Source organism: Clostridium ljungdahlii DSM 13528, from assembly GCF_000143685.1.
In the GTDB taxonomy this organism is placed as follows: domain Bacteria; phylum Bacillota; class Clostridia; order Clostridiales; family Clostridiaceae; genus Clostridium_B; species Clostridium_B ljungdahlii.
The window spans coordinates 1-57,671 of record NC_014328.1 but is presented as its reverse complement, the minus strand read 5'-3'; the positions used below and the strand labels follow the sequence as shown (position 1 = coordinate 57,671).

The window sequence follows — 57,671 nt, the reverse complement described above, 5'->3', positions numbered from 1 at the left end:
ATGCTATTTAAATGAATTTGCTGAAACATCATATTACTTTAAAAGATTTTACGGTGTTTCAGTAAATTACTCAATTTTTAATGTTAGATTTTAATTATATATATAAATCCCAGCGTTCTTCTTTAACCAAATGATTTGTCCATGTAGTATTATCCATTGATTCGGTCAATTTAAATCCATAATTTCCATAAAGATAACGAGCTGTTTTAAGTACATCAGCAGTCCATAAAAATATATGTTTATAATTCTTGTCTTTACAAAAATTAATTGCAGTATCTAAAAGAATATGTCCTAATCCGCTATTTCTCATATTAGGTTCAACTAAAAACCATCTAAGCTGTGCTAATGAAGGATCTGTTTTGTCTGCAGCTATGGCTATTACACCTACAGGTTTATTATTTTGTTCTGCAATCCATATATTTTCTAAGTCTGAATTATACTTTCTATGAAATTCGATTAAATATTTCTCAACATAATCTCCAAATATATTAGAAAATCCAAACTCATTTTTATATAACTCTCTATGTTTTTCAATAATATATTCTATATCACTTACTCTATATGTTCTAATATTAAAAACTTCTTTACTATAAGATAGCGATTTTATAATATATCTCATTGAATTAACCAAATTTTCTTTTTCATTCTCATCTAAATGATCTGTTAGTTTAGAGATTTGATTATCAGATTTTTTTGAAAGACTTGATAGAATATTCTTGCCGTTTTCCGTTAGTTTAAGAAAATTCAAACGTCCATCACTGGAACATTTTTCTTTAATGATTAGTTCATCAGATTTAAACCGATTTAAAATTCTGCTTAAATATCCCTTATCGATATCTAATTTATCAATTAAAATATTGGCAGTACATTCTTTAGTTTTATTAATCTCAAAAAGTATACGAGCTTCCGTTAATGAATATGAGCTATCTAGTATATCTTGATTTAAAAGTCCCAATATATTTGTATAAAAGCGGCTAAAATTTCTTACTTCTGATATTATATTTAAGTTTCTATGTTTCATAAAACCACCCCAATCTAATTTATTTATACTTGTAAATATAAGTATAAATAAATTAGTTGACTTAGTCAACTAATTTTATATAATTAATCATTTTTATATCACATAATAAGAAGAATGCGTGTCCCTCATTTTTTGTTTTCGAAACCTTTTTACCAAATTAACGGAATCAAACGATAAGGAGTCTTTATACAATATTCTTTATACCCTGGAAGATCTCGTAAAAGCACTTCTTCCTCATTCTTTATCCTGAATATATTCATTGGCACAGAAAGAAGAAATGGTAGTACTGCCCAATAAGAACCAAGCGCAAGAGGAGTAAATAATAACATTAATAACATCCCTAAATACATTGGATGGCGAACTATAGAGTATGGTCCTGTTGTTATAACCTGCTGTTCTTTTTCGACCTGTATAATAGTAGAGGCATAGCTGTTTTGATTAAAAACAAAGATAATAAAAATATAACCTAATAAAACAATAATATTTGATATAATTACAATCCAAACAGGCACGCTTGACCAATGAAAGCGGAAATCAATTCCAGGAATAATATAACCAACAAAAAACAAATTAAATATGGCTGGAGTTTTTTTCGTAGTATCTTTTTCTCTATACTTCATCCGTCTTGATAAAAGTTCCGGACTTTTCTTTAAAAAATAGGCAGCAATAAAAAATGTAATTATAGAAAATCCTAACCAATAAATCCATGCTTCCCAAAACATTAACGTACCTGCCGGAAGGAATAAAACGATTCCCATCACAATCATAATAATAATAGGCACAAAATAAGCTTTTTTTCTTGATAATTTTGTATTACCTTCCACATAAATTACCTCCTAATCATATTATAAAATTACCTCTATCCGCTTGCTCTATATTTTATACTTATATCTCATAAAATATTCTATACAGATATTTATGCAGTTGTATTCCATAGCAACAAACCCTGTTGAATAACAGCTATTTATTTTCTCTAAAAAGTTTTTAAATTTAAGATGTTGGATGAAGCCTGTGGTATTCTAGACACGAAAAAATAAAGAGTCAATATAAATGACTCTTTAAGACTCTTTTTAATCTATTCAACTGTTGTTTCAGCCTTATTTACAACATCTGAAAGTTGTTCAGTAGGTGAATCATAAGGATTATTCCAACCTCTGTTTATAACCAACTCAGTAAGCGCTGAGTGACCACCAACTACTTGATTAAGACTAGATGAGTAAAGTGCTCTTAATTCTGGTGTTGTACTTGTCATTGTTGCATTCAAATAAGCATCTGCTGCACCTTTAGCAGAAGAAAGCATACTTCCTGATATAACTTCGTCATTTATATCAGTAGTATTTTTAACTATGTTGTTTAAAATACTTGCCATATAATTTTACCTCCTTTATTTTCTTGTAACATCATTTTCATTAATAAATTGCTCCAACCCTTTAATTCTACCTTCAGCTGCCAATATACCTGATTTTGCTTGCTTTTTTAATTCATCATCTTTTATAAGCGATTGCATTGCTCGTGAAACTGCTAATCCATCACTCTCAAGCTTCAATAGTCCTGTTAATGAAAGTATTTCTCCTTCAGCAAGTTTCCTCATTTTCAAACCTCCATTCTATATTTAATATATTGATTTCTCCATTAGTATGTGTAATTTATATAATACTAAACATAGAACTAAGATTTATAATTTTTTACGTGGAAATACAAATACATTTTGAACAAACTTTATTACAAAGTATCACTCTTTATTTCAACCTTATATTAAAATACTTCGTCCAAAACTTTGGAGGTGAAATTATAATTTTAGATAAAATAAAAAACACTGAAAGTCAGTGTTTGGAATGGATTATGGTGCGTCAGAGAGGAGTCGAACCCCCGGCACGCTGGTTCGATTTTTAAAATTTATAACTTTTTAGTGTTTTTTATATTGCTTTAACCTCAATGGTTTAGGTGTTATTATATATTATTTAAAAGTACTATATTTTATGTTTATTTAAAACTTTGGGGACAATATGGGGACAATTATCTATATATACAATCACTGTGATACCAATGACTTATAAAAGCATATTCATTTTTTAACTACAATTTTAAATCTATAAATTTTATCTTATAACACATAATTTTATATATTCCATCTTCCACACAGCTTATATAGTTAGTATCAAATTGCTTATAGGCATAATTCCATTTCTAATTATAAATTGCTCTTAAAATGGCTATATACGCAATATAAATCTATTGTTTATTTTTTAAATATTTTTTAACTGTTTTATCAAAGTCTGATTCGTATTCCCTATCCTGTCTTATTCTAAATTTCTTATACTCTCCTTCTGCTAATTCCTTAGCTACTTTATTAGAAATAGTTCCTAAATCATTAAGTATTTTATAATCGTTAAAACTTAAAAAAGCATCTAATTTATTCACCCAGTCTTTCATTTTCATTGGTATATGTCTTGATGCTTGAAGTTCAGCATAATCAAGATACATGGTTACCACCGTATTCAATTCAGACAATTCTTTTTTAGTTAAATAATTTTTTCCAATACTAACATCTCTTTTTAATATTTTACCTTTAGGCGCATTTTTCCATGTAGTTAATCCCATATGAGGTTTCTTTGCATCTGCTCTATCTCTAATAATTTCTGCAGCTGTATGTCCCGTAATTGCCCAATGCAACTTGTTTTGAACTGTAGCATAAAATTTTTTACTAGTCTCAGAATCTTTATCATAATCAATGCTACATTCTGAATATATATCCGTAATTTTCTGGTAAAATCTTCTTTCTGAGGCTCTTATTTCTCTAATTCGTTCTAGTAATTCATCAAAATAATCCTTACCAAAATTAGCGCCATTTTTTAATCTTTCATCATCTAATACAAAACCTTTTATAATAAATTCTCTTAATGTTTTAGTAGCCCATATTCTAAATTGTGTACCTTGTATTGATTTAACTCTATAACCTACAGATATAATAACATCAAGATTATAATAAGCTACATCATAGGTTTTACCATCAGCTGCAGTTGTTGCAAAAAATGCAACAACTGATTTTTCATTAAGTTCACCTTCTGCAAATATATTTTTTATGTGTCTAGATATAACTGATTTATCCCTATTAAAAAGTTCAGCCATTTGGTTCTGAGTTAACCAAACAGTCTCATCCGAAAATAAAACTCCTAAATTAATATTACCATCATTTGTTGTATAAAATAATATTTCACCTTCTCTAGGTTCTTTATCTTTATCCATTTATATTGTCAAACCTTTCATTCATAAATTTATAGATCATAGTACAAATAATATGACTTTTTATTATAGAATATCTTCCATAAATACCCTATATTAAATTCTTCTTATTTAATTATAATATATTTCAATAAAAATTACTTTAAAACCAGATGAAATTTCCTCTGATACTAAAGTAAACATAAATAATTCCAAAAAAAATAATAGATAGCCTTTTCCGAAACCTATCTATTATTCAAATCATGTAATCTATTAAGCAGATTAAATTCGTAATCCACCCTCTTATTACTAATATCATACCACAAGTATATAAATATTATAACGTAGATATTTTAATTTTACATATTCAACTCCTTCATACTGCTCATATAACTCATATATTCTTATTACTAAAATGCCAACTATCTAATTTTGAAATTAAATTTTAAATGTGTGTACATTTTTATTACATAAGTTTTTTGCTATATGCTTATCCCTTCTTGTTTATATTAAACTATAGATAAAAAAACAAACTTTATTTGTGCTAAATTATTTATCAAATTCTTCTATATCTTTATCAAATTCTTCTATATCTTTATCAAATTCTTCTATATCTTTATCAAATTCTTCTATATCTGCATCTATGTCTTTATCAGATACTAATTTTTTATCTAAATTAGTATCACAATGCCCTATTTCAATTTTTTCCATTTCTTCAAGTTCAGAATCAACATTTTCTTTTATCATAACACCTAGCCTTTTTATAAAATCAATTTTTAATTCTCTTGACCATTCACTAGATTTTATATTTTCTTTATATGCATCAACTAATTTAGGCAATAGAACTATAATTAAATATATTACTATAGCATCTCTTTTTTCATTTCCTTTTAACGATATAAATTGGCCTTCATACTCAGTTTGATCTAATTTATATGTACCACTTAAAGATAATTCAATCAAAAATACCTCTCCTTTGTATTGTATCTCAGGTCTAATTGATTTTAATTTATCATTATTAAAAAGGAAAGCTAATGTCCCTAATATTGCCGAAATTTTTTCACCTTTACCCCTTAACGTATTAAGTGTATCCCTAGTCTTAGCCAAATAACTCCTTATAGCCGTTATACAAATAGGTACATTATCCGATAATTGTTTTGTTTCAAAATCTATAAAGCTTTTAAACATCCAAAATAGCATATCATCATCTATTCCTAATTCCAATTTAGAAACTTCTCCCCAAACTGATTTTGAAAATAATTTTGATATTATCTGTTTCGCTCCATTAATACCTATAAAAAATACTCCATATACCTTACCATCATTTTCAAATAATATTATATCTGAATTTATAGTTCTCACTCTTTCATTTCTTGGTTTAAGTTTGCCATCTGGCAAATACCATTTATCAGTTAAGGTTACATTTTTGGGTCTATCAACAGAAGTTGCAAATGAAATATATCTTATTGTTTCACCATTAATATTTAAAGTTTTAATCTTATTAAACTCATCACCATTATCAGTCTGCTTTATTTCTATCTTAAGTGGTTCATCATCCCATTCTATATTTTCATATATTTCTTTATTATTTTCAATTTTTTCTTGTGAAGTTTCTAATTTTTCTATTTCATTAAACTCCCATATTGAAAAAGTATCCATATAATTCCTCCAATAACTAATTATTTTGTTGAAATTTTCTTATCAACCCACTTTACATCAAATTTTAAAAAAATAACTATAAACTGTATAATTCTAAAAATAAACGAATATACTTTAGAATAAGTACCATCTTTTTTTACCAAATAATATTTAGCAATTACTTGTCCACCAATTCTTGTTTCTAATGAATTCGACATAAGCTCTAAAATAATTGGAAAGCTTATTTCCTTTTGAGCACATACATCTCCCATATACTTTGATATGTTTATATCAACTATTTGATTAGACTTTTCTGTTACAACATCTTCACCTAAATCATCTTTATTCTCTATTTCATAGGAAACCCAGTTCGGCAAACATACTCTTAAAACTAAACAGTCCCTTGATTCCATAAATTTTCTCATAAATAAACTACTATATTTTGATTCTACTTTAATATATAATTTATATTTTTGATTTAAATATTCAGATTCATACATTCCGAGTGGAAGTGTTAATTCATCATCCATAAAATTATCATATGCTTGTACTAAAAAGGAATTTTTAAAGGAAATCTTATTAAATATTAATGAAACTATAGCTGATAGAATTACAGTAGTAGCAGTAACCTCTATAGCAGGAGTAATATTAGATTTACCCTTTATATTTAGTAAATTCATCATAAAAGTTACTGGCATTATATTAAAAAAACATACTAGTATAATACTATATACTGGTAATAAAATTTTTAAAATTGTAACTATTAAATTTCTAGCTTTTATTGCTTTATTCATATAAATATCCTTACTTAATTATTTTGTTTATTAATTCTACTAATTCATCAAGAATACTATCATCATCTACAGATATAACGCCATTGTTAAATATACTGACGCCTATTTTTATATTATTATTACCCTTTATCCTAAAGGATAATAACTTAACATCTATACCATCTATACGCCTCAACCAATTTAATTTACTTATTAGAAAATTCGCTAATCTTATTTTATGAGTAAACTCACTCTCTGAATTAATTTTTTGTATATTATCGTTAATAAATTGCTGCATATCTTCAGGTACTGATTCAATTATTTGTAACTTTTTTATAAAATATCGTCTTTCTATACAAGCTCTAAACATTTTTATAAATGCCCTGGAAGTAATTATTTTTTGGCCTATATTTAAATCATTTACTTTCCTAAGAATATCTACATACTGATTCTTACTATAATCATAACGTATTCCTATCAGCTTACTATTTATATTTAATATTTGTTGTTTACCAAATAATTCATTTAATACCTGCAATGTTTCTTGATATTCAAATATTTTAAACAATTTATACTGGCCATTCATAATTTTCGCCTCCTGCTTAAGCCTGAAGAATTTACTTTATTTTATTTATATTATACTACAATAGAAATGCAACTAAGCTACTTATATTTTAATTTTTACCAATACTACTTTTATTAATCATTTTGTTTATATTATTCTTTTTTCATCTGGAATGTTCCATTCATTTATATTTATTTTTTCATCCTATTATTATTATAAGTAAAAGCTTAAAAATTTTGCAATATTTCTATTACGTTTTTTATAAATCTCAAATGCTTTGCCACTTTTCGGACTTCTCTATCGACATCTCTACAATGTTACCACCTGCCTACTTGTTTTGTTGTGTCGCCAAAAAATAAGGACAAAATTAATTGTTCTCATTTTCATCCTTATTGCTTTTATAATAATTCATTAACATTTCAGCAACTTGGCGTAAACTAGGATCATTATAAATTCCAAGAGGTCTATCTAGTCCATATATATTTAACGTTGAGCCTTCATCTATTATATTATTTTCATTATAATTTATTACAAAACTACCTGTCTGATTACCAAATTTAACATCAAATATATAATCGTCCTCTTCTATTTTATTAAATTTATAACTAAATAAATCCAAGTTTTTCATTATCTTTTTGCCAGTTCCTGCACCACCAGTTAATCTTTTTGCCATATTATATCACACTCCTTTTATATAATGTTTCTACAATATAATATACTATCCTCTAATTATCGTTCGTCATTATTCTACTTATTTCTGTCTTAAAGTATCTCTAACTCCTTTATAACTTCTATATTTCATTAATCCGTTACACCTTAACTAAGCTAACTCCCCTATGTAATTTATAACCTCTTTTCTTCTCCTATAAGCGGTACTCCTAAGCATTCCATACATTTCATTAGCTATCCAGGTGACACTTTATTTAACTTGTATCTGTAAATAATAAAATCCATATATTCTTTTGACAGCGGATGAGTTACAATGACTTTTTCTAATTCAGAGGTTCCCCTGCTTAATTCTCTTATCCTAGACCTATTTTGAAATATTTTTTCCTCACATAATCCAATTCATGTTCTAAATTCTCTATTTCTCTTATAACGCCTTTTTACGCTACACCATCGTCATTATAATTACTCTGTACTTTCTCTGCAAGAAGCGGATTCATATGTATTTCTATGTTTCCTCCCTTTGAAGCTATTCCCAATTTGGTAGCCCCTTCACAATATTAAATAATGCACTTGCTTGGTCTAAAAATATCAACACATTTTACAACATTTGCCCCAACAGCATAAGCTTTTCCTTTTAAATTAATTATTCTTATAACTTCCTTCCTGTATTTAAAAATATCCATATATCCATATAATATTGTTCTTAAAATGGCTCTATACAGAATGTAAAAGGTATGTGGTGTTTTACCACCCACTTAAAAATAAGTAGAAAACTATATACAACATTATAAATAAACAAAGTATCACCTATTCTAAAGCACACATAAATAACCTCAAAAAAATAATAGATAGCCTTTCCTTGAGACCTATCTATTATTTAAATCATGTAATTAATCATATTAAATTCGTAATTTTCTATCTTATTGCTAATATCATAAACCACATAGTTAACATATAACCCTATTTTTTATATGTCCTTAAGCCTTGATTTTCCTATATTAATAATTTGTAAAATTAAAATTTTTGCAGTAACCCTGCAGTAATGTAAATATTAAACTTTCTAATAATTATATGGCCCTGTAAAATGAATACTTTAAAGTACATTATATAAAAAGTAGCTTTACTGCATTTTAATATTTTGTGGAATGTCTAGGCGGTTACACAATGCCTAGAGTTAACCCTTTCCGAGTGGTATACCTTGGATTTACATTAACACTACCAATGCCCTCAGACTTGGGACGCTAAATCGCCCCGTCATATTAACTTTAAATTATTTCAATTGATTTTGTAATACTCACTTTCCTCTTTTTTAGTTATATACTTATTACTTTTAGCAATATTCCTTGATGCATTATAATCTGCATTTACTTCTATATTGAAATTTTTACACTCTGGATTCTTACAAATAAATACTTCCTGCTTTTCTCTTTGCCCTTCTTCATAATGACCACACTTACTGCATATCTGGCTTGTATGATATGGATCAACATACTTAACCTTAATTCCAACTCTATTAGCTTTATATTCAATCATTTGCTGAAGTTGATAATAGCTCCAATTTCTTAAAACAGATTTATTTTGAGTTTCTGAAAGGCTTAAAAATTCCATATTAATTTGTTTAGCCTTGTTATCTGATGCAAACTTAACTATATTGCTGCTAATAAAATTATTGTACGTTTTAGCAAAATTCTTCTCCTTAACTTCAAATTGATTTAATGCTTTTAATTTTTTTTCCCTACCTTTGCCACCTTTTGTACTCTTCAATGCCCTCTGTAAATTTCTTCTTCTACTTTGCATTTGCGTTCTAACTTTTAAGAAATCATCTATACTACCTATTGCCCTTCTAATATAATCACTATCATTTAAAGTAACATAAGCTGGTATTTTCATACCTAAATCTACTCCAACTACTCTGCCTTCAACCTTGTCAAAACTGTTACAAACTGGTATATTTAAAGTCAGGTTAAGTATAAGACTATTTTGCTTAAATTCAATACTACTATCACACACCTTATATTTTCCTTCTATAACCTTGTCTAAAGTTTTTTGCAGTTCTAAACTATTCTGCTTTTTAACTCCAAGTACACATTTAAATACAATACTCTTCATCCATTTAATATAATACTCCTCATCTTTTATATAGAAAGTTAAATTTCTACCGCGAATATATAATGGATTACCTTTCTTGTATCTTCTTAAAGTTCTTTCACCCCTTAAAACATCTACAATATCATTTTTAAAATCTGCTGAAACCTTCTGAGTTAACCTGTCTTTAGTATCACTAGTTAAATTAAAGTTATCCGTTATAAAATCTCTTAAATTGGTTTTTTCTGATGCAGCTATAATTTCTTTGAATTTCTCCGCTACTTGTTTATTTTCAGCTTTTCTTAGCGTTTCCAATCTTTTTTTAGCAGCTTGAATAGATTTTCTAATATTTTGTTTTTTCTTATCAGTCTTAACCTCTTTAAGCTCCGTATATTTTTGATCTAAATAGCCTTGATCTTCCGCTAACTTAATTTTATGTGTTTCATCTGCTAATTTAATTTTTTCTCTTGCTACATAGTTAAAGTACAAATGATTCATCGCCATATTCAAAGCTTGATTCTGCTCTCTTAATTCATTGTGGATAAAATTATACCCATCTTCCCTATTTTCAGTTATAGTTAACTTTACTTTTCTAGCAGTTATCACCAAATTCACCTCCTTTTTAATATCACATTGTTTATAATTTAGATATATTCTATTTTTATGGATTCTTAGCATAAATAATACTATATTTATACCAATATCCTTTGCTTATTCTAACAAACTTATTCTGGTAAGTTTTTATACTTATATTTTGCAAATATAGATATACTTCAACACACCTAACCGTAATATGTAATCTCTTTTCCTATAAGCGGTGCTTCAGACCCCCCATACATTCCTTTAGAAATTGATACATGTAAACTAAAAGGTATTATATGTACAAATATAGAATACTTACATATTCTACTATGAGGTGATTCATATGGTTAAAAATAGGTTACTAGAAATAAGGTTAAAACTGGGATATAAAAAGCAAAAAGATTTTGCAGAATTTTTAGGCATAAAGCGTGTCCAATATAATAAATATGAAAATAATAAAGAGCAGCCAACACTAGAAACTCTATATAAAATTAGTTTAAAGTTAGGCATAAAGATGGAGGATATTATTTATTTGGATAAGTAGTATCCTTTATTTTTTTATAGATAAAAGTTCAAAATAAAATATTTTAGTTCAAAATAGGAAACTTTTTTGTAAACCCTGCGTATAGTATTAGTAAAGAAATCGAAAAGGAGTTGTAAAACTTGCTAAGAATAACAGTAAGTTTTAAGCAAACTAGCAGAGACTTAAAACTTTATACAACAGTAAATAGTTTAGAAGAAAAATCAGATTTTATTAAGGACGCATTAGAACATTACCTAAAGTACTTAGAAGTAACTAAAAGTAAAGAAAATGGCAGAACTGATATTAACTTTTGATTTAGGGGGAATTACTATATGGAGCATTCGGAGAGATCATCGAAGTTTATGACGGAAACTTTATAGGATGGACTACTGTAAAATTAACAGAATTTATAAACAGATATGGTAGCTATGAGCGGTGGAGAATGAAAACTAAAGAAGGAAGTGAACTTATTAGATTAGTGAATCTTGACAAGAAATATATAAAAAATAAGCCTGATTTAAATCACAGACTTACCCAAAGTCACTACTAATGCTCCAGCTTCATAGGTGTTACTTCGTAGCCACTTACAAAGCTTACACACCAGTAGTGTATGATTTTATTTTTAAAAAGTTTCCTGTTTTATTGCTTAATATGTTTGCTTTTACAGAATGTTTACAATTTACTTTACGCCTGCAGCAACTTGAACTAACTCTAATACAACATATGTTGTTGAGCAAAAAAATAAAAATCCCATAATCAAATCACTCCCTGTAATTTACTATTTAGTATTTTTACCAGGAAATCAATATCTATTCAATTGGAGGTATTTAAATGTTGAATGCATTAAAAAGAAAAGAAATATATTCCATTCCAGAATATTTACAGCAGTACCAAAGAACCAGTAAATCTAACATAAATGAAAAATATTTTAAAGTCGCATCAACCACACTGGCGTTGATACTTTATTCTGAAAAAGTTATGGCAGCCAGTGGATCTACAACTTTAGAACCTGGGTTTTGGAAATTAGTTGGAATAATTCAAAAGATAGTAGCAGGATTAGCTTTACTGTATAGTTATAGGGTATTAGCTAAAATGGCAGCTAAAGGCGAAGGAACGTGGAAAGAAGTTGGATATGGATTATTAATAGTAGGTGCTGATTATGGGCTTCCATCAGCTTTTAAATTTGTTACAGGGCTATTTTAAGGATAGGTGATAATAATGTTAAAAACAATGAGTGTAAATCAGTTTTTGGTATTGGCATCATCTGAAAATGAAGGAACTATAAAATCTATAAAAGAATTTTGTGAAACCACTGGAGATTTTTTTAAAACTATGGCAAAAGTAGCATACTATTTATTTCACCCGAAACAATTAGCCTGGATGATGTGGTCAGGATTAGTTGCACACAGTTTAGAGATATGCTTAATGCTGTGCTTAGTGTCTATTATGGCATGGCTAATAGGATGGAATAAAGGGAAAAAAATAGCTACTGGAAGTATTTTAGCTTATGGCATTATTCAAGCCATTAATGCTTCACTATAAAGATGCATAAGATTATAAAACGATAAACCTCCAATATTTTAAATAGGAGGCATATATTTATGATAAATTTCATTTCTAAGTTTTCAAAACCTAAAACAATAAAATTAAGTGAATACTTTGAAATAATCAAACCTAAATATGTAACACTTCAAATAACACCCTCGATTTCTAATAGAAACTACGATACAGAGATTATAGCCTTGACTATAGCTAATATGTACAGATTACCATATCAAAGATTACAAAGTGATATAAAAAAATCAGGTCTAAAAATTACCTATCAGCTTCCTGAAAAAGTTTCACTTATTATTAGCATAGCCGCAGATGATTGCAAGTTTTATCTAGTAGTCCCTGAGAAATATAAAAAATTATTTGTTGAAAAATGCTGTGAAGTTTGGAAGAGGTCTAAAGTAAAACAAGTAGACTATATCTTAGAACCAGAAGGTAACAAATACGAACTATTTTATTCTAAAGAGGATGCTTTAAGCCTTAAATACAATAAAAAGACTAATGAACCTCTTAGTAACATCTTAAATGTAAAAGACATTATGGAAAAAGGAGATAAGGTAGACATATTATACAACTTTATTCCAGCATCACAGGCTAGATGGAAAGGCATATATAATCAAACAATAAGAAAAGTAAAAAAGGATTTACCTGTAGATAAAGAAAAATTAAATTTAACTTTTTTATCTAAGTATATTTTAATTGGATCCATAAAGATTATTGATTGTATCTTTGATATTTTCAACAAAGTTTTAGGTGAAGAAAAAAGGTCTAAAAAGGTTCATCCAGAAGTTGCAGTAACATCTATCAGTAAATTAGATAATTTAAGCAGATTTACACATAAGAAAGAAACTACTACAGTAATTGATACTCAAATAGTAGTATGCAGCAAGAGCAATGATAAATTAAGAGAGCATAATAATGCTTTAGCAGTAGTGGGAAGCTACCAAACTTTAACTCAGGATAATTCTCTTAAATATAAAAAGCTAAAGGATAAAACTAAAATCAATATAGGCAGTTATAAATTTAGTAAAATATCTACAAATAGAATGAGCACAGCTGAGTGCAATAATTTAATTCAGGTACCAGGTAGAGATTTACTGCAAAGGCATAAGATTAGTACTAAAGTTGATGTCTTGGAAAGCCATGTACCAGAAGAATTGCAAAAAGGAAATATAGAATTAGGATCTGCCACATACAATAGTAAAAGTTTTAATACGTTCCTGCCTACGGAATATAATTCTGCTAATTTAGCTCTTATGTTATTAGCTCCTCAGGGTGCAGGAAAAACAAATTTTATCGCTAATTTATGCAGATGTGCAAATAAGGTTCATGAATCTAATATAGTTATAGATTATGTTAAAAATTGCGAACTTAGTAATGCTGTTAAAAAAGCTGTGAATCCTAAAGATGTTATTGAATTAGATTTAACTAAAGAAGAGTGCTTTCAGGCATTTGCATTTAATGAGGTGCAGTACGAGGGGGAGAATGAATTCAATAGATTTGAAACTGCTAATATGAAAGCAGAGCAGACACTAGCTTTAATTAATTCCATGAATAAAGATGGTTTACCCTTAACAGGTAACATGAGAAGGGTTTTAAATGCTGCAGCTAACATAGTTTATCTCCATAATAAAACTGGAGTAGGTGACGTTATTAGGTGCCTTGAAAAGCACACTTATAGACATGAATTAATTGACTATGTTAATAAAAATTTGAGTGAAGATGGCATTAAATATTTTGAAGATATGGTTGAGGCTCTTGAGAGCATAGACAAGGTAGAAACTGAAACTGACAGAAAGACCAAAGAGGTTATTAGAAGAGAGGTAGTTGGAACCAAACGCAATGAAATAGATGGTATATTGGACAGGGTTAGCCTATTAAAAGAGAATATATACTGCAAATACATGTTTAATATGATCCCTGAAAACAACATTGATTTTGTAAAAGCCATGGAAGAAGGGAAAACAATACTTATAGAAATGCCAGAGAGTAAGTTTAATAATACTATGGTTAAAAATGTGCTTACCACTTTCTTTACAAGTAAAGTAATGCTTGCTACTAAACTAAGAGGTGCATTACATGAAAAGCCAAGCAGATGTAATATAATTTATGATGAAATATATCAAGCTCCAACAGCTATGGAAGTAATCACGGATGTATTATCTCAATTACGTAAATTTGGCACAAAGATTATTATATCTGCTCATTATCTTGACCAGCTAACTCCAGATTTAAAAAGTGAGATTAAAGGATCTGGTGCAAGTTATATGTTATTACAAGGTTGTGATAAAAAAGTGTTTAATGAGCTAGCGGATGAAATGAAACCTTTTGAACTAGATGATCTTCTAAATTTAAAACAATACCACAGCCTAAATCTAATAAGAACCAAAGCGGGATACCAGAAATTTATAACACAACTACCTAAAGCATTGTTCTAAGGAGTGATCTAGTTATGGTAATGTATGTTATTATGTCTTTTATGGTTGGCTTTACGGGTAATAAGCTGTTTAATAAAAATAATATAGGAATACAATCATCTATAAAATGGGGATTTATTATCGGAAGCATTTTAATTATGATACATGCAATTTTAGATAAATTCGTAAAACTTTAAAAACAGTAAAAATAATAGTAACGTAAACTATGAAAAATCAGTAAATATTTAAAAAATGTCATGGCTAAAAGCGGAATTCCTCTCCTATGCTATAAAATTCCATTTATTTATATCCCGCTCCAATTTTAAAATAAACTGTCACCATTAATGATAAAAAACATATACCCTTCTCCAGTAAATGAAATTATCTAAATTAAAATACCTATCATATCATAGAATTCTAAGTAAAATAGGGAGGATTAAATTTGATTTTCCCTATTTTACTTAAATTTAACTACGAAGTTTATTTACTTGTTAGTTAGCCTTTTATATTCTCATAGATATTTCATACATATATTTCCACAGTAAAGTATTTCAAAACATTATTTATTCTGATTTGCCGCATTTCTTGCCTCATGCTCTTTTAAATCTTTAAGTTGATTTTCATACCACATTCTCCTAAACTCATCAATTTCTGCTTGGGTAGGATGTGTATTTATATTACTATTTTGATTTACTTGTACATTGCTATTTTGTGAATTTGATATTCTATCTTTAATTTGTTTCCTTTCACGTTGTTTTTCCTCTTCAGCTCTTTCCCTCTGCTGTTCTTCCTCTGTAGCTTTTTCCTTAGCTATAGCTAATTCATCCTTGTTTATAACATTATCAGCATCAGCTTTACTTAAATCAGTTAAATCTAAATCTTTATACTTGTTCTTAAGACTAATTACATTTTGAATCATGCTTTTAGCCTTACCCGTACTGCTAGATAAATTAGCCTTATAATAATCGTACAACGCTATAGAAATAACCCAATCGGCATCTATAACCTTTCCATCTTGTTTAAATACCATATTATTATGCTTATAAAATATGTCTCCATTTTGTTTTTTATAATAATAAGCATCTACTTCCACATCATGTATGCCCTTAGTATCTTTATGTTTGAATTTGTATGCTACAACATACTTATTACCCTCTACATGAGATTGTTTCAAATCATTTTTAGTAATTGAACTGCTACTTATAGATTTATCTATAAAATCTTTATTTGAAACCTTTGTCCCATCAATAGAACCCACAGTTTTAAAGTACTTTGTAAATCTTGTTTGTTCTATTAAAGCCTTTTGATAATTCTTATTTTCCTTATATTTATACCCCCCAATTCCTATAGCTATTATACATAAAACTATAACAACTATTGCTATTGTCTTTCTCATATACATCTCCCCCATTCATTTCAATTATACAACAATTCAATTAAACAACATTTCAGGTGGGTCGTGAAATGCGAGGTACCTCATCCACAAAGTAAAACTAAAACCATATAAAATCGCCTGCGCCCACTTCTGGGCATGATAAAATCATTTAGATTCAGTATTGCCGCTTTCTGCTAGTATTTAAATTAATTCTGGATTTTGAAATTAAATTATCTCCTCCGACAAATTTTCGTTATTATAATTTTTTGTAATAAATTTCTGGCACAAATTTTCTGTCGCAACTTCTTACGACACTCTTAATTACTTTAAATAATTATCAAATTTTCCTCATCTAATAACTTCGTTGCCAATTGTGGCTACAGTAATTTATTTTATAGTCCCTTTGTCTCCTCCATCTGTTTTTTATAACCAATCGGCAAAAGCATACCGGCAAAAATATTTGAAGGTCAAGAAATAAAAGTAACAACAAATAAAGGAGCTACACTTATTAATTTAATATGTACTGCAAAAATATGTGGATTAATTAGAAAAGGAAATACTGGATTGCCTAAGGTTAGATGGGATGATGTTAAGAAAAAGTTAGAATTGATATCCAATGCTTCTGGGGACTAAAATTCGACCCCAAAAGTAAAAGCAGAGATAAATTATATTTTAGATGAAATAGAAAATGCAGATGATAGAAATACAATTTATATGTCAAGCTAACTATAAAAAGTAACGCTTATATATTAGACAATATGTGAAACACATTCAACCAATATAATCCAATTTTAAAAATAAGAATATTATAAAATTTTGCATATAAAAGCTGTTTAAGGAAATTTTGTATACATCCCTAAACAGCACCCTTTTTTGAAAATTCCAAATCCAGTCATATCAACATTTTAGTAACGTTTTGGTATATACCAAAATGCCTTTTAAAAAATTAAGACGTTTGGGTATACTTTTTTGTGCCTCTAAACCCGCATAAAATGGTGAGTAGAAAAAATGGTTTTGGTATACATTTATTTTAAAATATATTTCTATTTATTGTAATAATTAATCCTCTTACCTAAATCCCATTTGAATTTTAAGAGTTCCCATTTTTTCATCGAATAAGTCTCCAAAATGCTGTTTAAGAACTTTATATACTTCCTGTGCTGTAGCTCGTGGGTCTTTAGATTCATATATATTAAAAGAAATATTAGGGCTTATCTCTGCTTTTACGTCTGAGCCACCGGCAAAATAAGGTTTTTGGCTTATAGATGCTAATTGATTATTAGGAGTTACTTTTTCACCGCCATTAAAAGAAACAAGTTCCGGTCCTTTTTCACCTACTAAATGTATACCAGGGGTAGCATTACTTGTACCTCCTGCATATCCCATATATGGGCCACCTGCCATTTCACTTCTTACGCCTGGAGTATTCCATGGGGAACCATAATCATGCTCGATTAATCGAATTGAAGCTGCCCCATTTTCTATAGGATTGAATATATCTGTCATTCCTGGCAGATGATAATCATCCATGTTTTCTTGTATTAGTTGCATAAGTCCTTCGGATGGATGCCCTTCTTGTGCGTTTATGTCGTATGTATTTATGCTCATAGGATCGCCACCGGATTCACCCATTGCTATCATTTCCAATGCTGGCAACCAACTCATTGGTGCTCCTGTTAAAGCTATAGCTGCTGTTAACCATTCAGCAACATTTCCACTTACAGCTCCACCACTACTGAATAAACTTCCTAAACCATTATGTACTAAGTTGTAAACCATGCTAATGATGCCTTTATTGTCACCTGATACAAACATAGGCTGTAATAATTGACCTATAACACTTCCTAATCCATTTTGAGTTAATGAACTTGTATCTCCTATCCATTTAGTTATAAAACTGTTTATATCATTAGCTTGCATACCATTTATAAGTCCTTGACCTAGAAAATCACCTATTCTGTACATAACCTTAGAAGGAGAAGCTATACCAAAAGTTACTTTAAATTGCTGTACTACTTTAGTTGCTAAATCATCTACGATACTAAGTAGGCTTCCTTCGCTGTCTTTTATGCCTTGGCCTAACTCTGTATCTATTTGAGTTCCGTAAGTTAAAGCTGAATTAGCTAAATTACTCATTATATTTTTATTGTCTGTAGATACTTTATTAGTTGCCGTAGTTGCTAATGGTTCTCTATCTAATACTGCTGTTGAAAAATTTTTAACTGAATTCTGACCATATACAGTTTGGTGACTTACATAATCCATAATTATAGCTTTATTTTCTGCAAGTAATTTCTTTGTAGAACTGTTAAATCCATTTTGACTAGCTGCCGCACCAGTTCCCATTTTTGAATTTGTATTACTTAGCATTGAAGCTGTTTGTTGTGCTGGAATAACTTGTGAACCTGTAGGCAAATTTACTATTTCCGGGCCTTTTTCACCTACAAGTGCTGTTCCTCCAGTTGCGTAATCTGTGCCACTTGCATATTTAGTTTTAGGAAACCAACTATATACATTATTATTATTACTAACCATATTGGTAAGTGCCTGAGTACCAGATGTTGGTTTAAATGACTGTATTTTGTTTTCACTGCCTGTTAATTTTTGTATTTGATCTGGTGACATTCCTAAACTTTGTGCCATTTTAATGTCATCAGAGCTCATTTTTATATCGGAAATTTTTCCTATATTTACTCCTGGTATTTTATCTAAAAGTGTTATTAGGCCATTAATCTTATCTATAATAGGGTTTACATATTCCATTGTAGTTTCTTTTATGTTAATCCATGTTTGTGCCCAATTTGATTTAAAATAAATAATGCCAGTTGCTAATGCTGCTACAGCAACGCCAACTAATATTACAGGACCCAAAGACATATCAGTAAGTAATAATGCCGCAGCCATTGCATCTAATCCGGCCGCAGTGCCAAGCATTAAAGCTCCTAATCCTTTATTACCTTCTTTTATATCTTTAAAACCAGTTGCAGCTGCTCCTACTGACATGGAAATTAATAAAATTGGAGCTGAGAGTTTACCAAGCACGCTTATGCTTTCTGCGAATTTTGCAACTGTCAATATGCCTTTTAATGTAAGAAACGAAAGTCCAACTTCTAAAACGGTATCTGATATTGGCCCCCAATTTTGCTTTATCCCACTTCCGATTTTTAAAGCACCATTTAAGACCCACGCTAAATTATTTTCAATAGTAGGCATATTTGTATTAACACTGTCAATAAAATTTTTCATGGATTTTCCTAAAGTAGTTTTACTTATGTCTGTTATAAATACATTATCTATTTTTGATTTTAATTTATTTAAAGAGCCTTGCAGAGTATCATTCATAGTATCAGCCATTTTTTGTGCAGCACCTTTTGAATTTTCAAGGCTTTTAGTTAATTTGTCTAACTGGTCTGGTGCTGTTCCGAAAATAGCCGCTGTACCTGGCAAAGCTTCTTTTCCAAAAATTATAGATAAAGCTGAATTCTTTTCTGGTGCAGTAGTAAGTCCATGGCTTTCAAACGCTTTATTTAAATCTCTGATTACAGTTGACATACTTTTTAACTTGCCGGTAGTAGGGTCAATAGCATTAAACCCTAATTCTTTAATTAATTCCGCTCCTTTTCCTACTGGGGAAATTAATCTTTCAATCATAATTTTTAAATCTGTGCCGGCAATCCCGCCTTTAATGCCTTTGTCTGCTAATGCTCCTATGTCTGCTGCTGTTTCTTCAATGCTATACCCAACTTCTCCGGCTATAGGTGCCACGTTTTTTAATGCTTGTGCCATATCTGGCATAGCTGCGGCAGTAGAAGCCGCGGCAGCAGCATAAGTATCGGCCACGTGTCCAGCTTGACTCATATCTAAATTAAAGTTCCTTAAAGCCGACGAAACATCTAATGTTGAGTCCTTCATTTTTATATTTCCAGCTACAGCTAAAAGTGTAGATGGTTGAATTGTGTCCATTATTTGTTTAGCATTAAGTCCATGTGATGCTAATTCATCCTCACCTTGAGAAATTTGAGCTGAACTTATCCCGTAATTATTGCTTATTTCGATAGCCTTGTTAGATAAAGCAGTTAAGTCATTATTTGTTACATCTCCCAAAGTTGCATGGACGTTTGCCATCTCTTGCTGGAATTCCGTAAAAGCACCAATAGCACCTTTTATTCCAGAAGCTACACCATATCCTATGCCTATAAATCCAAAAGCCCCTAGCATATTTCCAATTCCACCAGAAACTTTATTTACAGCACCAAGAGAATTTTTTAGTTCATCTGTTTTATCTTTAGCTTTGCTTGTATTTTCTGATACTTTATTTACGGAACTAGCTAAATCATCTGTTTTATTTATTGACTGGTTTATTTCATCATCTATTTTTTGTTGTTCTTCAGCATATTGACTTAAAGGTTTATTTAATTCTACTGTTCTGTTGTTCCATTGTTCTGTTAAATCGGAACTTTTTTCAAGTTTTGTATTATACTCATCTACATAATCATCAACTAGTTTTTCCAGCCTTTGTTGTCTTTCTGTAGATAAATTTAATTCGTTTGAGCTGCCTACAGAATTTTTTAAACTACTGCTTAAACCATCTACATTTAAGCCACTTGTGACTTTAGACAATTCAGTTATAGAGGAGCTTGCTTTCCCGATATTGCTAAACATTGATTCAACTTCTTTAGCTTTACCTACTAAATTTGTTTCAAAACTATTTAATATGTCTAGTGATTTTGAAAGACCACTTGTGTCAACATTGTATCCAATTTCATATGTTAAATCTTGTAATGACAATTTTTTACACCTCCTCTATTTACATTTTATTACAGTTAAGATTTCCCCGCCAAAGTGTGGTATTTAAGGTAAATCATGCTATAATAAAATAAAAAGTAAGGGGATAATATTATGAATAATAAGTTTTATCAAAAAGATTGGCTTATGTGGTTAATGTTCGCAATATTTATACCAGTTGGTGTTGTACTGATGTGGGTAAATAGTAGATATAAAAAGGCTGTAAGAGTAATAGTATCTTTGCTTTATTTGTTTCTTTTTTCAGTTGAATATAATGTATTGAAAGATTATAATAATGGTTTTGCTATATTTATTGGGTATGTTTTAGTATTTGTTTTGCTACCATATGTAATAGTTCATTGGAAACAACTTCATAAAAGAAATTTTTCTGATAGCAATACAAGTGGGGAACAGTTAAAATATAACTATAATAATGAATATAAAAAAACATCTAGTCAAAAATCAATAGGGATTTATATAGTTGGAGTAATATTAGTTACTGTAGGATTTCTTACAGTAAATAGTCCACATAAAAACGTGGAATCAGCTTCCCAACCAGCACAAAATACTACTAAACAAGAGGTAAAGAAAGTTGATAATGCTAATCTTCAAGCTGATCTAAGAGATAAATTAAAAGACAATGCTATACAAATAGAAGACTCTACAGATTCTACAGGATATATATTAATTAAAAATAAATGTCAAGCAGATACCAGAAGCAGAATTTCATATGAAACTTATTTAATGCTAAATGAAGCAAGGCAAAGACCAGAATATAAGAAATGTAATAAAATTGGTGTAATGATAACCGCTGATTTAACTGATAAATACGGTAACACTTCTAATGATAAAGTATATATGCAGGATTTTGATAAATCCGAATTAGATAAAGTAAACTGGGACAATATTGACGAAAATAAAATGGATGCTATTGGAGAAACTCCTTGGTACCATGAAATTATAAACTTAGATAAATAATTTAAAAGTAAATATTTTAGGAATGATTACTTCAATATGCGTATTTGTTCTAATACCGTATATAATAGCTCATTGGAAACAAGGACTTAAAAAGAACATTTCTTATGGTAATCTTAGTAAGGATGATACTAGTCGTAATGTTAAACAAACTCGTAAACAAGCATCGGCAGGATTAGCTATAATTGGAGTTATATTGTTTGCCCTTGGAATTTATACATTAAATAATTCATACAAAAATTCAAATCAAAATGTAAGCTCAAATAAATCAAATACAGTGCAAACATCTACAAGCGATATAAATTCTAGTAAGGGTGCCACTGCAACACTTGCTAAATCAGAACAGTCCAAAAAGGATGATTTTATAAAAGAAGGAATGTATAAAGTAGGAACTGATATACAACCAGGAGAATATAAAGTAAATTCACCTGGTGATGGGTATGTAGAAGTAGCCACCAATAGTAGGCACACTGTAAATGGAATAGTATCAAATGATAACTTTAGTGGTGATAAATATATATCTGTACAAAATGGACGATATTTAAAAATATCTCATGCTACACTTAAATAAACAAAATAACTTTCTACGATAAATGAGATATCATAGAAAGCTATTTTTATTAGAAATATTTTATATTATAGAAAAATTCACGCTCTCTTCTCGGCTATAACTTTTAATTCTTCACTAATATTTTTTAAACTATCACCACGTTTATTTATTGCTTCTATTAACATATCTTCACATTTTTTAGCTTCCTTTTTTGCATCATATTCCATAATACTTTTATCCTCCTAACAATATATTGAAATGCTTAATTTATATAAACATACTTTTAAATCCTTACCCGTCTATTCTTCTTTTTAGATATTAACATTTTCTATTTTACTTAATGGTATTTTTAACAATTCAGCAACTTCAGAAATTTTCTCATTATATTTATTTACCCATATTTCATCTATAAACCTATGAAATATATTGTGGTATATTTTCATCAACAAGTTGCACACTCTTCTTATATCCTTATATATCTGTACATATTTTAGCGGTGCCTTAGTCCTTCTAATTTGGTTACAACTACTTACTATAAAATTAAAAGATGTTGACATTAACTCTAAATCGGTATTATCTATTGCCTTCATAATTTTTTTACAACTTATGGATAAAATTTCACATTCTCTTACAATGTTAAATTCATATGCCTTTTCCTTATAGAGCTGATTTTTCAATGCATTACCTCCCATTAAATAATATCCTATGAGTATTACAATAAATATTCCTCTATATATTGTAATCTAGTTCAGGTTTTCTCACAGAATTAGAATTTAGGCAAAAACCCTACTTATAAAATCAGAAATAAATTGTAAAAAACTATAGACTGTATTATTCATAATTTTATATACTGTAGTTATTACAAAAATTTTTTACTTTATACATCATATATAGCAAGGAGATTTGATAGTGAATAACAAATATTTAGTAGATTTAAGGCATCTAATTGATCTAAGTAGAATTAAAGCATACATAGAAATAAGTAATTGCATAGAATTTCAACATCCTACTGATGTAATGGATAATCTAACCAGACTATTAAGTTACGCAAATAAAAATAGTATTTGTATGCCAAAACAAATAGATACCGGCATATTTAATAGCCTTATAAAAAAAGTAGAAGCAAATAGAGATTACTTACATGAATTAAATGAATATATAGAAGATTCTAGCAGAAAATTAAAAGAAGACAATGGTTGGGAAGAAAATGACATGTCAAAGGTTGGCATTCCTCGAAGTAGCTTTGGAATAACTCTCGAAGAGTTAATAGTATTTTATAAAGTATTAGAAAACCTTGAAAATTGTTATGATATTATCAAAAATGACATTGTTACATTTTGGTCTGTAGAAACTTACTTCAACAATATAAAAACTATCAAAAATATGTTAGAAAAAAGGTTAGCTCATGCAATTATTAATGTTCCAGCCTTGTAAAAATCTTCATACCTAAGTGGTACTATTTAAAATTAATTCTACAGTTTTAAACTCTATTTTTAAAATAATAAGATTGGAATCTAATTTTTAGTTTTCAATCTTATTATAACTCAAAAAATCTAGTCACTAAAATAATTAGGTACCCCCAAAAATTACGAATTCAAAACTTATTTAACCTTCTTCATAATCTTCATTCATGCCACCCTCCACAGCATATTCTATATCGTCGTCTAAATTATCTGCCTGCTTTTCCGCAATCTCCATTTTCTTTTGTTCATTTTTAAGCTTTTCTTGTGTTGGTATGTCTAATAAACCTATATGCTTTGCTAGAAAATCAAGTGCCCATTTTTTGCTTTCTAATTTTAGACTTATTCCGTCTTTTCCTTGTTTTATCTCACTTATAATTGTCCCATCAACCTCATTCGAGTTCTTAAAATTAACAAAGCTATATGTGTGCATTTCTTCCTTTCCATCTTTATTTTTAGCCTTATACTCTGCATTTCCAAAATCAGCATAATCAGTTATATCTGAAAATGCTATATCTATATATTTTTGCAGTATATCCATAGGTGAAAGCATTGCTCCTTTAAACTTATCTGCCTTTAAACGCTCTATTTCTGCTCTTATCCTATCATTACCCATCAACCTTGGTCCGTTAGATGCTGCCGACATATAATCACATCCATATGCCTTCTGGTAAGCTTTTGTAGCATTAAAACATTTTATGTAATACACACAAAATAGTTTCTGCTTATCATTTAGCTCTTTATTTTCAATATATGGAGTAGGTTCGTAATCATCTAATTCAACTTTTCCTTTCTGCACTCTTTTTTTATTCTCTGGACCCTCTTTTTTAGAACTTGACACTTTTTTGTTTTGTGTGCACTTATTTTCTACTTTTTTTGCTTCTTTGTGTGCACTCATTTTTTTAAATTTTTGTCTTTCTTTGGACCATCCATACCTTTTTACCCATGACTTTACAGTATCTATAGAAACGCCAAACTTACTTGCTATATCTTTATACTTCATGCCTTGAAGGTAATCTATCTTAACTAAATCTTTATTTACATCTACCATAGTTTCTACCTCTCTTTAAGTACGCTCCTTTACATATATTGTAATTCATATATATTTTGGGTGCAGTTTTATAATTCGTTGCACACTTTTTTAAAATTCATAGTATCAGATTGACATATAACTGCTTTTTCTTATATTAGTAATCAACTATCTTTTAATATTAAGTCTCTTATACATCTCGTTTTAGTGCAAAAAATAAGAGTATCTTTTTAGATACCCTCTACATATATTCTATAAAGTTAAGTTTTCTTTATATTTTTTTCTTACAATTGCAAATAATAAATTATTACTTATTCTAAACTCTTTGAAAGTAGCAATAAAGTTACTTTCTTCTAACACAAGATTTTTATTGATTATAACAAATCTAAATTCTTTATTTTTCAAATATAAGTCTTCTAAAAATTTCATAGGTTCTGGCAAAACAGTATCACTTTTTAAATTACGAAGTTCTATGTTTTTGAGATTTAATCCTTTTAAATATATTTGATATATTGAACCATACTTTGTATTTTTATGTTTATATTCTACTAAAAAATCTTTTATGTCTCCTCTTAATAATTTTTCTCTATTATTAACACTAAAATAAACTTCCATGTTCTATTATTCCCCCTGTTTTAGCTAATATATAAGAGCGTTTTTATACATATTAAAATTTATAAATATGTACTTTTTCCCCATCACACATCTGATCCTCTTCCATTTTAACCGTACCACAATTAGGGCAAGCATATAATTTTGTTGATAGTATTTCCTTCGTATTATTAAATTTATCTTTTTCTTTTACGGCTATATTCTGTGAAACTTCTATAAAAGGTTTATCTCCTTTAGTAGTTACATATTTATTGTCTTCTGTATAATGACCTTCATGTTCATATCCACAAGCTTTACATTTCATATTAATTCCTCCTAACCATCATCTTATATCTATATTATAGTAAAATAAATACTAAATTTATGTTAAATTATCCTTTTTGCACAAATAATACTATTTTCCTCTTTCCTTCAATAAACTAAAAAAGATGACAATATTAAATCACCATCTTTTTAACATATTATTTTTTAAATAAAATGTTATATTGTACTCTTCTAATTATCAGGAATATCATCTATAATCTGCACACCTAAATTACATTTCTGATCTATCTCCTGCCTATCTCTCCATTGAGCTGGCTTACGGTTTTTAAGCCAGAATATAGCGGCCGTAGTATTAGGCTTTTCATATCTCTCTACTTCAACTACGTCACCTTTATTAGTTACAACTTGCTCTTTATATTTAAATCCAAGTGCTGATTTATACAATGCATTCTCTACCTCTCGGTCAGCAACCTCTTTGCCTTTTTTTAAGGCCTCCTGGAACTCCTTATGCTGATTTTTCCATTTGTATAGTGTAGTTGTACCTATTCCTAGATTATTTGCAATTTGCTCATCTGTAAGCCCATCTCTAGCCCAACCTTGTATCAATATTAATTTATCTTTTATATCATTCCATTTTGATTTCAATAGGCTCACCTCCTGTTAATCTCCCTGTAGCTTAAGCTTCACAACTCTTTTTAGCTCTTTCAGCCTTTTCATTTTGAATGTCTTTTAATAAATCTTTTAAAAATTTATCTTTTAATAGTGCCTTAAGTAATAGCATAGCCGCTTGTTTTCTAGCTGGTTCATAATCTCCTACTAAGATAGCAATACTATCAACTATAACTGCTATTGGATCATTTATATATTTAAAGTTTTCAGCATTAAATACCTTTCCGTCATAATGGCTGAAATTAGTTTTATCCTTCATTGTTGATACCTCCTAATTTATATATTTACTTTTATTTTCTAAAATGGTAATTGATTCTTATACATATAATATCACAAAATATCTTAACACCTTGAAATTGATGATTTAACATATTTTTATTTCATAATGCAATTTAAGTTTTTCTTCAGCAGATAAATGTCTTACCTCTTTAGCCCTACATTGTTTATTGGGATAGGAAAATCATTCACATCTGAAGGTTTTACTTGTGTTGATTTACAGTTTTCAAAAAATCTTTAATGAAATTATTTATTATGTCACTGGGACTTACATCATTTAGAATACAATAGATTTGAAGTTGCTTGAAATCTGCTATATTAAGATTTAAGCTGTATTTTTTTCTACCAGGTTTTGAAGGCCTTCCTAGTTTCTTAGTTGCATTGTCTGAATCATATATATCATCATTTACTTGTTTTATACCGTTCTTATTAGTGTCATATGATAACTCCTCTTCTTTAGATATTTCAAGTTTTGGAGTAACTTTTTGTTGGTTTACTGATTTATCTATATTATTTGTTAAAACATTAGCTTCTACTTCCATTGACTGCCTATTATCCGGCCATATACGCTGAAGACCATCATTTTTATTATTTGTAGGATACATATGTCTTTTTACTTTATCGCTAATTTTATTGTCTTCTCGTTCCATATTTGTATGCTTTTCAATCTCTCCAGTATCTTTTGCATTACCCTGATAACCCCTCAGATCTTCTGATGTATCAAATAATGTTTTCTGCACTGGTATTACTTTTCCATCTATATTTACGTTGTTGTTTTTATCTGAATTTTTATCATATATGAATTTATCTCCTGAACGTATCCATCCATGTTTTTTTAAAATTCCAGACTGACATGTACTAATATTAAGCTCTTTACAAACTTTATTATAAGAGCCCACTTCTTTAATCTTTTCATTAAAATATTTCACTCTATCCTCAATATTTAATTTTAAAAACTCTTCTTTATTCACATTGTCATCTCCAATTTATACTTTTATGCTTCTGTACTTCCATACTTTTATACATTTTGGAATAATTTATTTATTGATATGATACTTTATAGAAAAATAAACTATTATAGTATTTATTACTTTTATAAGGAATTAACTTTTCTGAATATTAATTTAACTTAATTAACCTATATTATGAAATACCCATCTAACCATTCATTCTACTAGGCTTACAGTATATGAATATAATTTAATTTTTTACTTCTAATTCTAATCGTGAATTTAAATTTAGTTTCAAATATGCACTTTAGTATTAAATCTCTCATATATCAATTTTAAGCCATGTTTATACATTTTAGATATAATTCATCATTCAATGTAAAATCTATCCCTTATTGCCCCTATATGTCCTATGCTTTTCTTACTTTAGAATTTAAGCCTAATTCCTTATAAGTAATAATATTTTAGCTATGGTTTTTTTGTGATATCCACTTTTTCTTTAATTACTTTCGCTACTACTTTTTTCTGTTTCTTCAACAACTTTTATTACGTTTCCCTCTAAATCTTTAACTACTCTGTAAGTTTTTACATCTGGGAATAACTTTTCAAATGCTTCATCAGCAAGCTTTTTTAATTCTTTATTGTTATCTACTTCCTGCATTATACGTTCATTCATAGCCCAATATACAGGCATCTCATATTTAGGACAGTCATATATTTCTTTCATTCTGCCTTTTCTATATCTATACTCTGGTCCCATAACACTAATAACCTTATAAACTAACTTATCTTTTTCCCCAAACTGTTTTATATATGCTTGCTTGTTATTTTTAAATATTTTCCAATTTATATTTAGTAACTGGCATACATCATGTTCCTCTAAAATATTTAAACTTAGTACATCTATAAAGTGTTCACCTAAAGTTGCTATAATTCTTAAAATTTCTTTAGCAAGCTTATCTACCTCTGATATATTAAGCTGAAATTCGGCTTTATTTACAACATCATTGATTTTTTCATAATATTTATATTCTCTTTCACATGCTTTCCTAACTTCATGCAATCCTTCTATATTTTTATATTGCTCTATTATTGTCTTTCTGTCTCTAACAAGTTCATTCTTAACATACTGTTTAAACTCTAAATCAGTTTCTTTCAACTGGCCTGATATGATCTTTAAAGCTCTATCTCTTCTAACCCCTTTATAGTTGTCTAATACATAATTTATACTATCATCATTCATTGATTTTACCTCCTATGACAAATTTAGTTATGTAGTTACTGTGAAAGTTTAAGCAGTAACTACACATATTACCTGCATCTTTTAATCCAGTATTGGAATTCTCACTCTTCCTCAAAAATTGCTATTTGTTTGTCTAAAAGCTCATTTTGCTGTTTTAAAGCATCTATGTAACCCCTAACATAGTTTGAATCTTTTGCTCCACAACTTCTTTGGCAAACTTGCATATCCTCATTATTCTTGTTTTTTAGTATCCTTAAAATTTTCAGTAGTTTTTCTATCATTTTATCTTCCTCCTTTTAATTAAAACATTGCTGCTTAAGATATAAGTAGTATAATTTTCCCATTGTTTTCCTACTCTTTGGATCTTCTTTCTAGTTCTTTATAAAAAACAACCTTAAACTCTTTTATTATTGTTAAAACAGCTTTAGCAATAACGGTATCTTTATCATTTAATCTTTGAACCTCAACTCCTATCTGCTTAATGTCTCTAATTTTAGCTTTATCCTCTGGGTTTAGTGCTTTAAGCATATATGTAAACTTATTTATATGTTTGTCCTTAACTGCAGAATCTTTAAAAGCTATCATAAACAAATTATCAACAACATGTTTTAAATCATTTGGTAGACCATTAGGGGTACTTTTTAGTTCTTTCCAGCATTTTTTACTTTCTTCTAATAATCCTTTAAGTTCAGAATTAATTTTCTTTATGTGAAATATCTGTGATGAGATATTGTTTATCGAATATTTAAAATTTTCCAACTATTATTCCTTCTTTCATACATTAAAGTTATCCTCCGCTGTTTCTATAAAAGTTTATGTTTTTAAGTAAGTATATGGTATATATATATAAGGTGGCTAGTTTTTGACCTCGAAATTATAAATAACTCTTGAAGTGTAAAATAAGATTCAAATTGTTGATATTACTATGATTAGCATATTTTTTCCCGTGGTCAATTTTTGACCTCGAAAATATCTAAAATTTAGGTTTCGTGGCTAGTTTCTGCCCTCGGTCGTGGTCAGTTTTTGACCTCTCTTTTTATTTTTATATATAACTTCTGTGTTTTGCTCGCTTCCATTCTTCTTTAACATGAAATTTATCTGTTCCATACTTCTTCCACATATCATTAAACCCATATATTATAACCTTTCTACTTCCTGCCATAGGTTTATACTCTACAATTCTTATAAAGCCGTAATCAATTAATTCATCAACACACTTCTCAAACGTATTTTTTGCCATAAACTTTAAGTATTCTGATCTAGGCATTGATATATTATCTTTATTACAACGAAGCAATTCACCTTTCACATATTTAGCTGCATATTTTCTGAGCATATGTAAATATAGTTTGATAGCATTAGCACTCAAACTTTGCCACGCTTCACTATCGAACATATCAAAATATAATGGTATCATTCTACCACCTTTACTGCTCTGAAAGCTCTGAAAATTCGTCTTTTTCCTTAGCATGTAATCACCCACTCAAGCCCTTATCATTTAAAACTTTTCCCCAATCATGCTACAAATCCATTCATCAACCTTGCTGCGTATAAATAGTATCCTGTTCCCATTGTAAATAACAGGAGCGCCTTGCATGTGAGCAAGAGAATATGCCTTATTTACCCCTATATCATATTCTCTGCAAATATCTTTTACTGTCATTGTTTTACATTTACTTGGTTGACTATCTAAAATTTTGTACTTATGTTCTGCCATAACCTCTCTCCTCCTAACAACAAAGGCATTATAAGTTTTGATTTCTGCTTTCTACAAGAACATTATAACCCCATCCCAGGTTGAAAAAATTACTGACTTTTTTTGAATATTTCTTTAAAATTTATTGAAAATAACTTCTAATTTTGTTGAATAAAATTTTCATTTTTCTTTAGGCACTTTTAACAATTTTTAATAGTAACCTTGGCCACTTTTAACACAATAAACATATGTACCATCTTTAATTGATTTAAAGGTATTTCTATTAAAAATATAACTTTGTATTGCCAATACTCTTATTCTCCCAATCCCCTTCTCTAGCTGATCTTTTTACTGCTATTAAGTTCATACATTTGCTGAACTAATTCTTTAATATCATTTTCATAAATTTTACATGCAATTTCATAAATTTCTGGTATTTTACCCATTACTTTATCTATGTAATCTAACTTATTTCTAAGCTTAGGCTTATGCTCTCTGTTATAGTGATCTAGTCTTATGTTTAGATTTATATGGTACTTCATTTCAAATTGTTTATATAACTCTCTCCATCTTTTTTGAAAGTTAGCACCTTTATATCTAACAACTCTATTTAATACTTGCCTTTTCTGAGCTAACGACACTTCATCTACAAGATTTATAATTACATTTTCTTTATGTTCTATTACTTCATCTTTTCCTTTACTTTCAGCTTCAATTTTTTTCTTTTCTTCAAACTCATTTGCCCAAACTCTTGCCCTTTCAGCCGGATCCTCTATCATATAACTATATTTTTTTAATTGTATTTGGGGATTTTGCATTTCATAGAATCTCCTAATATAAAGTGCTGTAAATGCGGTTCCCTTAACTCCTCTCATTTTATGAGCTATAAAATCACATCCCATTTTAGTTATTTCATAACAAGGTTGCTCTTTATTTTGAGAATTAATATAAGTGCTTTCAATAAAGTATTCATCCGGGTTTAGAGGAGTATCCATTTTTGGATTGTCCTCATTTGCTTCTTTCATTTGTGAAATATATTCTCTTATATCCCTTAATAATTTATGGTGATCTTTGTCAACCATCTTTGCTACTTCTCGGCTATCTAATGTTACTGGCTTATTCTGGTCCAAATTTATTCCTCCTCATCATTAAAAAATAGATCTTGTACTGGCATATCAAGTTCTTTACTTATCGCTTTCATTACTGCAATACTTGGATTTTTAGCTTTTCCTTTTTCCAACAACTGCATATAATATCTTGAGATACCAACTTTATTGGCTAGTTCATATTGTTTAATTCCCCTCTCTATTCTTTTAAGTTTAATTTTTAAGCCCATCTTAAATTTCACCTCCAATTATGCAAAATGGCATTTGTTGTTATTATATTACAATATAAAATATCATTTGTCAATAGTTGAATTTAAAATTATTTTGACAAATACCATTTTCTATATCATAATAATATAAAGAAGGAGTGAAACTATGTTAGGAGATAATATTAAAAAATTTAGAACCCAAATTGGAATTAGTCAACGAGAACTAGGAAGAAGAATAGGAAAAACGGGACAATATATATCTTACTTAGAAAAAAACATGAATACTAATCCAAGTCTAGAAGTATTAAATAATATATCTAAAGAATTGAATGTTAATACAAACGATTTAATTAAACCTACAATAAATATTGAAATGCATGAAAGTGAAAAAAACTCGCTGCAAGGAGAAAAAATAATAAATATTTTAAATACATTAAAACAGGACATTAGCACATATGCAAGGACTTATCAATTAGCTGGAGATACCAATGAATTAGGTCTTGAATTAATTAATAAATTGTTAAAAGATATAACTGAATTTATTGAACTTCTCTCATTTAATGTTAGTGATATTACTCCAGAAAAATTTATAAACAGCTCCTATAAAATGAGTACTACTGAAAAAAATAAAAAAATTCAAAAAACTGAAGAAAAACACAGTGCGATCTCTATGTCAATTGGAAATATATGTATGGATTTAAGTAAACTTTTTTCTTTTTCCAAAATTTAACTAAAAATAAAGATTAATCTTTTTAGATTATATGTGATTTTAAATTTATATTTAATTATCCTCAATCTGAAATCCACTTATAATCTAATCTTCTAATTTAAAAGGAATTTTTAATCTTAACTGACGAATATTATATTAACTAACTTTAAAATATTCTTTGTGCATAAATACTTAAAACCCCTGCCGTAAATTTATGGCACCCTGCTTGTAATTTCAAGCGACATAAAGGAGGATAAAATTTAATCCCTCTGTGTCAAATTTGACACACACCATAAGTACAATATTATTGGTACTGTACTTGAAGTAATAGTGGAATAAATGAACCATTCAATTTAAACTAGGTAAATAATATTCATTATGTTATAGATTTCTTACTTAAAGATAAGATACTTAAGTTTTACTAATGTGTAACACCTAGTAACATGAATGTATCTGAGAAAAAATCATTATATATCCACTAATGTGGATATTATTTCCATAAACGGTGCAAATTAATTTTGAAACCAGATTGGATGATACAATGTATTATGCCGCTCCTGAGACTTATTCATTTACAGATAAAATAAAAGTTGGAATATATAATGACCTGGATATTGATTTTAATACTTTAGATGTGTAGTTACTTTATGATATCTGATAGTAACTACGCAATCCAGAAACACTGGCATAATTTTGTATGTCCGAATTTCGGACGCACAAATTTTAAAGTAATAGGAAAGGGGTAAAACCATGGCCACTAAAACTAACTGTATTAGAAATGGTAAAAAGTATTATAGACTTCGTGTAGATCTAGGAAGAGATTCTGATGGAAATAGAATTAGGAAAACATTTTATGGCAAATCTAAAAAAGATGCTGAGGATAAACTGCAAGAATATAAGAATGGCTTAAATAGCGGGCTTTCAAATGATTATGATAAACTTACCCTGGGCAATGTATGTAAACTATGGCTATTTGAAAAAATTAAGAATACCGTCAAACCATCTACATTTGAACGATATGAGGGTGTTTATAGGATTTATATAAAATCTTCACCATTATATCCTGTAAAGTTAAAAGAACTTAAATCACTTGATATACAGCGTTATTATAATGATTTATTTAATAGCGGTAAGAGCACCAGTATAATAAAAAACTTAGATAAGCTGCTTAAATCTTTTTTTAATTACTGTATTGATGAAGGATACATAGTAAGAAACTATTGTATTGGAAAATCCATCACTATTCCTGAAAGCAATTCAGTAAATGAAAATAAAAAAGATGATATAACCGTATTCACAGTAGATGAGCAAAATCAATTTATAAATGCAGTACAGGATCATAGATTAAAAGCTTTGTTTCTTCTAGATTTAGGTACCGGCCTACGTGAAGGTGAAATATTAGGCTTAAAATGGAGTGATATAGACTTTGAGAATTGTACTTTATCAGTCAAAAGAGCTATAAAAGGTGTTACTCTTATTGAAGGTACTAAAAGAAACTATCACCTTATAGAACAAACTCCTAAGACTAAAAATAGCATTAGGACTATTCCTTTTCCTGAAAATCTTATACCAATATTAGAAAAACATCAATTACAGCAAAAAGAGGAGAAGATTAAAGCGGGTCCGGCCTATACAAAAAATGATTATGTATTTTGTACCGAACTAGGTTTACCTATAGATCCACGTAATTTAAGACGTTCCTATGAGAGAGTATTAAAAAATAATAATATACCATATAAAAAATTTCATAGCTTAAGACATACTTTCGCTACACGTCTATTTGAAAATAATGTACCGCTTAAAACAGTTCAAATGTTATTAGGTCACAGCAATATAAACATAACCGCTAATATTTATACTCACGTAATGCCACCTGAAAAATTTAAAGCAATTGATAAGATAAATTCTATATTTAATGTGAAATAAAATGCCCCATTGAAAACTTTGGGGACAAAATGGGGACAATTATCTGATTTTAGATAAAATAAAAAACACTGGAAGTCAGTGTTTGGAATGGATTATGGTGCGTCAGAGAGGAGTCGAACCCCCGGCACGCTGGTTCGTAGCCAACTGCTCTATCCAACTGAGCTACTGACGCAAATTAACAGTGTTATATTAACACAAATACCAATTAAAATCAAGGCTATTTACTATATCAAGTTAAAATTTATATACCTATCCTAGTAAATAAAAAAAGAAGTAACCATTTTAATGAATAACTTCCTTAAGTAACTATATTTAAGCCATTATTAAAAGTATAATGGCGGAGAAAGAGGGATTTGAACCCTCGCACCGGTTACCCGATCTACGCCCTTAGCAGGGGCGCCTCTTCAGCCACTTGAGTATTTCTCCATGCCCTACGTTTAAATATAATTATTATATGGCGGAAAGAAAGGGATTCGAACCCTTGGTACGGTCACCCGTACGCCGGTTTTCAAGACCGGTGCCTTAAACCAACTCGACCATCTTTCCTAGACCAACATGACAAGTATTATTATAACAACAGTCTACATATATGTCAACATTTTTTTATCTTTTATATTGAATTTTTATATAAAAAATTCAATATAACTACTTTTTATCTAAAATAAGCCTGATAATTCATGTGATTTTCTCTGTATTTAGTATACTAAAGGAGATATAATGAACTATTTCATTATATCTCTCAATATACCCAAAATACTCTCACAATATCTTATTTTAAAGATATTGTATTTTATAAGATAATTTTATTTTATTACTTCTTTTCCACCCATATATGGTCTTAATATTTCAGGAATTATAACACTTCCATCTTCTTGCTGATAGTTTTCTAAGATAGCTGCAACTGTTCTACCTATAGCAACTCCTGATCCATTTAAAGTATGTACATACCTTGGTTTGTCTTTTGGAGTTTCCTTATATTTTATATTAGCACGTCTTGCCTGGAAATCCTCAAAATTACTACAGCTTGATATTTCTACATATCTATTGTAACTTGGCATCCAAACCTCTATATCATACTTAAGTGCTGCAGTAAAACCCAAGTCTCCCTTACATATTCTAACTACTCTATATGGAATTTTCAGTCCTTTAAGTACATCTTCTGCATCATTAGTAAGCTTTTCAAGCTCATCATAAGATTCTTCAGGTTTTGTGAATTTAACCATTTCAACTTTATTAAATTGATGTTGTCTTATTATTCCTCTTGTATCTCTTCCTGCTGATCCTGCTTCTGCTCTAAAGCATGCACTATATGCAACATATTTCAATGGCAAATTTTCTCCTTTTAAAACCTCATCTCTATGAAAATTAGTTACTGGTACTTCTGCAGTTGGAATTAAAAAGTAATCATTATTTGATATTCTAAAAGCATCCTCTTCAAATTTAGGAAGCTGACCTGTACCAGTCATACTAGTCCTATTTACCATATAAGGGGGTAATATTTCTGTATATCCATGCTTTTCTGTATGAAAATCCAAATAATAAGTTATTATAGCTCTTTCAAGTTTAGCTCCTAACCCCTTGTAAAATGTAAATCTAGAACCTGATACCTTTCCACCTCTTTCAAAGTCAAGTATATCAAGATCTGTACCTATATCCCAATGAGCTTTAGGTTTAAAGTCAAACTTAGTAGGCTCTGACCATTTTCTAATTTCTACATTATCTTCATCTGATTTTCCTTCTGGAACTGCAGGATTAGGAATATTAGGTATCCTAAGCATTATGTACTCTATCTTTCCATTTAATTCTGATAATTCAGTATCATACTGTTTTATGTTATCTGATACATGCTTCATCTCAGCAACTAAATCATCTGCATTTTCACCATTTCTTTTCATTTTAGCTATCTGAGCTGAATCTTGATTTCTTTTATTCTTTAAAGCTTCTACTTCAACTAGGATTTTTCTTCTCTTCTCATCTAAAGCTATTACTTCATCGATAGTCGCTGGATCGAAATCTTCTCCTCTATTTGAAAGTTGTTTTTTTACTTCCTCTGGATTGTTTCTTATTCTTTTTAAATCTAACATATTTTATAAATCCTCCCTAATCATCTATATAGTTTCCTATAATATAAAAAGAGCCTTTACGTACCCTAAAGGGACGAAAGACTCCGTGTTGCCACCCTATTTAATTAACAAATTAATGCTAATTCTCTCTAATTTATAACGGTATTACCGAACTGTTTTATCAGTACTTCCAAGGTGGATTCACAATATTATGATATCAGCTTACACCAAGACACTGACTCTCTTAAATCATTTTAAAGCTACTAACCTCTTCATCAGTTAATTTTTAATTAAATATATATTTTTTTCTAATGCTAAATTTACATATATACTAAATATATTTCCACTATTTATTATAACCAAGATATTAAAAATAATAAAGGTAAATTTGAAATTATTTTGTAATTTTATTAACATTTTTAGTGCAAATTATATCCACCTTCGTATTTAGTATATTCTTGCAAATTATATCTCCAATTTTTATAGGTGCCCCAACATGTATTCTAGCTAAAACTTTTGAGCATTCAAGCCACAGGCTTTTATCTAGTGGCTTAGAGCTCTTTACTGGCACTACGTTGCAATTACACCCTTTTATTCTAACTATAGTAGTAAATATATCACACTTATTATCTTCTTTTAATTTCAAATTTTCTTCTCCGCTATATAAATTTTCTTTAATATCCTCTCTATCTTTAATATCTATACATTGCCTATCGAATTTAGTACCTGTTCTCTCCTTTATCAATTCTAACTCCCCCAATTACATTTCATCAAACTCCTTTATTCTACCTACCATGATATTGGAATTTTTAGAATCTTTAACTATATCAGTCATTTTTTTATTAGTCTCCCTTGCAAGAATTGATGCTACTTCATAAAGGCACCTAGTCCCTCTACAATCTCCAAAAGTTGCACCTGTCCTTCTCTTTATACCTTCTATAGTACGTGCCCCCAATGGTCTACTTATGGCATCTATTATTTCACCCTCTGTTACCTTATTACAATAACATATTACCTTTCCATATTTTCTATTTAGTTTTATTATTTTTTTTCTTTCCTCATTAGAAAGTTCTCTAAATTTATAGAATTCCCTCCTCTTATCCACAAAATCCTTTTTCAAGCGGCAATTTAGTTTGTTTACTACTGTCTTGCACACTATATTTGCAATTGAAGGTGTCATTGTAACCTGCCCATAATGTTTTCCTATTATTTTAATATAATCTTCGTCAATTAAACTATCGTCTATAATCAAAAAATCATCATAAAAATGTGAATTATAAAAATCGCCAATGTTTTCCTGTGATAAATCTTTTATAAAACCACTTATTTTTTGTAGTCCCTCTTCATAACTTATTTTTTCATAATTCTTTAATCCGACTAATAATTTATTTTCTTTTCCGGGTATAATACATGTTTTATTATCCCCATCTCCTATTGTAGAAATTATATTATTATAGGGTTTGCTTAACTTTTTTTCTACGGAAAAATATTCTAAATATTTTACATTTTGATTTACCCTATTTTCTCTATCTATACTATAATTTTTACCTGGGGTCGTATTTAGTACCATATTACATGTAAATTTATTTTTATTGGTCACTACCTTAAAACCTTTGGATATACTTTCTATATCCAAAACTTCTTCACCTAACTTAAAATTGACCCCATTATCACAAGCAATTTCACCATAGGAAATAGCTAAATCATAGGGTGATATAATCCCCGTATTTTTAGAATAGATAGCTTTCTTTATATTTTTTCCTAAATTCGGCTCTATCTTCCGTACTTCTTCTCCATCTAACAATTGTATGTTTTCCATGCCCCTATTCAAAGCTTTATTATACATACAAATTAGTTTTTTCTCACTTTCTTTAGTATCTGCTAACAGTAAGTATCCCTTCTTCTCAAAGAAAATATTAAACTTAGATGCTAAGTCAGACATAATCTTACTGCCAGCAAATTCAAGTTTTGATAATGATATATCTTCACATTCCAATCCATCATACACTATAGAATAATCTATAGGTGCTACATCATTAGCAATATCATAATCTTTTTCAATCAATGCTATATTTAAATTATACTTTGAAAGTTCATAGGAAACTGCACATCCTATTATTCCCCCTCCTAATATAAGCACATCATAATCCATGTTAATCTCCCCTTCAAAGAAATCTTTATTTTAATAATCTAAAAATAGCCCTGTTTCTACTCTCTATACTAAATTCTATTTACTTAGTGAATTCAATATATCTCCAAGTTTTTTAATATTATCTCCATATCCTGACCAATCACCATTTTTTTGTGCGTTCAATGCATTCTCATACAAACTCTTAGCCTGTTGTATCTTTTCCTGATTGTCGTTATTAGTAGGCACTAGTTGACTTTGAGCAGTGCTATTTCCTTGTAATTGATTATTTTGATTATAATTAAATATTTGCTGCAAAGCATCATCTATACTTTCAGCTAATATTATTTTATCACCATAAGATACTACGACTCTTTTCATCTCTGGTATACTATCTTTGCCACTAGCTCTAAGATACATAGGCTCTATATAAACCAAAGAATTATTTATAGGAACTATCATAGTATCACCAAATTGAACCTTAGACCCATCTTTATTCCAAAGTGACAGTTGAGTAGATATAGTCGTATCCTGATTTAATTTTTGTTTAAACAAGTATGGGCTGTATATCGTCTTCTCTGGAGGAAATTTGTATAGAATCATCTTTCCATAGTTTTTTCCATCCATCCTAGCTCCAAATAAAGCTACCATGTTGTCCTTATCTCTCATATTAAAATATTGCAGCAATATCATTTCTTCTTTATTAGCACCTGGAAGTTTCATAACAACATAAGGAGACTCCATTAGATTCTTTTCGCCACTAACCTGTTTTTGGTTCTTAGCTACTTCCCATAAATCTTCTCCACTATAAAATACTCCTGGATCTGTTACATGATATTTCCCAAGTACACTACATTGAATATTAAACAAATCCTTTGGATATTTAAAATGCTTAACTATATCAGGTGATAGTTGATTCATATTTTTAAATAAGTTAGGAAATATTTTTGCATAGCTTTTTATTATAGGATCAGTTTTATCCACTATATAAAAATTTACGTCTCCATTTAAAGCATCTACAGTAACCTTCACAGAATTTCTTATATAATTTACATCATTCTGAGGTTGTGAAAAAGGATATCTATTTGAAACAGTGTATCCATCTAATACCCAATATAGCTTTCCTCCACTTGCAACTATATAAGGATCTGAGTCATAGTTTAAAAAAGGTGCTATTTTATTGACTCTATCAACTATATTCCTATTTATCAATATCTTACTTTCCTTTGATATATCCCTGGATAATAAGAAATTTAAATCCTTTTGATTTATTGCAAATAATAATCTATTTAGGAATCCTAATTTTATTCCATCTGTTCCATTATAAATATTAGTTGCATTATTACTTCCTTTAGGATAATCAAATTCACCTATTTTAGTATTAACTACTGCATAGTTATCCGTTTTTTCACCAAAATATATTCTTGGATTTCCAATTTTTATATCAGTAGAATTATTAGGTGGCATATCTTTTATGACAAAGTTAGGTTGCCCTTCTGAAGTTACAGAATTAACTTTATTCATAACTATTCCATAACCATGGGTATATATAAGATGTCTATTTTGCCATGTATTTGGATCTATTGCCTTGCTGTTTATTTCCCTTGCACCTACAAAAACTTGATTAAATTTTCCATTTATATTATATCTATCTATATCAATATTATTAAAGTTATAATAATATCTTATAATTTGAACTTGATTGTAAAATTCAAGTGTAGGATCAAAAGAATTTATCCTTATATTATTTATCGTATCCATATTATTTTCTATATCCTTTGAAGTTAAATCATCCTTGACTTCAAAAGACCTAGTATCCACATTATCAATATTAAATGCACTACGGGTATAATCTATATTATATTTTATATATGGACTTTCTAAAGTTTTTTGATTGGATTTAACCACAAAATTTTGAACAACAAAAGCCATTAGATTTCCACTTATAATTAAAACTATTATTACAACTATAGATGCCACTATAGGTTTAATTTTAACTCTAATTATACTAATAAATATAACTATAGCAGCAATAAAAGATGCTACTGCAATAATTTTATAGAACAACAAACTTACATGAGCATCTGTATAACTTGCACCAAATGCTACTCCATTTTGACTATAAACAAGGTTAATACACTTTAAAATATATCCTATTGATATACACAATATTATAAGAGCAGCTAAAACTGCCAATTGTTTTCCTGCAAATCTAGTAAGCCCACTATCTAATATATTTATTTTACCAAAATTTCTCTTAAAATTTCGTGATACAAATTTATCCTTCATACTTAATATAAAGTATGTAAAAAGAGTTATCAATCCTAATAAAATAAATAAGCTTACGAGTGCACTGTATATGGATTGTATAAGCGGTAATTTAAATATATAAAAAGAAATATCTAAATTTAAAATTGGGTCTTTTTTGTTGAAAGGTACTGAATTTGTGAATTGTAAAATTCTATACCAATAAGCTGATGCAAATACATAAGAAGCTAAAAAAGACACAATTAAATCAATAAAAAAAACTATTTTTCTCTCAATTTTAACTTTACTACTTTTTACCTCAACAACTTTTCTATACTTTATAATGCTTACCCTTAAACTTTTATAATATAACCATATTCCTATAAAGCTTATAATAAATAAAGGTATCATAAGCTTACATACCGCTACAAGTTTGGTAAAATAAACAGATAAGTATCCTACTTGTTTATACCACTGTATATTTATTACGAAATTTACGATATTATTTAAAAATGAAATACACAATACTAAAACTAAAATAAAAATACCTATTGCCATTTTCCTCTTCATAATACAACCACCTCTTTTATAAATATAAAAACTCTTAGCTATGGATTAGTCAGAAATAATATACTTTTTCTCTTTCAATTCCCTTTTTATATTCTTAATTATGTCATCGTTTTCTGCAACTATAGTATGTAAATGCACACCTCCTGTTAATATCAATAGTGGTTCTGCTTTATACTGTTTTATTTTATTTATAAAATTTTCAACATCATACAAATTTTTTATCATAAGCATACTTTTTATTTCACCATAAAGGGGATGCTCTACTATTACATCCTGTACTTTACCCCCAAATTTAACTATAGTTTTAAGTTCATCCTCTATTTCATTTGTTTCGTGTGAAACTGCTATTACAGCCTTAACTAAATTTTTTTCTGCTTTTGGAATCAGATAACCATCTGGAGTTGCTATTATATCTTTACCTTCTGCTCTTAAAATTGCTATATCTTTAACTATTATTTGCCTAGTAACCCCTAATTTTTCTGCCAAAATATGCCCTTTTTGAGGTTTATCATTTTTTTCAAGAATTTCTTTAATATATATTCTTCTTTTTTTTGAATCCATCTTAACCTCCACTTATACACTTATACACTTATACACTTATACATTAATTATATCATAAAAACTGGAATAAATTTATACACATAAAATACTTATAAATTTAAAAAATTTGACTTATAAGTTTAATTTCTTTTATCACAATACTTTAATATTTTTAACTCCAAGTTATTATGATGAATATCGTTATTATGATGATTTTCTATCAAATAAAATAATTTTTCATTATACTCTATCTTTTTCAATAGATCTACTCCTATTTTACTATGATTGTAATATACATTTATCTTTTGCTTTTGAGAAAATTTTCTTAATTTTCCTTTTGAAATTCTATCCATTGATACTATAAATGATTTGTCTATTAAATTTAGCTTTCTATGTATTTTACCTATATCATGTAAAAGAGCAGCCTTTAGAAGCAATTTCTCATCTACTTTACCCTTCTTACTATTACAAATACGCTCTACATCATATGCTACTTTTACGCAATGTTTTTGTTCATTTATGGACAGTTTATTAAACAGCTTTAATTCTTCTATGCTTAAAATACTTTTTATAAACCTACTATCTTGTTCATTAATTCTAGAAGTTAATGCCCAATAAAACTGCTTTATTCTATAAAATATCAATATAAATCTCCTCCAACTAATACACTATTTAAAGTGTACCATAATACGGACAAAAAATAAAAGAACTACATAAAACTATGTAGTTCTTTTCATGGTGGACCTTCAGGGACTCGAACCCCGGACCCACCGGTTATGAGCCGGTTGCTCTAACCAACTGAGCTAAAGATCCTTATTACCTGGCAGCGACCTATTCTCCCACAGAGCCTCCCCTGCAGTACCATCGGCACTCTGAAGCTTAACCTTCCTGTTCGGTATGGAAAGGGGTGTTACCTTCACGTCATTACCACCAGATTATCATCGAAAATTGCTATAAGCTTCTCATATTTTCGTCAAGTCTTTCATTGCGGTGCTCATTTACATAAGTAAACTCTGCTCCTCATTCAAGCCTTTCCTCAATCTGCTCGCTTCTATCAATTTTCATATATATTAACTTTTAAGAGTTCAAATTACTCTGTCCTCTCAAAATTGCACAGTAAACTTTTTTTCTTTCGTTTTTATTTGGTCAAGCCCTCGACCTATTAGTATCAGTCAGCTTAACAGGTTGCCCTGCTTACACCTCTGACCTATCTCCTCGTGTTCTTCGAGGGGTCTTACTAGCTTACGCTATGGGAAATCTTATCTTGAGGTGGGCTTCACACTTAGATGCTTTCAGCGTTTATCCCTTCCCAACTTGGCTACCCAGCTATGCTCCTGGCGGAACAACTGGTTCACCAGCGGTCGGTCCATCCCGGTCCTCTCGTACTAAGGACAGCTCCTCTCAAATTTCCTGCGCCCGCGACGGATAGGGACCGAACTGTCTCACGACGTTCTGAACCCAGCTCGCGTGCCGCTTTAATGGGCGAACAGCCCAACCCTTGGGACCTACTTCAGCCCCAGGATGCGACGAGCCGACATCGAGGTGCCAAACCTCCCCGTCGATGTGAACTCTTGGGGGAGATCAGCCTGTTATCCCCGAGGTAGCTTTTATCCGTTGAGCGATGGCCCTCCCACGAGGTACCACCGGATCACTAAGCCCGACTTTCGTCCCTGCTCCACCTGTTTGTGTCGCAGTCAAGCTCCCTTCTGCCTTTGCACTCTTCGAAGAATTTCTAACCCTTCTGAGGGAACCTTTGTACGCCTCCGTTACTTTTTAGGAGGCGACCGCCCCAGTCAAACTGCCCGCCTAACATTGTCCCGTCTCCAGTTTCATGGAGCCCGGTTAGAATTCCAGTACTATCAGGGTGGTATCCCAACATCGACTCGGTAATGGCTGGCGCCACTACTTCCTAGTCTCCCACCTATCCTGTACAGACAATACCGAAATTCAGTGCTAAACTGCAGTAAAGCTCTACGGGGTCTTTCCGTCCAATCGCGGGTAGCAAGCATCTTCACTTGCACTTCAATTTCGCCGGATTTGTTGTCGAGACAGTGCTCAAATCATTACGCCATTCGTGCGGGTCGGAACTTACCCGACAAGGAATTTCGCTACCTTAGGACCGTTATAGTTACGGCCGCCGTTTACTGGGGCTTAAGTTCTGACCTTCGCTTGCGCTAAGTCTTCCCCTTAACCTTCCAGCACCGGGCAGGCGTCAGCTCCTATACTTCAGCTTTCGCTTTAGCAGAAACCTGTGTTTTTGATAAACAGTTGCTTGAGCCTTTTCTCTGCGGCCACTTGCGTGGCTCCCCTTCTCCCTAAGTTACGGGGTTAATTTGCCTAGTTCCTTAACAACAATTCTTCCGATGGTCTTAGGATTCTCTCCTCACCTACCTGTGTCGGTTTGCGGTACGGGCACATAAAAACTCCATAGAGACTTTTCTCGGCAGCGTGAAATCAGGTACTTCCCCTTGCGGGTTCCCCATAACACCTCATCATTGATATACCGGATTTTCCTGGTATACCTGACTCGATGCTTAGACATACATCCATTTGTATGCACACCTTATCCTCCTGCGTCATCCCTTTTGTCAAACGCTTTTATGCGGTATCGGAATTTCAACCGATTGTCCATCACCTACGCCTTTCGGCCTCGGCTTAGGTCCCGACTTACCCTGGGCGGACGAACCTTCCCCAGGAAACCTTAGGTTTTCGACCAATAAGATTCTCACTTATTTCTCGCTACTTATGCCAGCATTCTCTCTCCTGTACAATCCACCGTTCCTTCCGGTACGACTTCTACTCATACAGGATGCTCCTCTACCACTCTTTCGAGTCCACAGCTTCGGTGGTAAGTTTTAGCCCCGGACATTTTCGGCGCATGATCTCTTGACTAGTGAGCTATTACGCACTCTTTAAATGAGTGGCTGCTTCTGAGCCAACATCCTAGTTGTCTTAGAAATCACACATCCTTTCCCACTTAACTTACACTTTGGGACCTTAGCTGGTGGTCTGGGCTGTTTCCCTTTTGACCACGGATCTTATCATTCGCAGTCTGACTGCCGGAATTCAAGTATATGGCATTCGGAGTTTGATAAGGTTCAGTAACTGTTGTCAGCCCCTACCCCATTCAGTGCTCTACCTCCATTACTCATTTCCGACGCTAGCCCTAAAGCTATTTCGAGGAGAACCAGCTATCTCCGAGTTCGATTGGAATTTCTCCGCTATCCACAGCTCATCCCATGGTTTTTCAACACCAACGTGGTTCGGTCCTCCACGGAATTTTACTTCCGCTTCAACCTGGCCATGGATAGGTCACTCGGTTTCGGGTCTACAACATACAACTTTTCGCCCTTTTCAGACTCGGTTTCCCTCCGGCTCCGTACCTTAAGTACTTAACCTTGCTGCATATCGTAACTCGCTGGCTCGTTCTACAAAAAGCACGCCGTCGTACTTTACGTACTTCGACTGTTTGTGGACACACGGTTTCAGGTTCTATTTCACTCCCCTCCCGGGGTTCTTTTCACCTTTCCCTCACGGTACTCCTTCTCTATCGGTCACCAGGTAGTATTTAGCCTTGGGAGGTGGTCCTCCCTGTTTCCCACAAGGTTTCTCGTGTCTCGTGGTACTCTGGATTAGATCTGACTGCTCTTTGTTTTCATTTACAGGGCTTTTACCTTCTCCGGCGGAGCCTTCCAGCTCTCTTCAATTAACACTTCACAGTTTTTATGACCTATCCGCAACCCCAGGAACAAGTTCCTGGTTTGGGCTCTTTCCCTTTCGCTCGCCGCTACTTAGGAAATCGATGTTTCTTTCTCTTCCTCCGGGTACTTAGATGTTTCAGTTCCCCGGGTTTGCCTCTACAAACCTATGTATTCAGTTTGCAGTACCTAGCGTTGTCTAGGTGGGTTTCCCCATTCGGATATCTCTGGTTCTCTGGCTATTTGCGCCTACCCAGAGCTTTTCGCAGCTTATCGCGTCCTTCTTAGGCTCCTGGTGCCAAGGCATCCTCCATGCGCCCTTTGTAGCTTGACCTTTATTGTCGAAAATTGCTATTAGCAATTTTCTTTGTATCATCTTAAATCTTTAAAATGATATTAAAGTTTATTCTACAAAGGTTATATTATAACCTTAGCTTTACTTTATTTCTTATTTACTGTGCAATTTTCAAAGGACAATTTTTCAATTTACATTCCTAATTGCTTGTAAACTGAAAGAAGAATCTATCTGATCCTTCAAAATTAAACAGAGTAGACTTTCTAACTTACTTAAACCATCAATTTATAAGATAGATTATACTCTATCTTTCGACTCCCTAGAAAGGAGGTGATCCAGCCGCAGGTTCTCCTACGGCTACCTTGTTACGACTTCACCCCAATTACTAACCCCACCTTCGGCCGCGTCCTCCTAAGTTAGACTACGGACTTCGGGTGTTGCCAGCTCTCATGGTGTGACGGGCGGTGTGTACAAGGCCCGGGAACGTATTCACCGCGACATTCTGATTCGCGATTACTAGCAACTCCAACTTCATGTAGGCGAGTTTCAGCCTGCAATCCGAACTGGGGGCAGTTTTTGAGGTTTGCTCCACCTTGCGGTCTTGCTTCTCTCTGTACTGCCCATTGTAGCACGTGTGTTGCCCTGGACATAAGGGGCATGATGATTTGACGTCATCCCCACCTTCCTCCGCGTTAACCGCGGCAGTCTTGCTAGAGTGCTCAACTAAATGTTAGCAACTAACAACAGGGGTTGCGCTCGTTGCAGGACTTAACCTAACATCTCACGACACGAGCTGACGACAACCATGCACCACCTGTATCCCTGCCCCGAAGGGCTTCTCTTATCTCTAAGATATTCAGGGTATGTCAAGTCCAGGTAAGGTTCTTCGCGTTGCTTCGAATTAAACCACATGCTCCGCTGCTTGTGCGGGCCCCCGTCAATTCCTTTGAGTTTTAATCTTGCGATCGTACTTCCCAGGCGGAGTACTTATTGTGTTTACTGCGGCACAGAAGGGGTCGATACCTCCTACACCTAGTACTCATCGTTTACGGCGTGGACTACCAGGGTATCTAATCCTGTTTGCTACCCACGCTTTCGTGCCTCAGCGTCAGTTACGGTCCAGAGAATCGCCTTCGCCACTGGTGTTCTTCCTAATCTCTACGCATTTCACCGCTACACTAGGAATTCCATTCTCCTCTCCCGCACTCTAGATATCCAGTTTGAAATGCAGTGCCCGGGTTAAGCCCGGGTATTTCACATCTCACTTAAATATCCGCCTACGCACTCTTTACGCCCAGTAATTCCGGACAACGCTCGCCACCTACGTATTACCGCGGCTGCTGGCACGTAGTTAGCCGTGGCTTCCTCCTTGGGTACCGTCATTATCGTCCCCAAAGACAGAGCTTTACAATCCGAAAACCTTCTTCACTCACGCGGCGTTGCTGCATCAGGCTTTCGCCCATTGTGCAATATTCCCCACTGCTGCCTCCCGTAGGAGTCTGGACCGTCTCTCAGTTCCAATGTGGCCGATCACCCTCTCAGGTCGGCTACGCATCGTCGCCTTGGTAGGCCGTTACCCTACCAACTAGCTAATGCGCCGCGGGTCCATCTCAAAGCGGATTACTCCTTTAAATCAGTCTCCATGTGAAAACTGATTATTATGCGGTATTAATCTCCCTTTCGGGAGGCTATCCCCCTCTTTGAGGTAGGTTACCCACGTGTTACTCACCCGTCCGCCGCTAATCCACTCCCGAAGGAGCTTCATCGCTCGACTTGCATGTGTTAAGCACGCCGCCAGCGTTCGTCCTGAGCCAGGATCAAACTCTTAATTTAAAAGTTTGTATTGACTCTTTTTATTACGAAATTACTTTTTTAGCTGCTTTCGCAGCTCAAAAGAATTGCTGGTTTATTCTAAATAAGTTGTACTTATATCTTCCTCTGTTTAATTTTCAAGGATCATTTTGCTGTCTCACTTCGACAGCTTTTATAGTATATCATCTATTTCTTACTTTGTCAACATCTTTTTTTCAAAACGTAATTTTGAATTGCACGAGACATTACAATTGATATTCTCAAATTAATATCTTCGCTTGATGACGACAGTTGCTATTCTAACACATTACGTATATGCATAATTCAAAAATATCACCATTATATAAAATTATCTTATAATACATACACTATAATACTTATTCCTTAAATATTCTTATACTGACACACTAGGTTATGTTGCTTTTTTAATATAACAAAATAAATACTAGTATCCTAATCAAGACACTAGTATTTATTTTATTTAAACCATTTAATACTATTTAATCTAAATGGACTTATTATTCTTCTACTTTTTTATCATCTATATCATTACTTGTATTATCACTTGTATCATCACTGCAATTTATCTTAGCAATTGCAACAACCCTTTGTTCTTCATCTGTTCTCATAAGAGTAACTCCCATAGTATTTCTATTTGTAACAGAAATCTCAGATACATTGAGCCTTATAGCTACATTACTGCTATTTATGAGCATCATTTCATCCTCATCTTTTACAACTCTAGCACCAACTATTAAGCCGGTTTTTTCTGTAACTTTGTAAGTGATAATTCCTTTTCCACCTCTTCTATGAATAGTGTATTCGGATACTGGAGTTCTTTTACCAAATCCATTCTCACTAATTACGAGAACATCTTGAGACTTATCTACGATATCCATAGCTACAGCTATATCACCAGTTCTTAAAGTTATGGCTCTTACTCCCGTTGTATTTCTTCCCGTAGGTCTTACATCATCTTCACTGAATCTTATAGCATATCCATTTTTAGTGAAAATAAGAATTTCACTCTCACCCGTAGTCATTCTAACTCCTATAAGTTCATCTTCATCTTTTAAATTTATAGCATTTAATCCATTTTTTCTTATAGAAGCATATTGACTTATCTTAGTCTTCTTTATCAATCCACATCTAGTAGCCATGATAAAATAATTGTCCTTATCAACTTCCTTAAAGGATATAACTGCTTGAATTTGTTCGTCTCCTTGTAGAGGTATTAAATTAACTAAATTTGTTCCTTTAGCCGTTCTACCCGCATCAGGAATTTCATAACCCTTTAATTTATATACTTTACCTTTGTTAGTGAAAAATAAAATATTATTATGGGTTGATGTAATAAATATGTGCTCTACAAAGTCATCCTCTTTTGTAGACATTGCTTGTATTCCCTTTCCCCCTCTTCTTTGGGAAGAATAGGTATCAGCAGAAATTCTTTTTATATATCCTGAATGAGTTAGCGTTATTACTACTTCCTGCTCTTCAATAAGATCTTCAATATTTATATCATCATTGCTTATCTGTATTTCAGTTTTTCTTTCATCACCATATTTATCTCTTATCTCAATTAATTCATCTTTAATTATCTTCAGCAGCAATTCTTTATTTTCTAGTATTTCCTTGAGATGTTTTATTGTTTCCATCAATTCATTATATTCATTTTCAATTTTTTCTCTTTCAAGACCTGTAAGTCTTTGAAGTCTCATATCCAAGATAGCTTGAGCCTGTTTTTCTGAAAGACTAAATTCAGACATTAACCCATTCCTTGCATTCTCTGCAGTTTTAGATGATCTTATTAGATGTATTACCTCATCTATATGATCTAATGCTATTTTTAATCCTTCTAGAATATGAGCTCTAGCTTGAGCTTTGTCTAAATCGAATTTAGTTCTTCTAGTTACAATTTCTTCTTGAAATTGTAAATAATATACAAGCATCTGCTTTAAATTCAGTACTTTGGGTTCATTATTTACAAGAGAAATCATTATAATTCCAAAAGTATCCTGCATCCTTGTATGTTTGTACAGCTGATTAAGAGTTACATTAGGATTTGCATCTCTTTTTAATTCTATAACTATTCTCATTCCATCTCTATCTGATTCATCTCTAATATCAGATATTCCATCTATCTTTTTATTCTTAACAAGGTCAGCCATATTTTCTATAAGCTTTGATTTATTAACTTGATATGGAATTTCAGTTATTATTATTCTGTTTCTACCTTTAACTTCTTCAATTTCAGCTTTAGCCCTTACTAATATTTTTCCTCTTCCAGTTTCATAGGCACTTCTTATACCTGATGTGCCAATTATTATTCCTGCAGTTGGGAAATCAGGACCTTTTATAGATGTCATAAGCTCACTAATTGTTATATCTGGATTGTCTATTATCATTATGACACCATTTATAACTTCAGTAAGATTATGAGGTGGTATATTTGTAGCCATACCTACTGCTATTCCAGCAGAACCATTTACAAGCAAATTAGGAAATCTTGAAGGTAAAACTGAAGGTTCTTTTTCTTCACCATCAAAGTTTGGAACGAAATCTACTGTATTTTTATTTATTCCCCTTAGCATTTCAAGTGTTATCTTATTCATTTTAGCTTCAGTATACCTCATTGCTGCCGCACTATCTCCATCTACTGAACCAAAATTTCCATGACCATCAACTAGAGTATACCTAATAGAGAAGTCTTGTGCCAATCTAACTAGAGCATCATAAACTGCTGTATCTCCATGTGGATGATATTTACCTAAAACATCTCCTACAATTCTTGCACACTTCCTATATCCCTTTTCAGGAGTAAGTCCTAACTCATACATAGAGTACAGTATTCTTCTGTGAACTGGCTTTAATCCATCACGTACATCTGGAAGTGCACGGCTTACAATAACACTCATGGCATAGTCTATATAACTTTTTTTCATTTCACGGCTTATGTCTACTGGTAAAATTTTTCCTTCATCAAACATCTATTACACCTCTCTACTTATATATCTAAGTTTACAACTTTTTTAGCATTTTCTTGTATAAAATTTCTACGAGGTTCTACCTTGTCACCCATAAGTATAGTAAAGATTTCATCAGCAGCCATAGTGTCCTCTACATTTACTTGAATAAGAGTCCTTGTTTCAGGATTCATTGTAGTATCCCAAAGTTGCTCTGAATCCATTTCTCCAAGTCCTTTATATCTTTGTATATCTACATTACTGTCTTTCCCACCTATTTCAGTAAGCAATACATCTAATTCATCATCTGAATATGCGTAGTATTCCTTCTTCCCTTTAGCTACTCTATATAAAGGTGGTTGAGCTATATAAACGTGACATTTTTCAACAAGTTCCTTCATATATCTGAAGAAAAAAGTAAGTAATAATGTTCTTATGTGCGCACCATCTACATCTGCATCTGTCATTATTATTATTTTATTGTATCTTATTTTATTTACATCAAAGTCTTTTCCTATACCTGCTCCAAATGCCGTTATCATAGCTCTTATTTCTTCATAGCCAAGTATTTTGTCAAGCCTTTGTTTCTCAACATTCATTATTTTACCACGTAGCGGAAGTATAGCTTGAAATTTTCTATTTCTACCTTGTTTTGCAGATCCACCTGCAGAATCACCCTCGACTAAATATATTTCACATTCAGAAGGATCTTTAGATGAACAATCTGCTAATTTTCCTGGAAGAGAAGTATTTTCAAGTATAGATTTACGTCTTGTAAGCTCTCTTGCTTTTCTTGCCGCTTCTCTAGCACGTGATGCCATAAGTGATTTATCAAGTATCATCTTTGCTACTTGAGGATTTTCCTGTAAAAAATTATTTAAGGACTCTCCCATTATGCTGTCAACTATACCACGCACTTCACTATTTCCTAGTTTTGTTTTCGTCTGGCCTTCAAATTGAGGGTCTACAAGTTTTACAGATATAACTGCAGTAAGGCCTTCCCTTATATCTTCTCCTGATAGGTTCTTATCATTTTCTTTTAATATACCAAATTTTTTTGCATAATCATTAAATACTCTAGTAAGTGCTGACTTAAATCCAGCTAAATGAGTTCCACCTTCTACTGTATCTATGTTATTAGCAAAAGCAAAAATATTTTCAGTATACCCATCATTGTATTGAATAGCAATTTCTACAGAGTAGTCATCTTTTTTGCCTTCTACGTATATAGGCTCTTTATGAATTGGTTGTTTATTTCTATTAAGATAAGTTACAAAGGACTTTATTCCACCTTCATAGTGAAATATTTCTTCTTTATCATCTCTCTCATCTTCTAACCTTATTTTTATACCCTTGTTTAAAAATGCCAATTCTCTAAGCCTTTGAGCCAATGTATCATAATCATATTCTATTTCATCAAATATTTCTGCATCTGGTTTAAAGTGAATTTTTGTTCCGTGCTCCTCACTATCACCTATTATGTCAAGTCCGCTTGCTACTTTTCCTCTTTTAAATACCTGTCTCCATATATGGCTTTCTCTTTTTACTTCAACTTCACAGATTTCAGATAAAGCATTTACAACTGATGCTCCAACTCCATGAAGTCCGCCGGAAACTTTGTATCCTCCACCACCAAATTTCCCTCCTGCATGTAGTATAGTCATTATAACTTCTACAGTTGGTTTCTTCATTTTATGGTGCATTCCAACAGGCATTCCTCTACCATTATCCGTAACTGTTATAGAATTATCTTTATGTATAATTACATTTATTTTATCGCAATATCCTGCCAATGCCTCATCTATGCTATTATCAACTATCTCATACACTAAATGATGAAGCCCCCTAGAACTAGTACTTCCAATATACATTCCAGGTCTTTTTCTAACAGCTTCAAGACCTTCTAATACTTGTATTTGATTTTCATCATAAGTTTGCTTTTTTTCTTGCATCATACCTATATCCTCCTATTTTAGAGTTCGTAACATAAAATTTCTGACCTTTTAGCTAGTGTGGATGAAGATATAGGTGATAAATAAATTCTACTTTTTTTATTTACTTCCGCAATAATGAATGATTTAGGTTTATCTTTTGTAATTTTTTGAACAAATCCATCTTCTTCAGCCATTCTTAAAAATTGGGTTGTATCAGAATTATATGTTGAAGTTTCAATATCAAATATTCCAATTATATCTTTTATCGGAACAACTATATTTTCACCTAAATGTAAAAACATAACAATCTCCTTTCAAAATTAAATTCTATTCATCTTTCCACTCTTTACAATAAATATTTGATTTTCTTTTTTTACATTTTTTTTAATGTCGCCAATTCCTGTACCCGTTATAAATGTTTGTATTTCATCTATAGAATTTAATATATACTTTTGTCTATTTGCATCTAGTTCAGATAAAACATCATCCAGTAATAAAACGGGATATTCTCCTGTAATTTCTTTTATTATTTCAAGAGACGCAAATTTCATAGTTAGAACTGATGTCCTTTGTTGTCCTTGGGAACCGAAGTTTCTTACGTTTATACCATTTATGCTCGTAACAAAATCATCCCTATGTGGACCATAGAGGGTAATACCTTTTTCTATATCCCTTTGCCTATTAGTTTCCAAAACTTTAAACAAGCTGTTTTCTATATTATCTAAGTCTGTTATAGATGTTACATATTTAAATTCTATTTTTTCAGTTTGTGAAGTTATATCTTCATGAATAATTTTACCCATTTTGCTAAGTTTGTTTATGTATTTATTTCTGAGATCTATTATAACTGCACCATATTTAGACAACTGGATATCATATATATCAAGAATATCACTATTACTGTTATTCCGTTTTCTAAGTAATAAATTTCTTTCACTTAGAACCTTGTTATATTGAACTAAGTTATAATAATATCTTTTACTGAATTTACACAGCTCTATATCTAAAAATTTTCTTCTGAAAGAAGGAGATTCTTTTATTATTTTTAAATCTTCTGGAGAAAACATTACTACATTAAAAATTCCCATAAGTTCAGACAGTTTATTTACCCTTATAGAATTTATGTTTATTCCCTTTTTGCCTTCTTTGAATATCTTTATCTCTATTTTTTTATCATTTAAGTTGTGTGATGAACTATATACCCCAGCTTTTATATAAGCATATTTGCCATTCCAATTTATTAATTCCTTATCCTTATTTGTTCTTGGTGACTTGCCTATACTGCAATAGTATATACTCTCTAATATATTTGTTTTTCCTTGTGCATTATCTCCTATAAATACATTTAAATTTTTATCAAATTCCATTTCTAGTTCTTTATAGTTTCTAAAATTAATAAGTTTTAAATACTTGATATACATATAAAAACACCTATTTATAATTATATCACAATATATAATGCACATTTAATACTAAATTTTTAATTGCACCTATATAATTTTATAAGTTTTTTCTTGAAATTCAACTGTAAATCCTTGCGAAAGTTTTCTTCCTCTTCTCGTTTCTACTTCTCCATTTACCTTTACCATTCCATCTTTTATGAACATTTTAGCTTCAGATCCTTGTGAAACAGCCCCACACCATTTTAGAAAAGAATCTAGTTTTATTACATCTGTATTAATTTTAATTTCATTCATTTTCTATTATCTCCAATTTTTTTATTTTTAATTGTTTAAGAGCCTTACAGGAAGTACTAAATAAGTACAATTATCTTTATCCTTATTTTTAATTACGCATGGACTTACGCTGCTAGAGAATTTCATTATGATTTCTTCTTCGTCCATTATTTTTAAGACATCTATTAAGTATTTTGAATTAAATGCAATTTTTAGTGTGTCTCCTTGCAATAATATGTTTAGTTCTTCTCTGACCATTCCTAATTGAGAATTTGAAGTTATTATCATGTTGTTTTCTTCTATTTCTAATTTTATTAAATTGGTATTACTGTCTTTAGCCATTAGTGAAGCTCTTTCAATACAACTTAAAAGTTCTTCTCTTTTAGCTGTTACTTGTAAATTAAATTCATCTGGAATTATAGAATTATATTTTATAAATTCACCTTCCAGTAATCTAGATATAATTTTAGTATTATCTAAATTAAAAAGTATGTGATTAGGTGTAAAAGTTATATTTACATTTTTATCATTATCTTCTAAGATTTTAGAAACTTCACTTAAAGTTTTTTCTGGAATTACAGCATTTATTATGTTTTCTGTATTAAGATATTCTGATTTTAAAGCTAATCTATATCCGTCTAATGCTACTAAATTTAATTTTTTGTCCTTGATTTCAAATAAAATTCCTGTAAGTATAGGTCTAGTTTCATCTTGAGCTGCAGCAAAAATAGTACTTTTTATCATATCTTTTAATATTTTTTGAGGTATTAAGAAAATAATATTTTCATTTATATTAGGTATTTCAGGAAAATCTTCTGCATTCATATGAATTAGATTAAATTTAGATTTTTGACATATTATTTCTATTGAATTATTTTCTGTAGTAGAAATATTTATATTGTCATTAGGTAATTTTCTTATAATTTCTCCAAATAGTCTAGAATCAACTACTACGGATCCCTCTTCTTTTATTTCTGCATTTATTTTTGTTTCTATACTGAGGTCTATATCTGATCCAGTTAATTTAATTTGGTTTTTACAGGTTGTAATAAGTAGACCATTTAATATTGGCATGCTGGATTTCCCTGTGATAGCTTTTTGTGCTATTGAAATAGCTTCTTGTAATTCTGTTTTTGTACATATAAAGTTCATTTAATGTCCTCCTTTATTCACAATGTAGAAAGGTATATAGAATATAGATAATTAATTAAATTTAGTAATAATAGTAGTAGGGGCTGTGATTATGTGGATAACCTTTGAATGCGTTGATATTGAGTAAAAAAATGCGAAAAATAATTGTGGATAAGTAATTGATAAAAATTGACGTTATCCACATAATTAGAAAAAAAAATATTAATATTTTTTATGCACAGTGTTATTACTAAATAATATTAACAATTGTTGATATTTAATTTTGATTTAGTCGTTTTGTTAAATCGCCTATAGCATTTTGAAGACTTTCATCTTGTTTTAAATTAGTTGATATTTTTTCATAAGCATGTATTACGGTAGTATGATCTCTTCCGCCAAATTCTTCTCCGATTTTTGGCAAAGACATATCTGTAAGTTTTCTACACAAGTACATAGCTATTTGCCTTGGAAAAGCTACATTTCTTGTTCTTCTTGCAGATTTTAAATCATCTACTTTTAAGTTATAATAGTTGGCAACTACATCTTGTATTAAGTCTATAGTAACTTGTTTTGATTGTTTGCTTGAAATTATATCTTTTAAAGCTTCTACTGCCAAATCTATACTTATTTCTTTATTTGTAAGTGAGGAGAAAGCGACTATTCTTATTAGCGCACCTTCAAGTTCTCTAATGTTGGATTTAATTTTAGTAGCTATATACACCATTACTTCATTAGGAATATTTAAATTTTCGACGTCTGCCTTCTTTTTTAATATAGCCATTCTAGTTTCAAAGTCTGGTGGTTGAATGTCTGCTATAAGTCCCCATTCAAACCTAGATCTAAGTCTATCTTCTAATGTAGGGATTTCTTTTGGTGGTCTATCACTAGATAGAATTATTTGTTTATTAGCCTCGTATAATGCATTAAAGGTATGAAAAAATTCCTCTTGGGTTCTTTCTTTACCTGCAATAAATTGTATATCATCTATTAAGAGTACATCTATATTTCTATATTTATTTCTGAATTCTACATTTTTATCATCTTTTATTGAATTTATAAGTTCGTTTGTAAATTTTTCAGATGAAACGTATACTACTTTAGATTTACTATTATTGTTTAATATGTAGTGTCCTATAGCATGCATTAAATGAGTTTTGCCTAGTCCTACGCCTCCGTATATGAATAGGGGATTATATGCTTTTGAAGGTGATTCAGCTACAGCAAGTGAAGCTGCATGAGCGAATCTATTACTATTACCTATAACGAAGGAATCAAAAGTATATTTTGGATTTAGCATGGTTGACATTTCATCATTTACCAATACGGAATTTTTATTGTGTCTTTTATTAGTATTGTCTAATGTTAAAGCTTCTTCTGATTCAGAGGCAATTAAAAATTTAATGTTGTATTTTTTTGAAGTAATTAATTTTAGAGCATTAGCTATTAAATTTTTATATTTACTAGTTAATATGCCTTTGGTAAGGTCATTTGGTACACTTAATATGAAGGTGTCATTTTCAATAGATACAGGAGTAATACTTTTAATCCATGTGTTAAAGCTTACTTCAGTAATTTCACCATTTATTATGTTTAAAGATTGTTCCCATATTTCTTTTGGATGGGCATTCATTTTGTATCCTCCAGTCTTAGAAAAATAATTCACAACATATTTACATGATTATAAACGTCATTATATTTTCTTGACATATGTTTATAAAAATATTCACATG

51 protein-coding genes, 4 tRNA genes, 3 rRNA genes and 1 other annotated feature are annotated in these 57,671 nt (G+C 30.6%); of the genes, 11 read left to right on the top strand and 47 right to left on the bottom strand.

Annotated elements, in window-relative coordinates; translation table 11 throughout:
• Window positions 1–94: 94 nt before the first annotated feature.
• The 10 genes from CLJU_RS00280 to CLJU_RS00235 all read right to left on the bottom strand — a co-directional run bounded on the left by CLJU_RS00280 (window position 95) and on the right by CLJU_RS00235 (window position 10,579).
• Window positions 95–1,021, bottom strand: a complete 927-nt coding sequence (locus tag CLJU_RS00280) for a bifunctional helix-turn-helix transcriptional regulator/GNAT family N-acetyltransferase (RefSeq protein WP_013236765.1) — start codon at window positions 1,019–1,021, stop codon at window positions 95–97.
• Between the two features lie 149 nt (window positions 1,022–1,170).
• Entirely contained in the window at window positions 1,171–1,845 is a 675-nt protein-coding gene (locus tag CLJU_RS00275) for a methyltransferase family protein (protein ID WP_013236764.1), read from the bottom strand.
• Between the two features lie 251 nt (window positions 1,846–2,096).
• Window positions 2,097–2,390, bottom strand: coding sequence for a spore coat protein (locus CLJU_RS00270; RefSeq protein WP_013236763.1), 294 nt, complete (start codon window positions 2,388–2,390; stop codon window positions 2,097–2,099).
• 15 nt (window positions 2,391–2,405) lie between these two features.
• The gene (locus CLJU_RS00265; RefSeq protein ID WP_013236762.1) at window positions 2,406–2,612 is read right to left on the bottom strand and encodes a YvdQ family spore coat protein; all 207 of its coding nucleotides are present in this window, start codon (window positions 2,610–2,612) and stop codon (window positions 2,406–2,408) included.
• Between the two features lie 641 nt (window positions 2,613–3,253).
• Window positions 3,254–4,267, bottom strand: a complete 1,014-nt coding sequence (locus tag CLJU_RS00260; protein WP_013236761.1) for a virulence RhuM family protein — start codon at window positions 4,265–4,267, stop codon at window positions 3,254–3,256.
• Window positions 4,268–4,792: 525 nt separating this feature from the next.
• Window positions 4,793–5,902 carry a hypothetical protein gene (locus CLJU_RS00255; protein WP_013236760.1) on the bottom strand — a complete coding sequence of 370 codons (1,110 nt, stop codon included), beginning with the start codon at window positions 5,900–5,902 and terminating at the stop codon, window positions 4,793–4,795.
• A gap of 20 nt (window positions 5,903–5,922) precedes the next feature.
• A complete protein-coding gene (locus CLJU_RS00250) occupies window positions 5,923–6,675 on the bottom strand; it encodes a hypothetical protein (protein ID WP_013236759.1) in 753 nt (250 codons plus the stop codon).
• 10 nt (window positions 6,676–6,685) lie between these two features.
• On the bottom strand, window positions 6,686–7,240 hold the full coding sequence (locus CLJU_RS00245) for a hypothetical protein (protein ID WP_013236758.1): 555 nt from the start codon (window positions 7,238–7,240) through the stop codon (window positions 6,686–6,688).
• A 346-nt stretch (window positions 7,241–7,586) separates the two neighbouring features.
• Window positions 7,587–7,892: a hypothetical protein gene (locus tag CLJU_RS00240; protein ID WP_013236757.1), complete on the bottom strand. Its 306-nt coding sequence runs from the start codon at window positions 7,890–7,892 to the stop codon at window positions 7,587–7,589.
• Between the two features lie 1,271 nt (window positions 7,893–9,163).
• On the bottom strand, window positions 9,164–10,579 hold the full coding sequence (locus CLJU_RS00235; RefSeq protein ID WP_013236755.1) for an RNA-guided endonuclease TnpB family protein: 1,416 nt from the start codon (window positions 10,577–10,579) through the stop codon (window positions 9,164–9,166).
• A 319-nt stretch (window positions 10,580–10,898) separates the two neighbouring features.
• Here CLJU_RS00235 and CLJU_RS00230 point away from each other — a divergent pair, with 319 nt between their 5' ends.
• The 6 genes from CLJU_RS00230 to CLJU_RS22520 all read left to right on the top strand — a co-directional run bounded on the left by CLJU_RS00230 (window position 10,899) and on the right by CLJU_RS22520 (window position 15,243).
• Window positions 10,899–11,099, top strand: coding sequence for a helix-turn-helix transcriptional regulator (locus tag CLJU_RS00230; protein ID WP_013236754.1), 201 nt, complete (start codon window positions 10,899–10,901; stop codon window positions 11,097–11,099).
• A 119-nt stretch (window positions 11,100–11,218) separates the two neighbouring features.
• Window positions 11,219–11,392: a hypothetical protein gene (locus CLJU_RS22525; protein ID WP_013236753.1), complete on the top strand. Its 174-nt coding sequence runs from the start codon at window positions 11,219–11,221 to the stop codon at window positions 11,390–11,392.
• Between the two features lie 517 nt (window positions 11,393–11,909).
• Window positions 11,910–12,281 (top strand): hypothetical protein, encoded by a 372-nt coding sequence (locus CLJU_RS00225; RefSeq protein ID WP_013236752.1) that lies wholly within the window; start codon window positions 11,910–11,912, stop codon window positions 12,279–12,281.
• A gap of 15 nt (window positions 12,282–12,296) precedes the next feature.
• Window positions 12,297–12,620: a hypothetical protein gene (locus CLJU_RS00220; RefSeq protein ID WP_013236751.1), complete on the top strand. Its 324-nt coding sequence runs from the start codon at window positions 12,297–12,299 to the stop codon at window positions 12,618–12,620.
• 59 nt (window positions 12,621–12,679) lie between these two features.
• Window positions 12,680–15,067 carry a hypothetical protein gene (locus CLJU_RS00215; protein WP_013236750.1) on the top strand — a complete coding sequence of 796 codons (2,388 nt, stop codon included), beginning with the start codon at window positions 12,680–12,682 and terminating at the stop codon, window positions 15,065–15,067.
• Between the two features lie 14 nt (window positions 15,068–15,081).
• A complete protein-coding gene (locus CLJU_RS22520; RefSeq protein WP_013236749.1) occupies window positions 15,082–15,243 on the top strand; it encodes a hypothetical protein in 162 nt (53 codons plus the stop codon).
• 362 nt (window positions 15,244–15,605) lie between these two features.
• Here the strand turns inward: CLJU_RS22520 and CLJU_RS00210 are convergent, their stop codons facing one another.
• Together CLJU_RS00210 and CLJU_RS00205 are read right to left on the bottom strand one after the other, a co-directional pair.
• Window positions 15,606–16,442 carry a hypothetical protein gene (locus CLJU_RS00210; RefSeq protein ID WP_013236748.1) on the bottom strand — a complete coding sequence of 279 codons (837 nt, stop codon included), beginning with the start codon at window positions 16,440–16,442 and terminating at the stop codon, window positions 15,606–15,608.
• Between the two features lie 1,047 nt (window positions 16,443–17,489).
• Complete coding sequence (locus CLJU_RS00205; protein WP_013236747.1) at window positions 17,490–21,209, bottom strand: phage tail tape measure protein; 3,720 nt, start codon at window positions 21,207–21,209, stop codon at window positions 17,490–17,492.
• 111 nt (window positions 21,210–21,320) lie between these two features.
• Here CLJU_RS00205 and CLJU_RS00200 point away from each other — a divergent pair, with 111 nt between their 5' ends.
• Both CLJU_RS00200 and CLJU_RS21190 read left to right on the top strand, forming a co-directional pair.
• Entirely contained in the window at window positions 21,321–22,184 is an 864-nt protein-coding gene (locus CLJU_RS00200) for a hypothetical protein (RefSeq protein ID WP_013236746.1), read from the top strand.
• Window positions 22,185–22,206: 22 nt separating this feature from the next.
• Entirely contained in the window at window positions 22,207–22,752 is a 546-nt protein-coding gene (locus CLJU_RS21190) for an Rv1352/Rv1906c domain-containing protein (protein ID WP_013236745.1), read from the top strand.
• A gap of 77 nt (window positions 22,753–22,829) precedes the next feature.
• Here the strand turns inward: CLJU_RS21190 and CLJU_RS23110 are convergent, their stop codons facing one another.
• Both CLJU_RS23110 and CLJU_RS00190 read right to left on the bottom strand, forming a co-directional pair.
• The gene (locus CLJU_RS23110) at window positions 22,830–22,958 is read right to left on the bottom strand and encodes a hypothetical protein (RefSeq protein WP_023162505.1); all 129 of its coding nucleotides are present in this window, start codon (window positions 22,956–22,958) and stop codon (window positions 22,830–22,832) included.
• An 84-nt stretch (window positions 22,959–23,042) separates the two neighbouring features.
• The gene (locus CLJU_RS00190; protein WP_013236744.1) at window positions 23,043–23,408 is read right to left on the bottom strand and encodes a hypothetical protein; all 366 of its coding nucleotides are present in this window, start codon (window positions 23,406–23,408) and stop codon (window positions 23,043–23,045) included.
• A gap of 232 nt (window positions 23,409–23,640) precedes the next feature.
• On the opposite strand from CLJU_RS00190, the gene CLJU_RS00185 reads away from it, so the two are divergent.
• Window positions 23,641–24,165 carry a hypothetical protein gene (locus tag CLJU_RS00185; RefSeq protein ID WP_013236743.1) on the top strand — a complete coding sequence of 175 codons (525 nt, stop codon included), beginning with the start codon at window positions 23,641–23,643 and terminating at the stop codon, window positions 24,163–24,165.
• A 171-nt stretch (window positions 24,166–24,336) separates the two neighbouring features.
• Here the strand turns inward: CLJU_RS00185 and CLJU_RS00180 are convergent, their stop codons facing one another.
• The 13 genes from CLJU_RS00180 to CLJU_RS00115 all read right to left on the bottom strand — a co-directional run bounded on the left by CLJU_RS00180 (window position 24,337) and on the right by CLJU_RS00115 (window position 32,267).
• Complete coding sequence (locus CLJU_RS00180) at window positions 24,337–25,242, bottom strand: terminase small subunit (RefSeq protein ID WP_013236742.1); 906 nt, start codon at window positions 25,240–25,242, stop codon at window positions 24,337–24,339.
• A gap of 231 nt (window positions 25,243–25,473) precedes the next feature.
• A complete protein-coding gene (locus CLJU_RS00175; RefSeq protein ID WP_013236741.1) occupies window positions 25,474–25,836 on the bottom strand; it encodes a hypothetical protein in 363 nt (120 codons plus the stop codon).
• A 52-nt stretch (window positions 25,837–25,888) separates the two neighbouring features.
• On the bottom strand, window positions 25,889–26,137 hold the full coding sequence (locus tag CLJU_RS00170; protein WP_013236740.1) for a hypothetical protein: 249 nt from the start codon (window positions 26,135–26,137) through the stop codon (window positions 25,889–25,891).
• 191 nt (window positions 26,138–26,328) lie between these two features.
• Complete coding sequence (locus CLJU_RS00165; RefSeq protein WP_013236739.1) at window positions 26,329–26,751, bottom strand: phBC6A51 family helix-turn-helix protein; 423 nt, start codon at window positions 26,749–26,751, stop codon at window positions 26,329–26,331.
• A 22-nt stretch (window positions 26,752–26,773) separates the two neighbouring features.
• Window positions 26,774–27,025 (bottom strand): hypothetical protein, encoded by a 252-nt coding sequence (locus CLJU_RS00160; RefSeq protein ID WP_013236738.1) that lies wholly within the window; start codon window positions 27,023–27,025, stop codon window positions 26,774–26,776.
• Window positions 27,026–27,245: 220 nt separating this feature from the next.
• On the bottom strand, window positions 27,246–28,013 hold the full coding sequence (locus CLJU_RS22720) for a hypothetical protein (RefSeq protein WP_013236737.1): 768 nt from the start codon (window positions 28,011–28,013) through the stop codon (window positions 27,246–27,248).
• 478 nt (window positions 28,014–28,491) lie between these two features.
• Complete coding sequence (locus CLJU_RS00150) at window positions 28,492–29,235, bottom strand: hypothetical protein (RefSeq protein ID WP_013236736.1); 744 nt, start codon at window positions 29,233–29,235, stop codon at window positions 28,492–28,494.
• Window positions 29,236–29,336: 101 nt separating this feature from the next.
• Window positions 29,337–29,516, bottom strand: a complete 180-nt coding sequence (locus CLJU_RS00145; RefSeq protein ID WP_013236735.1) for a hypothetical protein — start codon at window positions 29,514–29,516, stop codon at window positions 29,337–29,339.
• A gap of 70 nt (window positions 29,517–29,586) precedes the next feature.
• On the bottom strand, window positions 29,587–29,994 hold the full coding sequence (locus CLJU_RS00140) for a hypothetical protein (RefSeq protein ID WP_013236734.1): 408 nt from the start codon (window positions 29,992–29,994) through the stop codon (window positions 29,587–29,589).
• 283 nt (window positions 29,995–30,277) lie between these two features.
• Window positions 30,278–30,706 carry a hypothetical protein gene (locus CLJU_RS00135; RefSeq protein ID WP_013236733.1) on the bottom strand — a complete coding sequence of 143 codons (429 nt, stop codon included), beginning with the start codon at window positions 30,704–30,706 and terminating at the stop codon, window positions 30,278–30,280.
• 27 nt (window positions 30,707–30,733) lie between these two features.
• Entirely contained in the window at window positions 30,734–30,952 is a 219-nt protein-coding gene (locus tag CLJU_RS00130) for a helix-turn-helix domain-containing protein (RefSeq protein ID WP_013236732.1), read from the bottom strand.
• Between the two features lie 314 nt (window positions 30,953–31,266).
• A complete protein-coding gene (locus CLJU_RS21185) occupies window positions 31,267–32,061 on the bottom strand; it encodes a Rha family transcriptional regulator (RefSeq protein WP_013236731.1) in 795 nt (264 codons plus the stop codon).
• Window positions 32,062–32,063: 2 nt separating this feature from the next.
• A complete protein-coding gene (locus CLJU_RS00115; RefSeq protein ID WP_013236730.1) occupies window positions 32,064–32,267 on the bottom strand; it encodes a helix-turn-helix transcriptional regulator in 204 nt (67 codons plus the stop codon).
• Window positions 32,268–32,412: 145 nt separating this feature from the next.
• Here CLJU_RS00115 and CLJU_RS21180 point away from each other — a divergent pair, with 145 nt between their 5' ends.
• Window positions 32,413–32,976 (top strand): helix-turn-helix domain-containing protein, encoded by a 564-nt coding sequence (locus CLJU_RS21180; protein WP_013236729.1) that lies wholly within the window; start codon window positions 32,413–32,415, stop codon window positions 32,974–32,976.
• A 729-nt stretch (window positions 32,977–33,705) separates the two neighbouring features.
• Window positions 33,706–34,881, top strand: coding sequence for a tyrosine-type recombinase/integrase (locus CLJU_RS00105; RefSeq protein ID WP_013236728.1), 1,176 nt, complete (start codon window positions 33,706–33,708; stop codon window positions 34,879–34,881).
• A gap of 95 nt (window positions 34,882–34,976) precedes the next feature.
• Here CLJU_RS00105 and CLJU_RS00100 read toward each other — a convergent pair.
• The 20 genes from CLJU_RS00100 to dnaA all read right to left on the bottom strand — a co-directional run bounded on the left by CLJU_RS00100 (window position 34,977) and on the right by dnaA (window position 57,571).
• Window positions 34,977–35,053 (bottom strand) — tRNA-Arg (locus CLJU_RS00100).
• Window positions 35,054–35,216: 163 nt separating this feature from the next.
• Window positions 35,217–35,307: transfer RNA gene (locus tag CLJU_RS00095), tRNA-Ser, on the bottom strand.
• 29 nt (window positions 35,308–35,336) lie between these two features.
• Window positions 35,337–35,427 (bottom strand) — tRNA-Ser (locus CLJU_RS00090).
• A gap of 257 nt (window positions 35,428–35,684) precedes the next feature.
• Window positions 35,685–36,965 carry a serine--tRNA ligase gene (serS, locus tag CLJU_RS00085; RefSeq protein ID WP_013236727.1) on the bottom strand — a complete coding sequence of 427 codons (1,281 nt, stop codon included), beginning with the start codon at window positions 36,963–36,965 and terminating at the stop codon, window positions 35,685–35,687.
• A gap of 66 nt (window positions 36,966–37,031) precedes the next feature.
• Window positions 37,032–37,229: a binding site (T-box leader), on the bottom strand.
• 109 nt (window positions 37,230–37,338) lie between these two features.
• Window positions 37,339–37,689, bottom strand: a complete 351-nt coding sequence (locus CLJU_RS00080; protein ID WP_013236726.1) for a DUF1667 domain-containing protein — start codon at window positions 37,687–37,689, stop codon at window positions 37,339–37,341.
• Between the two features lie 15 nt (window positions 37,690–37,704).
• A complete protein-coding gene (locus CLJU_RS00075; protein ID WP_013236725.1) occupies window positions 37,705–39,096 on the bottom strand; it encodes an FAD-dependent oxidoreductase in 1,392 nt (463 codons plus the stop codon).
• Between the two features lie 75 nt (window positions 39,097–39,171).
• Window positions 39,172–41,889, bottom strand: coding sequence for a UPF0182 family protein (locus CLJU_RS00070; protein WP_013236724.1), 2,718 nt, complete (start codon window positions 41,887–41,889; stop codon window positions 39,172–39,174).
• Between the two features lie 45 nt (window positions 41,890–41,934).
• Window positions 41,935–42,450, bottom strand: coding sequence for a transcription repressor NadR (locus tag CLJU_RS00065; RefSeq protein ID WP_013236723.1), 516 nt, complete (start codon window positions 42,448–42,450; stop codon window positions 41,935–41,937).
• 119 nt (window positions 42,451–42,569) lie between these two features.
• On the bottom strand, window positions 42,570–43,073 hold the full coding sequence (locus tag CLJU_RS00060; RefSeq protein WP_013236722.1) for an HDIG domain-containing metalloprotein: 504 nt from the start codon (window positions 43,071–43,073) through the stop codon (window positions 42,570–42,572).
• 92 nt (window positions 43,074–43,165) lie between these two features.
• Window positions 43,166–43,242, bottom strand: a tRNA-Ile gene (locus CLJU_RS00055).
• Window positions 43,243–43,247: 5 nt separating this feature from the next.
• A 5S ribosomal RNA gene (rrf, locus tag CLJU_RS00050) occupies window positions 43,248–43,364 on the bottom strand.
• A 207-nt stretch (window positions 43,365–43,571) separates the two neighbouring features.
• A 23S ribosomal RNA gene (locus CLJU_RS00045) occupies window positions 43,572–46,461 on the bottom strand.
• 284 nt (window positions 46,462–46,745) lie between these two features.
• A 16S ribosomal RNA gene (locus CLJU_RS00040) occupies window positions 46,746–48,255 on the bottom strand.
• Together the 16S, 23S and 5S rRNA genes with 1 tRNA gene alongside form the textbook arrangement of a ribosomal RNA operon.
• Before the next feature lie 497 nt (window positions 48,256–48,752).
• On the bottom strand, window positions 48,753–51,224 hold the full coding sequence (gyrA, locus tag CLJU_RS00035; protein ID WP_013236721.1) for a DNA gyrase subunit A: 2,472 nt from the start codon (window positions 51,222–51,224) through the stop codon (window positions 48,753–48,755).
• 17 nt (window positions 51,225–51,241) lie between these two features.
• A complete protein-coding gene (gyrB, locus tag CLJU_RS00030; RefSeq protein ID WP_174377515.1) occupies window positions 51,242–53,152 on the bottom strand; it encodes a DNA topoisomerase (ATP-hydrolyzing) subunit B in 1,911 nt (636 codons plus the stop codon).
• A 20-nt stretch (window positions 53,153–53,172) separates the two neighbouring features.
• Complete coding sequence (gene remB / locus CLJU_RS00025; RefSeq protein WP_013236719.1) at window positions 53,173–53,436, bottom strand: extracellular matrix regulator RemB; 264 nt, start codon at window positions 53,434–53,436, stop codon at window positions 53,173–53,175.
• Between the two features lie 18 nt (window positions 53,437–53,454).
• Complete coding sequence (gene recF / locus CLJU_RS00020; RefSeq protein ID WP_013236718.1) at window positions 53,455–54,555, bottom strand: DNA replication/repair protein RecF; 1,101 nt, start codon at window positions 54,553–54,555, stop codon at window positions 53,455–53,457.
• Between the two features lie 69 nt (window positions 54,556–54,624).
• Entirely contained in the window at window positions 54,625–54,831 is a 207-nt protein-coding gene (gene yaaA, locus CLJU_RS00015; RefSeq protein ID WP_013236717.1) for a S4 domain-containing protein YaaA, read from the bottom strand.
• Between the two features lie 27 nt (window positions 54,832–54,858).
• Complete coding sequence (gene dnaN / locus CLJU_RS00010) at window positions 54,859–55,962, bottom strand: DNA polymerase III subunit beta (protein WP_013236716.1); 1,104 nt, start codon at window positions 55,960–55,962, stop codon at window positions 54,859–54,861.
• A 256-nt stretch (window positions 55,963–56,218) separates the two neighbouring features.
• The gene (gene dnaA / locus CLJU_RS00005; protein WP_013236715.1) at window positions 56,219–57,571 is read right to left on the bottom strand and encodes a chromosomal replication initiator protein DnaA; all 1,353 of its coding nucleotides are present in this window, start codon (window positions 57,569–57,571) and stop codon (window positions 56,219–56,221) included.
• Between the last annotated feature and the right edge of the window lie 100 nt (window positions 57,572–57,671).

Bases quoted from the DNA above. Each gene is read 5' to 3' on its own strand.
- CLJU_RS00280 (WP_013236765.1), bottom strand. From the start codon at position 1,021: ATGAAACATAGAAACTTAAATATAATATCAGAAGTAAGAAATTTTAGC.
- CLJU_RS00270 (WP_013236763.1), bottom strand. From the start codon at position 2,390: ATGGCAAGTATTTTAAACAACATAGTTAAAAATACTACTGATATAAAT.
- CLJU_RS00265 (WP_013236762.1), bottom strand. From the start codon at position 2,612: ATGAGGAAACTTGCTGAAGGAGAAATACTTTCATTAACAGGACTATTG.
- CLJU_RS00260 (WP_013236761.1), bottom strand. From the start codon at position 4,267: ATGGATAAAGATAAAGAACCTAGAGAAGGTGAAATATTATTTTATACA.
- CLJU_RS00255 (WP_013236760.1), bottom strand. From the start codon at position 5,902: ATGGATACTTTTTCAATATGGGAGTTTAATGAAATAGAAAAATTAGAA.
- CLJU_RS00250 (WP_013236759.1), bottom strand. From the start codon at position 6,675: ATGAATAAAGCAATAAAAGCTAGAAATTTAATAGTTACAATTTTAAAA.
- CLJU_RS00245 (WP_013236758.1), bottom strand. From the start codon at position 7,240: ATGAATGGCCAGTATAAATTGTTTAAAATATTTGAATATCAAGAAACA.
- CLJU_RS00240 (WP_013236757.1), bottom strand. From the start codon at position 7,892: ATGGCAAAAAGATTAACTGGTGGTGCAGGAACTGGCAAAAAGATAATG.
- CLJU_RS00230 (WP_013236754.1), top strand. From the start codon at position 10,899: ATGGTTAAAAATAGGTTACTAGAAATAAGGTTAAAACTGGGATATAAA.
- CLJU_RS00225 (WP_013236752.1), top strand. From the start codon at position 11,910: ATGTTGAATGCATTAAAAAGAAAAGAAATATATTCCATTCCAGAATAT.
- CLJU_RS00220 (WP_013236751.1), top strand. From the start codon at position 12,297: ATGTTAAAAACAATGAGTGTAAATCAGTTTTTGGTATTGGCATCATCT.
- CLJU_RS00215 (WP_013236750.1), top strand. From the start codon at position 12,680: ATGATAAATTTCATTTCTAAGTTTTCAAAACCTAAAACAATAAAATTA.
- CLJU_RS22520 (WP_013236749.1), top strand. From the start codon at position 15,082: ATGGTAATGTATGTTATTATGTCTTTTATGGTTGGCTTTACGGGTAAT.
- CLJU_RS00210 (WP_013236748.1), bottom strand. From the start codon at position 16,442: ATGAGAAAGACAATAGCAATAGTTGTTATAGTTTTATGTATAATAGCT.
- CLJU_RS00200 (WP_013236746.1), top strand. From the start codon at position 21,321: ATGAATAATAAGTTTTATCAAAAAGATTGGCTTATGTGGTTAATGTTC.
- CLJU_RS21190 (WP_013236745.1), top strand. From the start codon at position 22,207: ATGATTACTTCAATATGCGTATTTGTTCTAATACCGTATATAATAGCT.
- CLJU_RS23110 (WP_023162505.1), bottom strand. From the start codon at position 22,958: ATGGAATATGATGCAAAAAAGGAAGCTAAAAAATGTGAAGATATGTTA.
- CLJU_RS00180 (WP_013236742.1), bottom strand. From the start codon at position 25,242: ATGGTAGATGTAAATAAAGATTTAGTTAAGATAGATTACCTTCAAGGC.
- CLJU_RS00175 (WP_013236741.1), bottom strand. From the start codon at position 25,836: ATGGAAGTTTATTTTAGTGTTAATAATAGAGAAAAATTATTAAGAGGA.
- CLJU_RS00170 (WP_013236740.1), bottom strand. From the start codon at position 26,137: ATGAAATGTAAAGCTTGTGGATATGAACATGAAGGTCATTATACAGAA.
- CLJU_RS00160 (WP_013236738.1), bottom strand. From the start codon at position 27,025: ATGAAGGATAAAACTAATTTCAGCCATTATGACGGAAAGGTATTTAAT.
- CLJU_RS00150 (WP_013236736.1), bottom strand. From the start codon at position 29,235: ATGAATGATGATAGTATAAATTATGTATTAGACAACTATAAAGGGGTT.
- CLJU_RS00145 (WP_013236735.1), bottom strand. From the start codon at position 29,516: ATGATAGAAAAACTACTGAAAATTTTAAGGATACTAAAAAACAAGAAT.
- CLJU_RS00135 (WP_013236733.1), bottom strand. From the start codon at position 30,706: ATGCTAAGGAAAAAGACGAATTTTCAGAGCTTTCAGAGCAGTAAAGGT.
- CLJU_RS00130 (WP_013236732.1), bottom strand. From the start codon at position 30,952: ATGGCAGAACATAAGTACAAAATTTTAGATAGTCAACCAAGTAAATGT.
- CLJU_RS00115 (WP_013236730.1), bottom strand. From the start codon at position 32,267: ATGGGCTTAAAAATTAAACTTAAAAGAATAGAGAGGGGAATTAAACAA.
- CLJU_RS21180 (WP_013236729.1), top strand. From the start codon at position 32,413: ATGTTAGGAGATAATATTAAAAAATTTAGAACCCAAATTGGAATTAGT.
- CLJU_RS00105 (WP_013236728.1), top strand. From the start codon at position 33,706: ATGGCCACTAAAACTAACTGTATTAGAAATGGTAAAAAGTATTATAGA.
- serS (WP_013236727.1), bottom strand. From the start codon at position 36,965: ATGTTAGATTTAAAAAGAATAAGAAACAATCCAGAGGAAGTAAAAAAA.
- CLJU_RS00075 (WP_013236725.1), bottom strand. From the start codon at position 39,096: ATGGATTATGATGTGCTTATATTAGGAGGGGGAATAATAGGATGTGCA.
- CLJU_RS00070 (WP_013236724.1), bottom strand. From the start codon at position 41,889: ATGAAGAGGAAAATGGCAATAGGTATTTTTATTTTAGTTTTAGTATTG.
- CLJU_RS00065 (WP_013236723.1), bottom strand. From the start codon at position 42,450: ATGGATTCAAAAAAAAGAAGAATATATATTAAAGAAATTCTTGAAAAA.
- gyrA (WP_013236721.1), bottom strand. From the start codon at position 51,224: ATGTTTGATGAAGGAAAAATTTTACCAGTAGACATAAGCCGTGAAATG.
- gyrB (WP_174377515.1), bottom strand. From the start codon at position 53,152: ATGCAAGAAAAAAAGCAAACTTATGATGAAAATCAAATACAAGTATTA.
- remB (WP_013236719.1), bottom strand. From the start codon at position 53,436: ATGTTTTTACATTTAGGTGAAAATATAGTTGTTCCGATAAAAGATATA.
- recF (WP_013236718.1), bottom strand. From the start codon at position 54,555: ATGTATATCAAGTATTTAAAACTTATTAATTTTAGAAACTATAAAGAA.
- yaaA (WP_013236717.1), bottom strand. From the start codon at position 54,831: ATGAATGAAATTAAAATTAATACAGATGTAATAAAACTAGATTCTTTT.
- dnaN (WP_013236716.1), bottom strand. From the start codon at position 55,962: ATGAACTTTATATGTACAAAAACAGAATTACAAGAAGCTATTTCAATA.
- dnaA (WP_013236715.1), bottom strand. From the start codon at position 57,571: ATGAATGCCCATCCAAAAGAAATATGGGAACAATCTTTAAACATAATA.